The sequence below is a fragment of the Streptomyces sp. SLBN-31 genome (genome assembly GCF_006715395.1).
GTDB lineage: Bacteria > Actinomycetota > Actinomycetes > Streptomycetales > Streptomycetaceae > Streptomyces.
Genome location: NZ_VFNC01000002.1, coordinates 228,495 through 283,590 on the forward strand (window position 1 = coordinate 228,495; position 55,096 = coordinate 283,590).

Sequence of the window (55,096 nt, forward strand, 5' to 3'; positions counted from 1 at the left end):
TCGGGGTCGCCGCCGGCGGTGAACACTTCTTGCTGCCAGCGTGGATCGCGGATGCCCGCCGGATAGCCGGAGCGGGAGTCCAGCAGGTTGAAGGCGTACGGCACCAGGGAGGTGACCACGGCCGGGTGGTCCTCGGCGTCAACCGGCATAGCCGGCTCCGCCGTCCCACAGGCGGTCAGCGCCGGGGCGTGGAAGGCCCCGACGACGGCCACGACCCGGCGGCCGTCGGCCGAGGCGCGGGCGATCGTCTCGCGCATGTGGGCCTCACGCGCCAGGTCGACCGCGGGCACGCCGCCCGCTGACTCGGCATCACGGCGCAGCGCCCAGCCCACGCCCAGCGCGGCCCGCCGCACGGCCTCGGGGGTACAGCCCGGGGCGAGGACCTCCACACTGCGATCCCACATGTCGTCGCCGTCACGGCCGGTCCCCGACGCGGTGAGCGCCGCCGCGAACGCGGTGGGCGCGTCGGTGGAGGGGGCTCGGCCCTGCTCGGCCGCGGCGGGGCCGTCGGCGCCCCATCGCGGATCGGCCATCGGCAGGTCGCAGCAGACGACCTTTGCCCCGTGCTCGCGTGCCCAGCGGATCGCCGCGAGTTCGGGTGAGAAGTCGGCGAAGGGGTAGAAGCCGAGGCGGCCGCCCTCGCCGGCTCCGGCCAGCGCGACCGGGGCGACGGTGCCCGGCGCGCCGAGATGGGGCAGCCACGACTGGAAGTCGGCGGGCAGTTCCACGCAGACGACCTCGGCGTCGGCGGTGTCCAGCAGGGCGGGCACCACGGCGGCGAGCGCGGGGCTGTGGTGCCGTACGCCCAGCAGGTACGGGGCGACACAGTCGGCGAGGGCGGTCAGGGCCGCCCTCGGTTCCAGGGCGAGGGTCACCGAAGGTTCTCCCGCAGGTCCCACAGGCGCCGCCAGGTCGCCGAGCCGTCCTCGGCGCGGCGGCGCACCGGGCCGTCCCAGTAGCCGAGCAGTCGCGCGTGGTCGGCCGGGTCGTCCTTGCGGACCACGCCCAGCAGATGGCCGGGCACCAGGTCGAGCGAGTCGCCGCCCGGGAGATAGGCGGCGGCCACCCCGAGCGAGACGGCGACCTGCACGGCCTCCGCGGTGGACATCACCGTGCCCGGCCGCTCCACGTCCCAGCCCTCGGCGGAGCGTCCGGCACGCAGGTCGCGGAAGACCGTCACCAGGACGTCGAGGACGGCGTCGTCGACGCCGAAGGCCGCGCCGGCCCGCGCGACGGCGGCCGTGGCCTGCCGCTTGACGAGTTCGGTCTCGGCCTCGACGTCCGCGATCGGGTGCACGGTCTCGAAGTTGAAGCGGCGCTTGAGGGCTGCCGACATCTCCGACACTCCGCGGTCGCGGAGGTTGGCGGTGGCGATGACGGTGAAGCCGGGAGCGGCGGCGACCTGGGCGTCGTCGGTGCCGGACAGCTCCGGCACGCTCATCCGCCGGTCCGACAGGATCGACACCAGGGCGTCCTGGACCTCGGGCAGGCAGCGGGTGATCTCCTCGACCCGGGCGACCTTTCCGGCGCGCATCGCTGCGAGCACCGGCGAGTCCACCAGAGCCTGTGGGGTGGGGCCCTGGGCGAGGAGCAGGGCGTAGTTCCAGCCGTAGCGCAGGGCGTCCTCGGTGGTGCCGGCGGTGCCCTGCACGGTGAGCGCGCTGGTGCCGCAGACGGCCGCCGACAGCAGCTCCGACAGCATCGACTTGGCGGTTCCCGGCTCGCCGACGAGCAGCAGCCCGCGTTCGCCGGCGAGGGTGACCACGCACCGCTCCACCAGGGCGCGTTCACCGACGAACTTGGGGGCGATGACGAGCTCGTCCGGCAGCCCCTCGGGCGCCTCGGACAGCTTGAGGGCTTCGCAGCCGCTGCCGCACACGAAGGTGATCACGGCGCGGGGTGTCAGCAGCCAGCCGGGCGGGCGGGGGCCGTCGTCGTGGGCGGCGAGGAAGGCGAGTTCGGTGGCGAAGCGCTCTTCGGCGGGCAGGGTCTGCCGGGCCGGAAGGGCCGTCACCGTGTCGGTCAGGGGCATGGATGTCCTTGCTCGGTAGTTCGGTCGGTGTCGATGCGTAGGGGTGTCAGGGGTGCCACCGGTGGGCGGCACCCCTGGCCGGTGGTACGTCAGCGGCGGCGGCCGCGTCGCACCTTGAGTTCCTCGAAGCGGGGAGCGTCGCCGTCCTGCACGCGCTGCCAAGCCCTGCGGTAGAGGTCCGCCACCGGCTCGAACGGCACGATCACGCCGAACGGGACGTGTTCGTCGCTCACTTCGCCGAACAGCGGCAGCTTCCAGCCTTCCAGCGGCACCCGCGGGGCCGACTGCTCCACCCAGCCGCCGGGCAGGAACAGCGACCGGCCGGCCCGGGTCCGGCTGGCCTCGACCACGAGGTCGGTGGCGGCCAGTTCGGCGCGCGCCGCCTTCAGCCGTGCCGGCTTCCAGCCCGTCCACCGGGCCGTCATCCGGTCGGTCGGGTCGGGCATGGCCAGCAGCATCAGATACAGCGTGGCGGCATCCTCACCCAGCCCGTACTCCTTGGCCACCTCGGTGACCAGCTCGGGAACCGAACGGCCGGGATCCTGCGGCCACCAGGTGCCGTCCTTGCCCCGCTCCCCCGCGATCGGCTCACCGGGGTCGGCGAGCAGCGCCGCGAACCCCTGGTCGCGGACCAGGCGCAGCGCCACCTCGGCGGCGTAGGGCCGCTGGTTGTCGACGCGCACCGCGGGCAGGTAGGGGTCCTGGCCCGCCTCGTCGAGGAGGTCGACGCGGAGGGCCGGGGCGGGCTGGTCGTCGTGGGTGGCCAGGACAACAGCTCCGTACCGCTCGAAGCCCGGGCCGGTCTCGGTGGGGGCGCCGGCGGTCTTACGGAAGTCGGGGAGGCTGATGTAGCGCCCCAGATCGAGCATCAGTCCGGGATGGGCGAGCCGTTCGCGTACGGCGGTCAGCGCCGGGGGCAGCGCGGCGCGGACCGGGTCGCCGGCGGGCAGCCGGTGGGCGAGCCAGGCGGTCAGGCCGACCGCGCCGACCAGCGTCTCCGCGGTGAACCCGTCCGTGTCGTCGCCGACGGGCCGCACCCGGTCGCCGTTGACCGCCCAGGTGAGGTCCCGGCTGAGCCGGGGTGAGGAGGCAGGGTCCACCAGGGCGGGCAGCGCCTGCCGGATGGGCCAGGAGGCGTGTCGGAAGGCGCGGATCGCGTCACCGAGCAGTTCCTCCGGGACGGCGACCCGCTTGCCCACCTTGGCGTTCCACACCGCGGCGGCCGCCGCCACGTCCGGGCCCTCCGTCCACAGCCGGGCCGGCTCGGCGGGCAGCAGGGCGCCCACGACCCCGGCCCGCACCGCGCCGTCGACGCCGTGCAGTTCGTCCTTGGCGACGGCAGCCGGGGCCACCTTCACCCCGATGAGATTGCGTGCCTCGGTGCTGAGGAAGCTGCGCTCATAGACGTCGATACCCGGCAGACCGGCCACGGCGAGCCGGGCCATCGTCTCGGTCACGCCGGTGAGGCGGGCGAACTCCTCGGCGGCCTCCGGGAACCAGGGGGCAGGGCCGCGTTCGGCCAGTTCGGCGAGGAAGGTCCGGATCCGCCCCGGGACCGGGTTCTCGCCCAGCGGCCGTGACTCGAGGGACTTGTAGGGCGCCGGCGTCTCGAACCGTCCGGCCGGGTCGTGGAAGTAGCCCGCCAAGCAAGCGCCGTCGTCGTCGAGGGAGCGGCGGCCCGTGACGGCGATGAAGGCGCCGTCGACCAGCGGGAGCACACCGGTCCACGCACCGTCGCGCCATCCGCCCGCGGCGGTGCGCAGCGGCGCCGCCTCCAGGTGCAGATGCACCTTGCGCCAGGCGGTGGAGTCGTCCGGTGTCAGACCGAGGCGGTCGAACTCGGCGAGGAGAGTGCGCAGGACTTCGCGGTGCTCCTCGGCGGTGGTGCAGGATGCCGCCCGGTAGGCCAGTGCCGTCGCCCTCTCCAGCAGCGTCTCCAGGTCGGGCTGTCCGGAGGGCAGCGGGTGGCCGTCGAGGTGGAGGCGGACGTCCGTGAGGTCGGGCAGGGCGGTGTCGGCGAGTCCGGTGGCCCGGGCCAGGACGCGCAGGGCACGGAAGACGGTGTCGGCCTCGTCGTCGCGGTTCCACCAGTAACTGCGCGACGAGCCGAGCCCGTTCATCGCCGCCAGGAGCTTGGCGTCCGCCGGTCCCGCCGGGCCCTCGTCCTCCCGGCCGCCTTCCAGGGCGCGGGTCAGCCGGGTGGCCGCCGCGTCCAGTACGGCCTGCTGGGCCGCGGCGTAGCGGGCGACTCCGGCGATGCCCTTCACCAGCGCGTCGTGGCTGACCGGGAGAAGGGTGCGGATGGCGTTGGTCAGCGCTTCCCCGTCCTCGCCGTCGCTGCCGGCCGCGGCGGCCAGCAGGGCCGCGGCCGTGTCCCGGTCGATGGTCCGCAGTGCCTTGGACCCTTGCGGGTCACGGGCCGTCAGGAACTCCCAGAACTGCACGGGAGGCAGCAGCAGGGTGCCCTCGCCGAAGTCTCCGGGGGTGCGGTCGGTCTTGGCCCAAGCGGTGTTGACGCCGTCGGCGTCGACCAGTTCGAGCTGCCAGTTGTTGCGTACGACGGCCGTGGCCCGCTCCGCCCCGGGGAAGACGACCAGCGCGTTCGGCACACCGACTGTGGCGGGCAGCGTGACGGTGTGTCCGGCGAGGTCCTCGGCGCGCCGCGAACCGTCGGGCAGCTGCACCACGCGCAGACCCACCAGGCCGTCCACGGGGGCGCAGACCGGGGTGGCGTCGGTGGTGGGAGCGGGGCGCAGCCTGCCGCCCACGTAGCTGCTGCCGGTGGGCACCTCGCGCAGGGCGTCGGCGAGGAAGGCGGGCTTGCTCATCCGCCCGCGCTCGTTCGTGGCCGGGTCGTACTCGTACCAGCCGTGCGCCTCACGGTCCTCGGAGTCCGCGTGCCACACCCAGTAGGACGACCCGTCGAAGAGCACCGGCCGTTCGTCGGGCAGGGTGGTGTCGCCGGCGTGCACGACACCGCGACCGGTGGTCCGGCCGCCGTCGGGCAGGGGCAGGGTGATCGGGAAATCGCCGCGGTACCAGTCCATCTCGGTGCCTCGGGTCGCGTGCGCGCCCTTGAGGGACTCGATGCGGTCGGCACGCGAGTGCCAGTAACCGCGCAGGCCGTCTCTGCGGGAGTTCCAGTACACGAGGAGTTCGCCGTCGACGTGGTGGAAGCCCGGGTCGCCCGAGACGTCGTTGGCCGGCAGACGCAGGTCGTGGGTGAGCAGAGTGCCCTCCGCGCCGATCACCCGGGCCTGGGCCTTGCCCGCCACGACGAGGTGGGGCCACGCGTCGGCGACCACGATGTCCTGCACGCGGTCCTTGGCGACGAGATCGGTCGTCGCCTCTTCCCAGGCCGGCCACCCCAGTTCGTCGAAGATTCCGGCACGCAGGGTGCGGGCCAGCACCGGTGCGAGGTCGGTGCGGACGGCGGCGCGGACGTCGTCCTCGGCCAGCGCCAGCGCCTCGGCGGGCAGCCACCCGAGCCGGTTCAGCGCGTTCGGCAGTCCGGGCAGGCCTACGGCGGTGAAGTCGCGCACCACGGAGCTCACCCACTCCGCCAGCCAGGGGCGGCCGCCGGGTGAGGCCGCCAGCAGACGGATGGCGCGCAGCGCCTGGTCGCCGCTGTGGAATCGGTCGGCGCCCTGCAGGAAGGCGTCGCGGAACCGCGTGTCGGCGCCGAGGAGGGTCAGCTCCCGCTGCCCTTCGCCGATGGCCCACGCGGTCAGCGGCAGCTCCTGGCTCTTGCCGGGAGCGGCCACCGGCACGTCCAGGGACAGCAGGAGATCGATCAGGTCGATGTCATGCGTGACCCTCAACCCACGCCCGGACGCGGCAAGTTCGGTGCGCAGCCGGGCCGCGGCACGCTCCACCAGCGGGTACAGCTCCGGCATCCGGGTGGAACTGCGCCAGGACCGGGCCCGCTCCCTGAACGTCAGGAAGCGCTCCAGCCAGCCCGCCGTGCCGTCACTCGGCCGCTGTTCCGCGGGCAGCGAGTCGTCCCACAGGCCGGCCGTCGCGCCGGACGACTCCAGGACCTCGAGCCACATCACGGGCATGTCCTCGTCGGCGCCGGCCGGAAGCATGTCGAGCAGAGTGCCGCGCACCCGCGGTTCCCGCTCGGCCAGCGCCACCAGCGCGGCCCGGTGCCCCTTCCACCAGCCGGCCGCGGCGCGCTGCGTGGCCGGCAGGCCGAGCAGTTCGGCCAGGTAGTCCTGCTCGGCCCGGTCGGCGTCCTGGCCCGCGCCACGGGCGAGCTTGCGCAGGTCGTTGGCCATCTGCGCGGACGGCGGCAGTCCGCCCGCGGTGCGGCGCAGGCACAGGCGGGTGAAGCGCTGCAGCGCCTCCTCTGCGGACACCCGGGCGACCAGTTCCCTGCCGTAGGCCGAGAGCACCTTCACCGGCAGCGCGCCGGCCAGCGCGAACTCCAGGAACACCGCGTCCAGGCGCTCCTCCTCCACCGTCAGCCCGTGCTCCGCCTCAGCCTTGCGGGCCCGGGTGAACAACTGGGCGGCGTAGGTGGCGTTCTCCTCGGCGAGGAACACCCGCCCGGCCTGCTCGTAGAAGGTCGGCAGGAAGTGCGGAACCGACGCGGCCAGCCGCTGACCGAGGTCCAGGTAGGCGTCCAGCGCGGCCTTGGGCCGGGACTTCGCCTGCCGGGCCGCCCGCTCCAGATCCGGTACGACGCCCAACGCGTGGTGCCCGTCCTCGGGGTGGTGCACGAGCACCCACTCGGGAAAGCCCAGCGACTGGCGCAGTCCGAGACCCACGACGGCCGGTTCCGCGGCCTGCTCCAGGCCGAGGAACCCGGCGGCCAGGTCCTCGGCGGCGCCCAGCTCACCGGCGACCAGCCGGACCACCACACGGTCCTCCAGGCCCGGGTGACGGTAGGCGCGTGCCGTCAGCGGCACCGCCCGCTCGCCGGCCTCCTCGACATCCGGCGGCAGCACCGCGCCCGCCGTCAGCAGCTCCTCGTACGACACCCGCGTCCCCCCGCTCATGCGTTCTTGCCTTCCTCGATCGTGCGCCCGGCGTAGAGCGCCGCGGCCATCCGCATCCCCTCCGACCAGGCCACCGGGCCCACGTCGCGCAACGGCAGGGCGCGGCCGTCCTGGTCGTGCCAGGTGAGGCTGCCGGTCTCCACCGTGTCCTCCCAGTACGGCTCGCCGATCCACACACCGGCCTCCACGGTGCGGCCGCCGTCGCGGACCCGGGCCGTGGAGTAGCCCCCCGAGACGCGGTAGCCGAGTGAACTCGCCCGTGCGGCCAGGGCGAAGCGGGACCGGAAGGAACCTCCGGTGAACTCCCGTATCTCGGTGGCCTTGGGGTCGAGGTCCTCGGGCCGATGCCAGGTCGCGCGGTGGATCTGCTCCACGCGCTGGACGATGCCCAGCTCCGCCGCGAACTCGCGGATGTCGTCGAGGTCCGGGAGCAGCACGGGGTGCGGCAGCGTGACCGTACGCGGGGACAGCCGTACCGTCTCGCCGTCCAGGTTCACCACCCGCAACTCGCCGTCCTCCGTGGCCCCGCGCAGGAACCCGACCTCGTCGGGATCGTCGCCCACCACGGCGAGGTCGCGCAGCGCCGACTGCCAGGCCTCGTCCGGCCACACCCGGGCCAGCAGACCGGTGGGGACGGGCAGCGACGACACCATCCAGGAGTCGACCTGCGCGACGCATGCCGTGGCGTGCCGATCCAGCCATTCGGCGAACCGCCGCAGCCGGTCCACCTCAGGATGGTCGCGCAGCGCGCGCGGCAGCGATTTCAGCTGCCGCCCCGCAGCCCGGCCCGAGGTGGCACGCGCCGCCACCCGCCCGTCCACCAGGGCGACTTCGTACCCGTCACCCGCCGAGAGCCAACCCACGAGTCCCCGCCTTCCACACAAGACAGCAAGAAGAAAGCACAGTTCAGCCGGAGACATCCCGGCGCCAGTGCGACGATGCGAGGAACGTTAGCGGCGATCACTGACAATCGGTGGCGCGAGCGGGTTACAGGCCTTCTGCAGTCCGGGAGGACGGGGGCGATGTGCGGGCGGGGCGGCGGTCTGTGTGGGGGCGGACCGCAGTCTCGCGCGGTGCAGCGAGGCTGGCGGAGGTGTCTGTTCGGCCGTTGGGTTTCAGCCAGGTGGTGGACAGTTGTGGGGCGCGGGAGGCGTGTCTGCGGGGGCGGGAAGGAGACGGGCTGGCCGCGCGGTGGGCTCGGGTGCAGGGGACGACGTCGCGGGGTGAATGAGGGGCGCCGCCCTGGGACCGCCCGGGCGTGCGGTCTGGGTCTTGGCACACTCGGAGTGGTCGATTTGTGACGCAAGGATCGTCGACACGGCGCATCGAGAGTAGCTGTCATGGGCATGTATCCGGGCGTTTGATCCCTCCCCCACGAGGAGTGAACGCGTGATGAGCGCCCCCACCGCGGCACCCATCCCCACCCCCACAGCCCCCGGCCGACTCCCGCTGATCGGACACGGACTGCGCCTCGTCCGCGACCCGCTGCCGTTCATCGCCTCACTGCGCGAGCACGGCAGTGTGGTGCGCATCCGCATCGGCCCGACACCCGCCTACGTGGTCACGGACCCCGCACTGGCCCGGCGTGTCCTGGTGACCGACGCCGCCCACTTTCCCAAGGGCGGCAAGTACTACGACGCACTGCGGGTCTTCCTCGGCGACGGAGTCGCGACCGTCGCCGACGGCGACACGCATCTGCGCAACCGCCGCCTGATGCAGCCCATGTTCAGCAAGGCGCACATCGCCGAGCGCGGCAACGCGATGATCGAGCAGGTGCGGACGATGGTAAGTGGTTGGCCCGCGCACGAACCGCGCGACATGTTCGCCGGCATGAACGAGATCACCCTCGCCACGTTCCTCGTCGCCGTGTTCGGCGCGGACCTACCCGCACACCTGGAGGGCGAGTTCACCGCCCTCATGCCCGAAATCATGAGAGGAACGATTCGGCAGGTCATTCTTCCGCCCTGGATCTCGCGGCTGCCGCTGCCGGCCAACCGCGCGCACACCGACCGGGTCGCCCGCCTGCGCGCGCTGATCGACCAGGCTATTGACCATCACACCGCCCCGCGTGGATCCGCCTGGGCGGACGGCACATCGGGACCCGCGTCGGAAGATGGCGCGACCGGCACCGAGGCGTGCCCGCACACGTCCGAGGCCCGCCGTCAGCAGGGCGGGCTGTTCAAGACGCTGATCGGTGTCGAAGACCAACTCGGCCGCCGCCAACTCCAGGACGAGGCCATCACCCTGCTGGCCGGCGCGATCGAGACCACCGGCACCACTCTCGCCTGGGCGCTGTACGAGATCGCCAGGAATCCCGCCATCGAGCGGCGGCTACGCGAGGAACTGGCCTCAGTGTGCGAGGACCGGCCGCTGCGATACCACGACCTCGACCAACTCCCCTACGGCCGACGGGTTCTGCAGGAGGCAATCAGGAAATACGGGGTGTCCTGGATGGTGACGCGGACCACCGCCCGCGACATCGTCCTCGGCGGACATCTCATACCCGAGGGGGCCGACGTCGTGTGGAGTCCCTACCTGCACCAGCATGACCCCGCCTACTACCCCGACCCGGACACCTTCGACCCGGACCGCTGGGAGACGGACCGCGCCGCAGCCACCCGCGGGTCCTTCCTCGCTTTCGGCGACGGTCGACGCAAGTGCATCGGCGAGAACTTCGCATGGGTCGAGCTCCAGATCATCCTCGCCACCATCCTCCAACTCTGGCCCCGGTTCGAGATGACCTCCCGCCCACCACGCGCCCAGGCCGTCATCACCGTCAAACCTGACGCCCTGACCATGGAGTTCCACTCGGATTCGGTCGGCTGAGGGGCGGGGCGGACAGCCCGCACGGACGGGGCCCCTTTCCAACGCAGTACGACGTCCATGCAGCGGGCCATCGATCGAGGGCAGCCGCGGCACGGATCGCCCGATCATGGCGTTCTCTATGCTTCATGACCACCAGGGGATCCGTGCCTGCCGTCCCAGCATGCATTCTCGACCCGATCCGCGACCAATTCCTCGGCCTGCTACCTGTCCGTGAAAGCCGTCATCCGTGAGGCTGCCACAACCCGCGCATCAGCGACGCAGGAGTCGTCGATCTGCTGGCACATGTGCGGGTCTTCGGCCGCGGATACAAGCGCGCGGCTGATAAGGACTCTTACGCCACCACGCTGCGGCGCCGCCGGGGTGATGGAGACGCTGAGGCTGCTTGTTATCGCCGCCTACGACCACATAATCGGCCTCGGACTCAACCTGCTGTCCGCCCACGGCTCCGTAGCCAAGGCGCTCTCTTGCGGCGAGTGCGCGGGGCAGCTCGCCCCGCTGTTCGGGGTCTCGAAGTCGGCGGCGGACCGAATCATCGACCACCTTGGACCGATGCTCGCCCTCCAGCCACGCAAGCGGTTCGCCAAGGACACCGTGCTCATCGTGGACGGCACCCTGGCCCCCACCCGCGACCACGCCATTGCCGAGCAGTCCAAGAACTACCGGTACTCCATCAACCACCAGGTCGTCATCGACGCCGACACCGCCTGGTCGTCGTGGTCGGCCGGCCGCTCGCCGGGAACCGCAACGACTGCAAAGCGTGGGAGGAGTCCGGTGCCGAGGCCGCAGTCGGCAAGACCACCACGATCGCCGACGGCGGCTACCCCTACGGCATGCCCACCAGGACCTTCCGGCGATAGGGATCACGGTAGATCGCCAAGCGCGGTGCGAAGGCCCCCGAGCAGGCCCGGGCGCTGGGTGGTTGAAGGCACGAACTCGTCGCTCTGGCCAGCGCCGTCATCACCCTCGGGTACCTCATCCGGCGCGTCTGGTACCTCTATGCTGGGACACTCACCCTCCAAGCCGCCGTATCCGATGACCTGCTGTTGGATGTCCTGCCCTGCTAGAATGATGGTCATCACGTGAGTCTTCTCGGCGCGGATTGCGATCCGCCGGGGAGGCTTTTTTCATGCCCGGGGCTCGCCTGCTTCGGTACTGGGTCCTCGCCCTGTCGAGGGTCCTGAATGCGCCGCGCCCCACTTATCGGTTCTTGGTTCCCAACCGCATGAGGAGATCCATGTCAATGAGCCAACGAACGAACACCGCACCTGCCACGGGTACTTGGCGACTTGGTGACAAGACCGTCAACCGCGTCGGATTCGGCGCCATGCGCTTGACTGGTACCGCGCCCTTTGGCAGCGGCGTGCCGCAGGACCGCGATCGGTCGATCGGCGTGCTCCGGCGGGCGATCGAGCTCGGCGTGAACCACATCGACACCGCCGCGTTCTACTTCTCGGCGACGCGCTCCGCCAACGAGCTGATCAACCGGGCGCTGGCGCCATACCCGGAGGACCTGGTCATCACAACCAAGGTCTGGCCGGGCCGCGATCCCTCGGGCGCGTGGTGGTGGGCCTCGCCGGCGCAGTTGCGCGGCCAGGTCGAGGAGAACCTGCGCCAACTCGGTCGCGATCACATGGACGTGGTGAACCTCCGCGTACCACCGAGCCGGCGGACCCGCTCGATTGGCGAGCACTTCGGCGCCTTGGCCGAGCTGCGCGAGGCCGGGCTTATCCGTCACCTCGGTGTCTCCAATGTCACGTCCGAGCAACTGGCCGAGGCCCAAGCCATCGCCCCGGTCGTCTGCGTGCAGAACCCCTACGGTATCGGTGCGTCGAGCGAGGACCGGGCGCTCCTGCGGCTCTGCGGCGAACTCGGCCTCGCCTTCGTCCCGTTCTTCGCGATCGCTGGTCCCGGACGCGAGGCGGGTCCAGCTACCAGTGACCGCGAGGCGGTACAGGCCGTAGCCCGCGCACACGGCGTCTCCGTCGCACAGGTCCGGCTGGCCTGGACCTTGCAGCAGGGTCCGCATGTGCTGGCGATCCCGGGGACCGGCGATCCGGACCACCTCGCGCAGAATGTGGCGTCCGGCGCGCTGCGACTCTCGGAAGAGGAGATGACACGCCTCACCTCGCTGCGGTCGAACGGCCCGACCTCACCTCAATCCAATCCCCCTACCGGCGGAACCTTCAAGAACTCCTGACCAAAATGGGTGTCGGGGAACAGTAAGCCCGGTGGCCATGAGTCAGAGCGGTTCGCAAGCGGCGGCGTTCTTCCGAGACGTCCGCGAAAGCAGAGTGGTCTGGCTCGTTCGGGATGACGATGGAAGCCCGACTCACCTCTCCGCGGACGGCACGCGAAGTCTTCCCTTCTGGTCGACCTCGCTCCGCGCCCAGAGGGCAGCGAAGCTCTGGGGGCGTGGGCTCCGCGCTGAGTCCATGCCCTTGGACACCTGGTGCGATCGCGTAGTGCCCGATGCCGCCCGGGATGGACTCGTGATCGGTATCAACTGGACCGGGCCGCGCCTGGTCGGCTGGAGCTTCACTCCCAAGGAAGTTCTTAACCGGCTAACAGCGGTTACCTAATCCACGGCATCGGTCGCCAGGGCACGCAGTCGCCGTCGGCAGATGAGCGCTCATCCGAGGGTGAGGAAGGCTTCGCGGGTCTCCCAGCGGATCCGCAGGCGGCGGAACCAGTGCAGGTGAGCGAACGCGCGCTCTACAACGCAGCGTTACTTGCCCAGGCCAGAGCCATGCTCGGCGCCGCAGCGGGCGATCAGCGGCTCCACGCCGAGGTCCCAGACGAGACGGCTGCACCTGTCATGGCCATGGCCGCGATCAGCCAGCACCACGTCGGGGCGGCAACGAGGCCGGCCTCGCTTGCCCCCAGCACCGTTTGCACGGCTTGCAGGAGTGGGAGAGCTGGGTGACGTCGTTACGGTTGCCGCCGGTCAAGGTGGCGGCGAAGGGAATGCCCGCCAGCATCGGTGACCACCCCGGTCGACGAGGCTTCGTCCCGTCCTGCGGCCTCTTTCAACGCGCGGATGTGGGAGCCGTCGACCGCCGCCCGAGAGAAGTCCAGGGGGTTCACGCTACGAAGGGACGAGGGCCTCGTGCAGCGGGGGCCACACACCGGCCTCGGTCCACTCGGCCAGCCGCCGCCAGGAGGTCATCCCGAGCCGAAGCCGAGTTCCTCCTGAACAGTGAGGTCCCAAAGACTGCCCTGAGCGCTCTACGCCGACTCGGCCTCACCGGCAGGGGGCGTTTACATCCTCGGCCTCGCCATCAACGACCCAAATGATTTGGGAAGTTGCGACAGGCGTCAGCACTCACCACCCCCCATCGGCCTAACCGCCAGCCGCCACGTTGGCGGTCAACCAGCTGAGCAGTGGCTCGAGTTGCTCATGTGTTGCCAGCACCCGGTCGACCGCCTCCGGTGTCTGAAGCCATCCGTCACAGCCGAGGTGCCGCACGGCGAGAAGCGATCGGTGGCGCAGCAAGTCTGCTCGAGGATGGTCGGGCGAGTAGTCCCGGGGCACACGCTTGAGAAGGTCCCCGCTGATCTCAAACCCCTTGCTCCGCAGGTCGGACAAGAGGTCTCCCAGTTCGGAGCCGCTTGGCTCCGCAGCGACCGCCGCCCTGAACCTGCCGATCTGAACGGAGTCGGCGTACCACCATGCACCTTGCACGTGCAGGCCATCCAGGTTGAAGCGCAGGCTGATCTCCACGTTCCGGGCGACACGTACGACAGCAGACTGGTTCTGCCACCACCACGACGTCTTCCCGTACCGCCACACGGAATGATCCTCGAACGCGGGATCTGCCCAGGCCAAGTCATGGAGAAGCGAGACCATCGGTTGCCGCACAAGGCGTTCGCGGTCCTTGCGCACCTCGCGCATCACGTCTTGCGACGGCTCACCGTCAAGACGCAACAACACGTCGAAGGCGGCCTCGTCCCAACCGGCGAACTGCCTTGTCGCATCCATCGCTTGCGGTCCTCAGGTCTCGGGGTGCCCCCACGGCAGGCGGTTCACGCAAGAGGCGATGCTACGGCAGCTGGAAGCCGGAGTCGGAGTCCTTCGAGTGGCGAGTCAGGCCGCAGTGGCCGTCATGAAATGGACGGCGTTTTCCAACTGGCTCAACTTGCTCGACCGGCTCGACCGGCACAGCTACTGCCGGCCTCACAACCTGGTTGCATCCTCCGCCCGAAGACCCACCACCGCGCCTGGACGCCCATGCTCAGTGAGGCGAGAGCATCCATGAACTGCATCCGCCGTTATCCGACATCACCGTTGCCGAGTCTGCGAATGTCAGCATTTGGTGCTTGCGATTCCGGATTTCAGTAGGTCAGTTCAAGACCACCGAAAGCGCTGCGAACCAGGCAATCGTAACGACAAGAGAACCAAGCGCCCAGACCCACTCACGTCGTCGGTAGCCCCTGATCGCGCCCGCCGCCGCCGCTGCCATCAACAAAGGACCGACAAGACCGACGGGAACGCTCCCGTCCACGAAGAGCAGAGCCGCGGAGCCCAGCCCGGTCATCGCCGCGAGCAGCAATGAGAGCCCCAGGACATTGAGTCTGATCCGGTGCCATACATCGGCACGAGGTTCCTGACCGTAGGCTCCGGACCTTGGAGAGCGGTTCAGTTCCCCCTGAAGACCGTCGTCATTCCTGTTCTGCATGTGGGGTAACGTACCCCACGGCCTGAAGCGGACACGGGGGTGTGTATGGGATTCGATGTTCAACCGGACGATCTCGACAGCTTTGCCGACCAGGCAGGACGAGCCGCCGACGACTCGCAGCATGCCGGCCGCTACGCCCGACAGTACGGAAATGTCGCAGTCTCCAACGAAGGCCTCTTCGGCCTGGTCGCCGGAGCACACAACGGCGTCCTGGAACGGGTCACCACAGCGCTCACCAAGGCAGAGTCAGTACTGCGCGCAGCGGAGAAGGAACTTTCCAAGAGCGCCGCGTACTACCGCGAGACCGACCACGGCGCCGCGGCCCAACTCGACGCCACCTACCCCAGCAGCAAGCGCTGATCTCTGACCCTGTACATGGAGGACGTCAAGTGTCCGGGTTCACCGACACAGCGGAGCCGTCAAGCCGCCTGACACCGCCGAAGAAGCCTGAAGAGTTCTCGCAGGGTGCGCTGCTCGACCTTTTCAACGACGCCAGCGACCTGATCAGCCCCACATACTGGATCACCGAGGCGTATAACGCCGTCTTCGGGTTCAACCCTCTCGACGAAGTGACCCAATGGTTCGCGGGCGACTGGGAATCCTTCGTCAAATGTGCCGAAGTTTGGCAGAACATCGGCAAGGCCTGTGGCGATATCGCGAACAACCTGACCTCCGGCAACAAAGCACTGGATGCGACGTGGAACGGCCATGCCGCCGACTCCGCCTACGTGTACTTCGACGAACTGGCCAAGAAGCTCATTCAGAGCGGTGAGACCCTCGACTCCCTCGCCGACGCCTACAAGTACCTGGCGCATGCCGCGTACTCGGCCGCCGAAGCAATCAAGGGCTACCTCGGAGGGATCATCGACGGCCTGATCATCGTCGGGATCGAATTGGCTGCCGGGACCCTGCTGTCGTGGACCGGTGCGGGCGCCTTGGTCGGCTACGGCCTGGCCGCCCTCGAGGTGACCCGGATCCTCAAGATGTGGGCCGACGCCACCGAGACGTTCGGCAACGCCCAAGCCATCGTCAACGGCGGGGTGGGCACGATCGAAGGGCTCGCTGCGGCCGTCTACAGCCACCTGCAGGACTTCCCCGAGGTCGGCGGCACTTACGACAATCCAGCCGTCGCTTAGGTTGCGGGCGGAAGGGAGCACGAGGCGCATGGCTGACAAGGAGCCCCAGATCGGCGACGCCGACCTGATGAACATCGCGCACGACGAGGTCAGAGCCCGGGCCCTGCGCAAGTCGCTGCAGCGGCTTGCGGACAGCCAATCGGGCAACGGTGCCCTCCAGGAAATGGCTCGGGAGGTTCTCTCCGGTCGCGTCGGCCTGCGTGAGGCACTGCGAGTAGGACCGTACTCCGAGGCGCTCGGCGAGCGCATCGCCCAGGCACGACGGGAGTACGAGCAACAGACTCCCGAGGAACGGGAAGCGCAGCGGCTTGAGGCCCTGCGTTACCTTGATGCGCAGCGCGATGAGATCGAGCGGGAGCGCCAGGAGCAGCAGTCGGACAGTTCCAAATCCCGGCACAGCGGCAAGGACTGGCGCATCTGACAACCGCCTCCCCAAGGAAGTGGTGGGCCGACCCTGACGGCCGGCCCTGACGGCCGAGCCACGCAGCGCAAGTTACGAGACCGCTCGACGATCGGCGAGTAACCGTTCCCCGGGTCGTCGTTGACGACGATAGGCCGTCGTTGACGGCAATGGCGAGGTGCCTCCGGGATGCTCGGCGAGCTTCGCGAGGCGGGCGGTGCCTTGCGCCGAGGGAGACGCGGCGATCCCGGACACCCGCGTCGGGCGCCCAACAGGAGCCCGGGTCACGCCGGTCGAGCGCAGCGCCGAACCGGGTGCAAACGTGAGCGCACCGCAGACGGGCCAGAGCGAACAGCGCGCGGCTGCTACAGCGGCAAGAAGGCATCCTGGACATAGAGATCACGGTCTGCGCCCGGCGCCTTAAGCGTGGTTTAAACGCGAATTAAGCGTTCTTCACTCTCCCCCACGCTTCCAAGTAGTCGCAGGTCAGAGCGATTTGAGGTTCGGCGTTCCGGTTGGCAGGGCCATTGATCGTGCGTATCGTCATGGCCCACCGGCGGCACCCGGCGCACAAGAGAGAGCGCTCTCAAACGCAGTCTGCCTGCGCGCTCCACACGCGCCGTCCGCCGCCCGACGCGAACTTCCCCACGAACGAGGTGTGTTACCCGCATGGCAGCTCATCGCGCACGCCGATGGTCGTTCGGAGGGCTGGTGCTGCTGACCACCGCCGCCCTCGCCTGCGCCATCCTCTTCAACACATCCGGTCCGGCCACGAACCGCGCGAACGCCGCCGCGGCGCAGACATGGTCCGAGGACTTCAACGGCGCCGCGGGCAGCGCGCCGGACTCCTCGAAATGGACCCTGGAGACGGGTGGCGGAGGCAACGGCAACCACGAGTTGCAGTACTACACGAACAGCACCGGCAATGCCGCGCTCGACGGCAACGGCAACCTGGTCATCACCGCCCGCAAGAACACCGACCCGGGCCTGCAGTGCTGGTACGGCACCTGCCAGTACACGTCGGCACGGCTGAACACGGCCAAGACCTTCACCCAGAAGTACGGCCACTTCGAGTCCCGCATCAAGGTGCCGCGGGGCCAGGGTGTCTGGCCGGCGTTCTGGATGCTGGGCGACGACCTCGGCAGCGCCGGCTGGCCGAACAGCGGCGAGATCGACATCATGGAGAACGTCGGCAACGAGCCCGGCACCGTCCACGGCACGATCCACGGCCCCGGCTACTCCGGCTCGGGCGGCATCGGTGCCGCGTACACCCTGCTGAACGGCAAGTCATTCGCCGACGACTTCCACGTCTTCGCCGTCGACTGGAGCCCCACCGCGATCAAGTGGTCCGTGGACGGCCATGCGTACGAGACCCGCACCCCCGCCGATGTGGGCGGGTACAAGTGGGTCTACGACCACCCGTTCTTCATCATCCTGAACTTCGCGGTCGGCGGTGACTGGCCCGGCAGCCCCGACGCCAACACCTCTTTCCCGCAGACGATGACCGTCGACTACGTCCATGTCACCACCTCCGACTCCGGAGCGACCAGCGGGACCACCCGCACTCTAAAACTGCCGATCATCGTTGACACCTGGGTCTCCGATCACTAGGAGATCCACATGTCGAAGACACCCCCGCTCGATCGCGAGGCCAAGCGGCGCCTGGCCGTCATACGCCATGTCGAAGAGGTCACCGGCAACGTCGCCATGAGTTGCCGGTACTTCGGCGTCAGTCGGCAGGCGTACTACATCTGGTATCGCCGCTACCAGGCGGAGGGCATCGAGGGGCTGCGCACTCGCTCGAAGGCGCCCAAGCACAGCCCGAACGCCACGCACGTCGAGGTCGTCGGGAAGATCATCTATCTCCGGCAGAATTACCACTTCGGGCCCGAGAAGATCGCGATGTACCTCAAGCGGTACCACGACGTCACGATCAGCAAATCGGGCGTGTGGCGGATCCTCAAGCGCCTGGACATGGGCCGCCTGCCGGCCTCCCAGCGCTACAAGCGGCACGACCGCCGGTGGAAGCGCTACGAGAAGCAACTGCCCGGCCACCGGGTGCAGATCGACGTGAAGTTCATCGAGCCGCTGGCCTCCATGCCCCAGGGCCGGCGCGGCGGCCGCAACAAGTACTACCAGTTCACGGCGATCGACGACTGCACCCGGCTGCGGGTCCTGAAGATCTATCCGACCCTTAACCAGGCCACTGCCATCCAGTTCGTCGACTACGTCCTGCAGAGGCTGCCGTTCCAGGTGGAGGTGATCCAGACCGACAACGGAGCCGAGTTCCAGTCAGCCTTCCACTTCCACGTGCTCGACAAAGGCATCGGCCACGCCTACATAAAGCCCCGCACACCGCGGCTCAACGGGAAGGTCGAACGCTCCCACCGGATCGACGGAGAGGAGTTCTACCGGCTCCTGGAGGGCGTCATCATCGACGACGCCGAGGTCTTCAACGACAAGCTGCGCGAGTGGGAGGACTACTACAACTACCATCGCCCGCACGGCGGCCTCGGCGGCCAGACGCCTTACGAACGCCTCAAGCAGAAGACCGCGCCCCAGGCGTAAACGATCATCGTCGGTTGCACAATGGTCGACATGTTCAGCGTGCCGATGAGTATCCGCCTCACCGGTGACAAGGACCAGACGACGGGAGTCCTGCGTGACGGCGGGCGAGCCGCCGCCTTCGCCGCCGTCAAGCAGGTCGAGGAGTTCTCGCGACTGGTCGTGGACGACACCCGCATCATCGCTCCCGGCCACGGCCTGGACGCGGGCCTCTTCGCCACGGACTACCTCGCCCCTTACATCGACGAAGTGTGGAGCACCTACACCGGCAAGGACCTCAAGGTCACCACCAACGCCGGCACGTTCACCGGCCGGGTGCGCGGTGACCGCTTCACCTTCGACGGGCCGGCCTCCGTGTCCTTCGCCAAGCCCTCGACCCGCGACGTCCTCTTCTGCGACGGCAACCTCGCCGCGCCCAACGACGGGACCACCGGCCCCGTCGCCGCCGTCCTGGGGGCGGGCTTCAACCGCTCGACACTGCTCACCGACACCGCCCAGCCCTCCACCGACCCCGCCACCTTCTACCAGGGCGACCTCACCAACCACTACGCCAAGGCGATCCACGCGGCGACAAAGGACGGCAAGGCCTACGGCTTCGCGTTCGACGACGTCGCGGACTTCGCCTCCTACATCCAGGACACCAAGCCGACCGGCTTCACGCTCACACTGTCGGCCTTCTGACGGTCCCGGCACGAACCGCCACCAGGGCCGGCCGGTGTCAGAGAGCGAGTCTGGGGGGCAATGGAGCGGACGGTCTGCTCCGAGCTGATCGACGCGGAATGCGGCAGCGACGCCGGCCGGTCCGAACCTCCACGGACCGGCCGGCGTCGTAGTCGTAACCGTCTTCGAAAGGGCCATCATGCTTGCGTCTGCCGGGCGTCGTCCCCGAACTGGTTTTGTTTCCGCCACCATGCTGGTCGGGGCGGTGTTGTGCGCGACCGCCGCGTGTGGCTCCGGTGACCTGAAGAACGCCACCGCGCCCAGTACGACTTCGTGGCAGGAGCCCGAGTCGTACGACTACACGCTGACCTCGGCCACCCAGGTCCTGGCGGGAACCTTCCGGGTGAAGGTCCGCGACGGCAAGGTGGTGCAGGCGGTGGGGCTCGACAAGGACAGTCGGCGACAGGCACACGATCTGCTCGGCGAAGTCCCCACGGTCGGGGATCTGTTGAAGAGGCTGGCCAAGGCCCGCAGTGACGAAGCGGACACCGCGGAAGCCGAGTACGCGGCCGACGGGCAGCCCTTGCGCATCACCTTGGACTGGGACAAGAACGCGATAGACGACGAGGCTCTGTACGTGATCAGCTCCTTCAGGACGACGGCGCCTTAATGGAGGTCATCTCAAGTGTTACCCGCACGGATACCTGCCGGTGCCCCCGCGGTTCTGGTGATTCTTGCCCTGTCGGGCTGCTCTTCCCACTGGGGCTGCACCGACACGACTGCGGAACGCGGTGAGGCCGGTGTCAGAGTAGAGGTCGAGGACACGTCAGGGCGACCTCTCGGCGTCACCGCCGAGGTCGTCGGCTGGCGCCTCGAGCCCCACCCGCAGGTGCCCGCCGAAGGCGACAAGGTCCACTTCCGTTACCGCTTCGACGGCGCCGACGAGACATCCGGCCCCGGCGTCGACGCATGCGCAGTAGACAGTGAGCGCGTGGCGCTGGGGTGTCAGACGATCTATGCGTCCGGAGGGTGGGCCGAGCCGGACGGTGCCCTCACGGGCGATGACTGGCTTACCGTCGAACACCCCGAGCAGGTAACCGAAGTGCTCTTGATCCCCAATGACCAGTCCCACGACCGACGAACCTGTGACCAGGACATCAAGGACGGTGGCGGAACGCATCCTCCGAAAGCCGCCGACAGGGGGGACCAGCTGTAAGGAGGTCAAGTCAGCGCCGCTCGGCGAGCGCCGCCTCGAGGGCGGCGATGTGCTGGGCCTCGGCCTCCTTGCGTACAGCGGCGAAACGGCGGTCGACGATGAGTACCGGAAGGCACCAGAGGAAGCCCCACGCGCTGACGGAGCTGATGACTCCGCTCTGGCGCAGGATCGTGTTGGTCAGGAAACACAGGATGCCGCTGAGGGCCCAGGCAGCCGTGCGATGCCTGCCCAACAGGCGCACGGGGGCGTTCCACGGCCCGGACAGTGCCTTGAGTGTCGCCGCGCGTACGACGGCGTCGCGGTCCTCGGTCTTCACGTCCCGGGTGGCGGCGTCGCCGCCCTGGCGGAGATCCTCGGCGAGGGCACGCGCCTGTGCCTGGGTGTCGCGGCCCATGACCGTACGGGCGGCCGCCGCTCTCATCCTCAAATCGTCCCAGTAGCCTCGCCGGGCCCAGCGTTCGGCGGCGGCAAGCCGGTCGGCCTCGGCGGACCGCGGCGCCAGCTCGTGCGGCCCGTCCCGGGTACTCGAAGGAGTCCGCACGCAGGCACAGTTCGGCGTAGCCGGCCAGAAGTCCCAGGTGGTCCCTGTCGAGAGCAAGCCCCGCCTGGAAGGCTTCCTCCGCGAGGTCGTCGTGGTCGTCGTCGTCCTCGGCGGCGTGCCCAAGGGCCAACCAGCTGTAGAGATCAGGGTGGGGACCGAGCTCGTCCAGGCCCTCCTGCGCGGCGCGCCTCACGGCCGCGTTTCCGCCAGCCACGAACAGCTGCTCGCAGCTCCGCTGGTAATCGTCGATCGTCGTCATCCGGGCTCCCCCCAACCACTGCCGCCTGATTCTGACAGAACACACGTGCAGCCTGGATACGGGGGGCGGGTTGGGTGGTCAGGCTTGGAAAGGGAGAAGGTCCCTCAAGCCACGTCTTGACCCTCTCCCCGCGAGAGGGTCCAAGGTCGCGGCATGAACAGCAACGATCTCGACGGACGTCGCGCCGTGGTGGCGGGCGGCAGCAGGGGAACCGGGCTGGCGACAGCACGCCGGCTCCGGGAGGGCGGGGCGGAGGTGGTCACCATCGCCCGTACGCCGCCGGAGACGACCGACCCGCTCTTCGTTCAGGCCGACCTGAGCACCCCCCGGGGGGACCGCGTCGGCGGCTGCGGCAGTGGCCGAGCTCATCGGTGTGCCGGACGTCCTCGTGCACGTCACAGGCGGCTCCCGCGCCCCGGCCGGCGGCTATGCGGCTCTGGAGGACGGGACGTGGGCGGAGGAACTTGCCCTCAACCTGTTCTCCGCAGTCCGGCTGGACCGCTCGCTGGTGCCCGGGATGACCTCCCGCGGGTTCGGTGCCGTAGTGCATGTGACCTCGATCCAGCGCCGGATGCCGCTGCACGACTCGACGCTGGCGTACGCCGCAGCCAAAAGCGCCCTGGCCACGTACAGCAAAGGCCTCGCCAATGAAGTGGCGCCCAGCGGTGTGCGGGTCAACTCGGTCGCTCCGGGCTTCATCCGCACCGACGGTGCCGAGCGACTCCTCGCACGCCGGATGAGCGAGGGCGGCATCACCCGCGAGACCGCCCTCGACGATCTGACGCAGGTTCTCGGCGGTATCCCGCTGGGGCGGCCCGCCGAGCCGGAAGAGGTGGCCGAGCTGATCGCCTTCCTGGTCTCGGACCGGGCGAGTGCGATCACCGGTGCCGAGCACATCATCGACGGCGGCACCGTCCGCACCCTCTGACCAGCAACCTCTTCACACCATGGGAGAAGACCATGCAGGACGCTCAGGAGTTCGCCAAGGAGTATTTCGTCGCGGCCATCGCCCCTGACCGCGAGCGGTACTTCGCGCTCTTCGACGACGATGTCGTCGTGCACGACGACGGCCATAGCCACCAAGGGCTCACAGCGGTACGCCGCTGGCGCGCCGAGGTACCGCCCGTACGCTACGACCTCCACGACGTCACCGGCACAGCAGCCGCCTGCACGGCCGTCGCGGAGGTGTCCGGCGACTTCCCCGGCAGCCCGGTCGCCCTGCGCTTCGCCTTCGAACGCAACACACAGGGGAAGATCACACTGCTGGACATCACACCCTGATATCGAGGCCTCGGGAGGGCCGGACGTGGACGACGAGGAGGACGGCATGGCGGAGCGATGGACCATCGGAGAGTTTTCCCGGATCACTCACCTGAGCATCCGCACCCTCCGCCGGTACCACGAACAGGAACTCCTCGTCCCCGCAGAGGTCGACCCCGCCACCGGCTACCGCTACTACACCCCCGCGCAGATCCGGCCCGCACTGACCATCAGGCGGCTGCGCGAACTCGACCTCCCGCTGGCAGACGTCCGGGAGTTCCTCCTGACCCGGTCCGGAGGAACGGACGAAGAAAGCCATGCGGCACAGCAGATCGTCGCCGCCCATCTCCGCCGGCTCGAAGACCGACTCGGCCAGACCCAGCGAGCGGTCGAGGCGCTACGGGAACTCCTGGACCCACAGGCAGAGCGAACCGTGAGCCTCGAGGTCCTTCCGCCGCAACGTGTCCTTGCGGTGACTCTCGACATCCCGCCCGGAACCGACCTGAGCTGGTACGACACCGCCATGAACGACCTGGACGCAGCCGTCGGCGACCGCCCGGTGCTGCCTCCTGGCGGCCGCTACCAGCACACCCTCTTCACCGACGGGCACGGCCGCGCCACCGTCTATCTCCCCGCCGAAGCACCCCTGCCACCGGAAGCGCCGTCCACTGTGAAGGTGCTCCGACTCCCCCAGCGGACCGCGGCCGTTGCCACCCACCGCGGCCCGCACGACGACATCGACCTCACCTACAGCGCCCTGGGCGCCTTTGCCTCGCGCAACGGCCTGCGAGCCCAGGACCTCGTCGAGGAGATCTACCTCGTCGGACCGCGAGACACCGACCAACCCGACCGCTGGAGAACCCTCGTGGCATGGCTCATCGACCCCGGCAGCGGCGGATCGACGACCTGACAGGGGCGGCACCCACTCGGTCGCCCAGTCCGACAGAACAGCGCGAGCCCCATCCCGGTGACGGCGGGATGAGGCTCGTACAGTGGAGCGCCGGGCAGGCCTTGCACCTGCATTTCCCCGCAGGAAGCGGGGCGTCTTTCCTTGGACCACCAACGCGCGCCCGAAGGCCCGGAGTTGGGCGCTCGGTTCGAGATCAAGCATAGCGTGCTCACGGGGTGTTGAATGCCCTCCATGAATCCCAGTGGACGCGCGGCGAGCCGTACGGCGGTGCTGGTCTGTCAGGGGCGGGCGGTCGCGGACGGGAGGGCTGCCGTGGGGCAGTTCTCCGATCCCGTGGCGGTACGGCTGCTGCGCGACGCGGAGCGTACGACCGTGGACCAAGTGCGCGCGGGCACACCGCCACAGGGCTGGCAGGCGCGCGTGACGTACGAGAGTGTGCGGGCGTGTGCGGAGGTCGTCGTCCCCCGTACGGTCGCGATCGACGACGCTCTGCGCGCCCGCGTGACCGGCCAACTGGTGATCCTCGGCGCGGGTTTGGACACCAGGGCGTGGCGGCTGGCGGAGCTCGCGCGCACGGATGTGTGGGAGGTCGACCATCCGGCCTCACAACACGACAAACGCGCCCGCCTGACGCAGCGCGGGCCGGAGGAGTACCCGCACCCCGACAGCGAACTGCGGGCCGTCGCGCGCGCCGTGCGGTTCACGCCGGTCGATTTCGCCGTCGTCGACCTGGGCGCGGCACTGGACGCCGCCGGCCACGATCCGACCGCGCCGACGACCTGGCTGTGGGAGGGCGTGGTTCCGTACCTCACACGCGAGCACGTACGCGCCACCGTGGCCGCACTCGCCACCCGGTCGGCCTCGGGCAGCACACTCATCGTCAACTACCAGGCCCCGTCGGTGAAGGCGGCCGCGGGGAGGCTGCTGACACGCGTGCTCGGCAGTTCCCTCACCTCGGGCGAGCCGTGGCTGTCGCTGTGGAGGCCGGAGCGGATGGCGGCACTGCTCGCCGAGCACGACCTCCGAGTGGTTACGGACGACCCCCTCCTCGCCTTCGCGCAGCGTCTCGGCGGCCCGGCACGGGGACGGTCATCGTTGAGGTCGGGGCGGGTGGCGGTGGCGGAGCGCGGCTGAGTGCAGGGCCGGACGACGTACACGTACAGGATTGCGGCACGACCCGGTCCGCGGCCGACCTGTCAGCCGTTCCAGAACCAGGTGACCACCGTCAGGCGGGGACCGACCCGTACCGGTGGCACTTCATGCACGAGGTCGGCGGGGAAGGCGATCACGGATCCGGGAGGGAAGGAGATCTTCTTACGGCAGGTCTGCCAGGTGGTGGTCGGTGACGTGTCGAAGAAGGTCAGGTTGCCGTGTGCTGCCGTCGCCTCTGTCCTTTCATGGGCAGGGCCATTGTCCCGGACTGCGGCTGCCTGCGCGACGTGCAGGACCGCTGTCACCCTTCGCCCCACGGGCCGACGAGCCTGTGTCTCGGAGACGTCGGCGTGTGGCACGAAGCGGTCGCCCCGCTCGTACCGGAGGAACTGCGGTGCCTCGCAGCCACTCAACCGCAGGCCGAACCGCTCCTCGAGCCTGTCGTGCAGGCCTTGGAAGCAGAGTCGGACGTTTTCCGACAGGGCCTGCGGCACCTGAACCCTGCTGGTCCGCCGGATATGCGGATCGACCCGGAGGCCTGTGGGCGCGCGGACGTCGGCCGGACGCCCATCGGCGGCCTGCATGCTGTGGGTCAGGGCGTCGAGGAGCGGCGGGGCGAGTACGGACTCCCAGACGACGACATCACGGATCGGCGAAGGCATCCTTGTCCTCAGTCCTGGCCGCCGCACGGCCGAGTACGCGCAGTTCATGTTCGACGGCCGGGGTGATGCCGGACCAACTCCAGAAGACCCGCGTCCATGTCTCGTCGTAGGTCGAGCTCGGGTGCACAGTCCATGCGAAGGCGTCGCGGTGGCGCTCATGCGCGTAGGCGCCCATCGCATTGAATTCGGAGAAGCCCAGAGGCGGCTGGGCCATGATGTACTCCGCCAGCTCCACGCCGTGTCGGCGCACAGCGTGCTCGCGCAGGTCCGGGTAGATCCACCGTGGGTACACCAGTGGCTGGCGGCGCATGTAGTCGCAGGTGACCGGCCGGCCCAGGAAGCGTTCGGTGGCCGCTTGCCATGGGGCGCCACGGCGGAAGTGCTCGCCGGGGGTGTACAGGAGTCGCGGGCGTCCCGCATCGTCGACCAGGTCGGCAGGGGTGAGGGGGCGGCGCACGACACAATCCGAGTCGAGGTGGGCGATGAAGTCCGCGTCCGTGAAGGTGTCGGCCAGTGTTTTGGTCACTTGCTGGCCCAGATAGTCGTCGGCGTAGTCGGAGCACAGGACGATGCGGTCGGCCTCGATGCCGTATCGGGCAAGCCTGTGCTCGCACCTGCGCGGGACCACCACGACGACGTCACGGAAGCCGGTGCACCAGCGGCGTACACCCGCCAGGCAATGCCGCAGCCAGGCGAAGTCCTTGGCATGGCTGCGGATCACGATGTCGACGCTGCCCATGGAACGCTACCGCTCCACGGCGGGAGGCCCGCCGGGCGGCAGGCACGCCGCGACCATGCCGGGGCCGGTGTTCGCGATGATCTCGCCGGCGGTGAGCTGCTCGTCCCAGGAGGGTCCGAGTGCCTGGGCGACTCCGAGAAGGTACAGAGCGGCAGCCGCGTAGGCGTCCCCCTTCAGGACGCCACCGGTCAGAAGGTCGTCGACGTCGACCCCCTCGAGGCCGAGGGCCCGCCGGTGCTCAGCGATCGGGGCGTCGTGCAGCCAATACCGGGAGTGCTCGGTGAGGACCAGGCTGTCGCTCCGCTCGAATCCCGCACGAGCGACCAGCCACTCGCCGAATACGGCCCCCTCCCGAACGGTCAGATGGACGCGTTCGACTCCACGCTCGGCCAGGCCATCGAGCAGTGTCGCGTGCACGGCAGACAGGAGACCGATCTCGGTGCTCTCCTCCGCGACGGCCAGGACACTGGTGAGCCCGGCGGTTCCTTCAGCCCGGGGAACGGCGATCTCCATCGCCGAGATGGTGCGGGCCCCGATGCCCCAGGGCGGCCACGGGCGAGTTCGCTGAGCCACGGCGACGAGTGCGGACCCTTCGTCCAGGGCCGGACGGATCAGCTCGTCGAAGAGCCGAGACCGCCCGATCCGGCGCAGGAACGCGCGCGCCGGGACTTCAAACGAAGGGTCGACTCCACTGATGCAGTCGAGCTCGAACTCCTCCAGGCGATTCGTCGTCATGCGTGAGCCCTCCATCGCTGCGTACGGCGGTCAGAGTGCCTGCCGAGGGATGTACCGACGCTTCCCGTCCCTCGGGTGTTCCGTCTCTTCTTTCGGCGCATATACGCACAACGGCCTACGCGGGGCGGTGGCGGTCTCCTCGGCAGGCGGGGCCGGCTGGAGCGCAACCCGAGCTGCGGTTCGCCGGCATCCGAGAGGCGGTCACACACTCCTCGTGGACCCCGCCACGCGTGATCATCTTCGGCCTGCGCGCAGGAGCACGGTCGAGCCTCCGAATCCGTACCACTGCGGGATCACCGCGGCAATGCGACAGTGAAACCATGAGCCGTCACCGACGCCCGCGGCGGAAGGCCCCGTGGATAGTGGGCGGTGCCGCCGTTCTGGTTATCGGCGGCACCGGAACGTGGCTGCTGCTGGAATCGGGCGGGAACGGGAACGCCCCCGAATCAGCGGCGACGGCTCCGAGCGTGTCTCCATCAAGAGCGGGACCGACGGAGACACCCGAGCAGTCGCGCACCCCCACCTCGGCGCCTTCGACACCGTCGGCGACACCCAGACCGACCGCGAGCACCACATCCCACTCTCCCGAACCGGTGCCTTCCACGGACCGCCGGCCGGCCCACCCGACGGCGGTCGTCCCGCATACCACCCAGCCACCGTCGCCGACAGGCACGTCCCCTACGCCCACACGCGCTCAGCCGACGACGCGTCCCTCCGAGACCACGACGCGACCGACGTCGACCGCCTCGGCTCCACGCCCCAGCCCGTCGACGTCAACGCCTCCCCCGGAAAGCAGTGGGCCGGTCACCACCACCTGGTACACGTCCCCTGCCGCTGTCGCCGCCGCACAGCGCATGGCCCTGGCCCAGATCGTCGGCGACCCCGCATGCTCCCTGGCCGCGGTAGGTTCGCCCGACCCCAGCCTCGTACCCCCCGTGAGCCGTATCGGTATCGGCAACGCGGGGAACTACTGGTGCCTGATCTGGTGAAGCCGCCCGCCTCCATGCGCGGGCCCGTCAGGGTGCTGACGGGCCCGCGGGTGCAGCGAAGTCAGGCGTACAACCGCACCGAGTTCGTGGGAGTGAGGTCTATCCACAGCCCCGTGGAGCAGTTGTTGCCGATGTCCCAGGCAACGCTGCCCGTGGCGTTGTATCCGGTCCATCCCTGCACCCGCGCGCCGCCGGTCTGGCAGTTCACCACGGTGTACTCGCCGACGAGGTTCTGCACGTTGTACGTGCCGTAGTAGTAGAGGTTGTAGACCTTCGGGTGGTTGGAACTGCCGTCCCAGATATCGCCCTTGTAGATGCAGACATAGCCCGAATTGCAGGCGACGGTCTGCACGGAATGCGCGGACGCGGACGCGGGCACCGCCGCTGCGAGGGCCACGGGCGCGGTCAGCCCGAGACAGGCCAGCAGTGCGAGAAGTATGCGACGCATGCGAAGTCTCCTGACGAAGTGAGGTTCATCAGCGGCACTGGGGGACGTGCGGCTTCCATTGGGATGGTGATCCGGTCGTCACGTACCAGTCGTTGATGAAACCGCTGTCGCTGTCGAAGTCGAGCGCGAACCAGTAGTGGTCACCGTGGCCGTCCGCGTCACCGTCCCCCGTGGTCCAGCACGCGAGCATCATGGTGTCGCCGTTGTGGTAGCGGTGTCCGGTCGTGCCTGAGGCGTAGGTCGGCCCGTTGTGGGAGGCCAGGTAGGAACCGGCCGAGATGCCGGTCACGGATGCGCACCACACGGTGTGCCCGTCGTGGTCGCAGGCCCAGCCCGCGGCCGACGCCGGCGTGGCGACCGCGCAGACCGCGGCCGCAGCGAGCGTCACTGCGCCGACCGATGCGGCGGCGCGACGGGACGCGAGCCGTTTGTTCAACTGCTTCAGCATGTGCCCTGCCCTTCGAGCGGCCGTTTTCACGACGCCTGAACGTAGGGGCGCGCAGGGGCGGGTGCCACCCTTTCCATGACCGTCGAAGCGTCCGATGCGCCGACGGCGTCTCAGGGGTGGGTGGGGGTCCCCAGGAACCGGTGGAGGGAGGTCGTCATGCTGGTGACGAAGGTGTCGCGGGTCTGGGCGTCGACGTGGTCCAGGGACAGATACGGATTGAGGTCTTCCAGCTCGACCAGAAGGAGGTCGCCTTCCTGGGTGCGGCAGGCGTCCACGCGCTGGATGCCGTGATCGAGGGTGTTCCAGTCGATGAAGCGGCGGGCGAAGTCGAGGTCGGCTTCGGTGGGCAGGTAGGGCTCGAGGACCCAGCGCCGGTCGGGGTCGGGCGCGTACAGGGCGTACTGGAAGACATCGTCCACGTAGTAGAAGGACACCTCGTAGCGGAAGTCGATGCGCGGCTGGACCAGGATGTCGCCGTAAGCGAGGGTGGCAAGCCGCTCACGGGGCACGAAGCCGAGGCCGATGGAGTCCGCTCCTGCCTTCGGCTTGACCACGAACTGGTCGGTCTCGGGCAGGCGGCCAAGGTCCTGGAGTCGGTCGATGGTCGGGATGACCGGGTATCCGGCTGCGGTCAGGTCCAGCAGGTACTGCTTGCCGACCATGTCGGCCCGGCCGGACAACGGGTTGTACACACGCGTGCCGCGCGCTGCGGCCTGGCCCCGGAAGGCGTCGTATTGCTCCCGGTAGTGCACCACTGGACCGCTGTTGCGTACGACGACCGCATCGAAGCCGTCCATGAGGGCGGCGGTGTCCAGCGGATGGCACAAGGCGACGTCGAAGTCGTTGCGCAGGCGCGAGGACAGGAAGATGTCCTCGTCGCAGTAGCGCCGCCCTCGCGCCTCGTAGGCGAGATCGGTCACGAACAGAACGTTGGGGCGGCCGGGCACGGAACATCTCCTGGGTCGGGTGGCCCCCAACCTACCCCTGATCAGCGCACTCTCGACTTCGCAAGGTTTCCGCAAGGCGTGTGCCGCAGTGTTCGGTGGGCAGCGCGGAACGGCGCTGAGCGGCACCGAGAGGTCGATGCGCCTCATCCGGTGGAGTCTCGGCCCGTTCAGCGCCGCGGTAGCCCCCCACCCGTCGTCATTCAGAAGGAAGTCAAGTGCAGAAGCCTCGTACGGGCCGCGCGGTCGCGGCCCTGGCCGTGATGATCAGCAGCGGCGCCATGGTCTTCGTCCCCTCGTCGGTGGCCTCCGCCACCGAGGACGACTGCGACGGCATCGGCGTCATCGGCGTCTTCCGCGCCGTCGAGTCCGGAGCCTCGTTCGACTTCAGGGGCCGCCGCGTCGAGTTGCAGAACGAGTCGGCGCTCGACCGTTACAGCCGCGCGGAGATCAAGTCCGGCCGCAAATCCGGCGACCGTCTGTGGGTCGACCGCAGCTATCGCTCATTCCCGGACTTCAAGGGCATCGTCAGCGACGCGCAGGCGAAGCGCGATGGCTGGAAGATGTGCGGTCCCTACACCGGAAGCCGCACTCAGTCCGTCTTCAACTCCAACTACGCCGCACGCGCATGTGGGGAGTTCGACGGCATCACCAAGTGCGGTAAGTGGTACGTGGACTGAGCTGCGCCGACGGCGGGGCACCGATGCGGTGCCCCGCCGTCCGACCGCATCCCGCAGGGCTGCCGGTCGAGTTGCGCGGCCCTCGGCGGCCCCACCCCTTGGCGGGACTCGCCGGTGGCCTCAGATCCGGCCACCGGTCAGACGCGTGATCGGACCCTGCGTACGGCGGCCCGCCCGGCGGCCCGCCAGGTATGACGTGGCGCCCAGGACCGACACGCCGGCACCCACACCGGCGGCCAGGATCCTGCGATGAGCGATCACCGTCCACGCCGTCTTGGCGAAGGCGGCGGCCTGTCCCGAGGCGTCGATGACGGCCTGGCGGCCCGCCTTGACCCGCTCGGCCGCGCTGTTCACGACAGCGGTGCCGGTTTCTGCCGCACGCTCGGTTACGCCCACGGCTGCTGAGGCCGCGTCACCGGACTTCTCGGCGGCCTTGTCAGCCGCCTGCGACGCGGGCGCAGTCGCCTTCTGCGTGGCCTGCCTGGCCTTGGTGGTTGCGCTTCGTTTGGCTTTGGAATCTTGATTCGTGCCACTGTTCGATTGAGTCATGTACTGCGCGTTGCCGCTCGCGCCGGCGGCAAACACACATCGGGGTGGCCGTGGACGCGAGTCACGGATGGAACCGCCACCGGCCCTCAGTAATGACATCCACCTTGCCGTCCCTGACGCGAACGGCCGTCTCGTCGTCGATGAAGTAGATCGGGAAGTCAGCCCGCGCGACGATGCGATCAGCCCAGGCATCGTCCCGCTCGGGGAAGTCGGGCGAGTACAGGTGAGGCTTGAGATACCAGTCGAAGAGGCCGAACGGTGGTTGCACGGTCGTCGCACCCAGGACGTGCAAGTCCGCGGTGTCGCCGATGACGTCGGCGGAGTGCTCGGTGAGATGGCGGCTGAAGATCATGGATCCGGCGCTGACACCGACGTAGACCCGGTTCTCCAGTGCCTGCAGGAAGCCGTCGGCCAGGCCGTTGCCGGTGATGCTGCGGGCGAGGTGGTAGTGGCTGCCGCCCTCGACGTAGATGACGTCGGCGTTCAGCAGTCGGTCGAGCACCATCTGCCGGGGCAGGCCGTTGAGTTCAAGGATGTCGAACTGCCGCCAGCCGAGGCCGCGCAGGCGATTCATGTCGGCGACCATCCACCCGTGGTCCCCGGGCTCGGCGACTGACGCCGTGGGCACGAACACGACGTTCGCCGATCCGAACGGCTTTCCCAGCATGTCCCGCAGCGCATCCCGCAGCGTCTCGTTGCGCAGACCACTCGCCGTCAGCAGAAAGTTCATCGGGCGAGCCAAGCACGACTGACGGGCCCATGCAACGAGCCCGCAGCTCATTTCGAGTGACTACGGTGCGCTCCCCCGCGTCTTCGCCCCGGCACGAGGCGCCTCGGCGTTCCAGTCGAGGCGCAGGATGGCGAGGTCGTCGGTGTGCCGGCTGGCGTTGAGGGTGCGGGTGCGGGCGATGAGGTCGTCCAAGTGGGCTCCGGGATCCGCGGTGTTGAGCGTGTCGATGATGCGGAGGAGGCCCTCCACGCCGAGCCGGGTGGTCGTGTCGCCCGCGTAGCCCTCGATGAGGCCGTCGGTGTAGGCGATGAGCGCGCCGCGGGGCGGGAGGGCGAGTGTGGTCGCGGGCCACTTGCCCAGGCCGGGTGCGATGCCCAGCGCGACTCCGTGTGCGGCGGTGACCTCGCCGGCCCCGTCGGGGGTGATCATGAGGGGTTCGTGGTGGCCGGCCAGGTGCAGGGTGAGGGTGGCCTCGTCCGGGTCGAGGGTGATGAGGGTGCAGGTCGTGAAGAGGTCGCTGCCCGCACGTTCGGCGATGTGGATCTTCTCCAGCAGGTGGAGCAGCTGCTGGTTGCGGTGACCGCCGAGGGTCAGTGCGCGCCAGGCTATGCGCAGACACACGCCGAGTGCCGCAGCGTCGGGTCCGTGGCCGCTGACGTCCCCGATGACGGCGTGGACCTGTCCGTCGTCGGTCTGGACGACGTCGAGGAAGTCGCCGCCGAGCAAGGCCTGTGCCCGCCCGGGGTAGTAGCGGCTGGAGGTGGTGACGGTCGTGGAGGACAGGAGCGGTTCGGGCAGCAGGCCCCGTTCGAGGCGCGCGTTCTCCTGGGCGCGCAGGCGGCCGATCTGCAGGGCGGCGTTGGCGCGTTCGGCCTGCTTTCGCTGGACGGCGTAGCGCACGGCCCGCTGCATCAGGTCGGGTTCGACCTTGCCCTTGATCAGGTAGTCCTGTGCGCCGGCGGCGAGGGCGTCGACTCCGGCGCGGGGTTCGTCCAGGCCGGTCAGAACGATGATGGCGGCATCGGTGTCGGTCTCGATCGCCTTGACCGTCTCCACCCCGGACGCGTCCGGCAGGTGCAGGTCGAGCAGCACGCAGTCGACGGCGCGCGCGGCGAGCAGGCGGCGCGCGTCGGCGGCCGTTCGGCAGCGGGTGAGCGTGTGCGGCAGATCGGTGTCGTAGAGGAGTTCTTCGACCAGGAGGGCGTCTCCGTCGTCGTCCTCGACCAGCAACAGGTCGTACGACCCGTCGGGGCGGCCTGCGACCGGGGCGGTCACGTCTGACTCCTGTCGGCATCCTCCGTCGAGGCAGTCTCGGCCGCGTCGGCCGTTGCAGCGGTCTCGGCCGGCACGGCGGGAAGGGTGACGACGACGCGGGTGCCGAGCGTGTGGTCGGGGTCGATCCTGATCGTGCCGCCGTGGAACTCCACGACCTTCTTGCACATGGCAAGGCCGATCCCGGTTCCGGGGTAGGCGTCCTTGGTGTGCAGTCGCTGGAAGAGGATGAAGATCTTCTCCTGGAACTCCGGCGCGATGCCGATGCCGTTGTCGGTGACGGCGAACTCCCAGACCCCGTCGTCGGACACGGCGCTGATGTGGATGCGCGGAGGCCGGTCGGGGCTGCGGAACTTGATGGCGTTGGACAACAGGTTCTGCCAGAGCATGCCCATCTGTGTCGGGTCTCCGACGACGGTGGGCAAGGTGTCGTGGGTGATCTCGGCGCCGCTCTCCTCCACGGCCACGCTCAACGTGTCCAGGGTCCGGCTCAGCACCGCTTCGAGATCCACGGTCTGGTGGTCGTTGTGGACGCGGCCGACCCGGGAGAAGGCCAGCAGGTCGTTGATGAGGGTCTGCATGCGGTTGGCGCCGTCGACGGCGAAGGCGATGTACTGGTCGGCCTTCTCGTCCAGCTGGCCTCCGTAACGGCGTTGGAGGAGCTGGGTGAAGCTGGATACCTTGCGCAGCGGTTCCTGCAGGTCGTGTGAGGCGACGTAGGCGAACTGCTCCAGTTCCGTGTTCGACCGCTTGAGGTCCTCCGCCTGCTCGTCCAGCAGCGTGCGGGCCGCCTCGGCGAAGCGCAGCTCTTCAACAAACCGCAGGCGCATGGCCTCCAGGTCGGAGGCGAGCCGACGCAGGTCGGCGGGGCCGGCACCCGTGAGGGAACGGTCGAAGCGCCCCTGCGCGACGTCGCGGGCCGCCGTGCTGAGACCGCTCAGGGGCCGGGTGACGCCACGGCGCAGGCCCTCGAAGACGAGCCCCGCGACCATGACGATGACCACGGCGATGATGGCGAACATCCAGTTGCGCAGGGTTTCCGCCCGTCGCAGGTCGCGGACTGCCGCCGTCCGTTCGTCCTCCAGGTGGGCCTGTTGGTCGGCCATGGCTCGACGCAGTGCGTCGAACGTCGTCTTGCCCTCGGCAGCACGTGCCGCGGAGATCTGAGCCGCTCGGCTGGGGGAAGCCGCTGAGACGGGCCGGGCTATTCGCTCCTGCCAGGTACTGATGCGCTTCTCCACCTGGGCCAGGTCGTCGAGGGCCCGTTCGTCGTCGCCGAGCAGGGGCCGCAGACGCTTGATGGCCGCCTTCTGGTCGGACACTCCCTGTGCGTAGGGCTGCAGGTAGACCTGCTGTCCGGACAGGCCGTAGCCGCGAATGCCGGTCTCCTGGTTGACCAGGGCTTCCTCGACCCGGATGGACTCGATGAGCGCGGGTGAGCGCCGGTCCGTCAGCAGAGCCGTGGTCTGTGAGGTGCGCCACATGGCCCAGCCACCCAGGGATCCCAGTACCGCCAAGACGGCCAGCGTGCTCGCCACGCCCACTCGCAGCCAGCGCCGCGTGGTCCACGCGGAGAACGCTGTCTCGTTGTGCGACGGCTTACTCGTCATCGCGGTTCACAACTCTCCCTCGGCCGGCCATCCGGGTCGCGCCGTGACGCGCGGCCAGCACACTTTACCCACGGCTTCGACAACGCGTGTTGTCCCATCCGAGATCGACGTCTTAGGGTGATGCCATGCCCGGTCCGCCTGCAGCATCCCGTCCGCCGAACGAGGACATGGCCGCGATGCTGACCCAGCTGGTGGAGGAGCTCACCCGAAAGCTGACGCAGGAAGGACCTGGTCCCTCGGCAGAACCGGCCACCGATGCGGCCGACGACCTGCGTCGGCATGCTCTGCTGCGGCTGCAGATCCTCGCAGGCGTCAAACTGGCCGTACGGCGCCTCGAGGACCAGGCCGCCCATGCCGCGGCCGCCGGCGGAGCCGGATACCCCGAGATCGGCCGTGCCCTGAGCATGAGCCGCCAAGGGGCCCGGCGTCGCTGGCCCGGCCTGATCACCAACAACACCGCCCGCCCCGCCTCTCGTCCCACACCCTGGAGTTCGTGACTCATGGCCGCTGCCGCCGCAACCCGCCCCTACGACGTGCTGCTGGTCGAGGACGATCTCGCCGACGCGATGCTGATCCAGGACGCCCTCGCCGAACGCGGCACCCGCAACCTCACGCAGGTTTCCGACGGCGTCGAGGCCCTGGAGTACCTGCGCGACCCGAACAACGAGCGCCCCGACCTCATCGTGCTCGACCTCAACATGCCGCGCATGAACGGGCGCGAATTCCTGGCCGTGGTCAAGGAGGACGCCGACCTGCGGACCATCCCGGTCGTCGTCCTGACCACCTCCGCCGCCCCTGACGACGTCGCCGGCGCCTACCAGCACCACGCCAACGCCTACGTCACCAAGCCGGTGAACCTGGAGGACTTCGAGGCCGCGGTCCGCAGCATCGACGCCTTCTACCTCGACATCGCCGTCAAGCCGCCCAAGGAGTAGGGCGAGCGGTACGTGGCCGGGGCGATCCGTCCCGGCCTGACGGCCGCCGGGCGATCGCGACCGATACCCCGCCGCAGTCAGAGGTGCGGCAGTCGGTCGGCCTCCGTCGGCGATCGTCGCTCCTCGAGCCAGAAGAGACAGGTCCGGAGGTGCGCGGCCAGCTCGCCGTCGAGGTATGCGGCACAGTCCTCGGCCGCCGAGGCCACCCCTTGCCCCGCCTTCGCGTCGTCGGCCTCCCAGACGGCTCGCCGACTCACCAGGTACGCACTGATCCGCCCTCGGTCGCGCCACCGCTCCCGGACCGCTGCCGGCGTCCAATGTCACCATCGCAGCCGTAGCCGGAGAACACCTCGGCCTCCGCCGCCTCGACAAGCTGCCGAAGCTCCTCTGCCGTCCGGGGCTGCCGGTACACGTACTCGGTGAAGTGGTCGGCTTTGCAGAGCACGAGCCCCGGGGCGTGGATACGGCCCGTGCCGCAGTTGTCGGTCTCGGCCCCGTAGAACGGTCCTGGCACGTTGAGCCACTTCCGTTCCGACCACTGCCCAGGAAATGCTCCGCGCGCATCGCCGAGCAGGGGTACCGGATCGAAGTAGGGCTCCACGGCGGAAGGTTAGCCAGGCGCCCAGTGATTCGCCGAACACACCTTCTGGTCCTACGGCGCACGAGCGCCACGTGTCGTATCAACGGTCCACCGCGGGCAGGTGGACCAAGCCGGTGTCCTTCATGATGCGGTCGACGGTCTCGTTCAGGGGGCTGTCGGCGCCGATGACCGTCTCGATGCAACCGGGCAGCAGATCGTGCGCCCGGTACCAGTCGCGCAGTTGCGTCGCGTCGACGTCGTCGGCGATCGGCTTGGTCGCGTGCCGGGTGAGGGTTTCGCCGAACGGCACGTCCAGGTAGTAGCCGTGGGTCGGGCCGCGGTGGTCGGCGCGGAGCTGCGCGAGCATGTCGCCGTGGTGGTCGGCGTAGAGGATGCCTTCGACCACGACATGGAATCCCGCGTCCAGGGCGTAGCGGGCGGTCAGATCGATGAGGCCGATGTTCGCCGCTCCGCGCCGGTCGCGCTCTCTCAGCACGATGCGGCGGAGGTTGTCCTGGCTGACCAGGGCCAGTCCGCGGCCGAAGCGCTCGCGGAGGCCGGCCGCGACGGAAGACTTCCCGGAGGCACTGTTGCCGCGCAGCACCACCAGACGAGTTTCCTCTGTACCCACCCTCACGGCAGCCAGGGTATCGGCGGTCGTCGGCAGTGCCCGGCATGACGTCGGTTGCACGGTCGGTCGCGTCAGCGGGGGCGGCGGCAGGGCCCACAGGCGTGCGCCGGTGATCTGCACGACCAGTGGCACGGTGGTCGGCCGGGTCGAGTGGGCCACGGGCGGGGCGAAGCCGGCGATGGCGCGTTGTGGCGGCAACGGCGGCGGGGCGCGGGTGACCGCGACCACCGCGTCAACGTTCGGCGGCGCGAACGCCTCGGGCTGCCCGTCGTCGATCACGGCGACGAGCCGGGTGCGGATCAACGAGGTCACCTCGGACGCCGCGGACACGGTGGAGGTGTACAACGGTGGAACGAGCGCGGTCGGCATCGGATCGTGGAAGTACGTCGACAATGACACCGCCCACCGGCTACCGGCTACCGGCTACCGGCTACCGGCTACCGGCTACCGGCTACCGGGAGCTTTCGCGTACGCGGACCAGCGGTGGACGACGGCAAGCTCACACCCCACCCGGACGGCCCCGCCTCGTCATCCGTGCATGCTCGGGCCGCTGATCTCCGGCCCGAACCGCTCCTTGTACGCCGACGGTGTGATGCCGGTTTCGCGGCGCATCAGCATGCGCAGATTGGCGGCGGTGCCAAGCCCGCTGTGCCGGGCCACCACTTCGAAGCGATGCTCGCCTCGCTCGATCAACCGGCATGCCAGGGCCAGCCGTTGACTTGTGAGCCACGCCAGCGGTGTCGTTCCCAGCTGAGCCCGGAAGCGGCGATGCAGCGTCGCCCCACTGACCGACGCGCGTGCAGCGAGGTCGGAGACAGTGAGTGGTGAGTCCAGGCGCTCTTGGGCCCACGCCAGGACCGGTGCCAGCGACTCGTCCGGCGGGTCGGGTAGGGGTCGCTCCACGAACTGCCGCTGCCCGCCGTCCCGGTGCGCGGCGAAGACCAGTCGCCGGCTCACGGAGTTGGCGATCTCCGCGCCGTGGTCGCGGCGGACCACATGCAGCCCGAGGTCGAGTGCGGCCGCACTCCCCGCAGCGGTGAGGATGTCGCCGTCGTCCACGAACAACACGTCGGATTCGAGGTGGACGGAGGGGAAGCGGGCGCGGAAGGACTCCGCCCACTGCCAGTGCGCGGTGGCCCGCCGGCCGTCGAGGACTCCGGCTTCGGCCAGCGTGAAGGCGCCGCTGCAGAAGCCGATCAGCCGGGCACCGCGTGCGTGTGCCCGTCGGACCGCTTCCAGCACGGCGGGGCGGCGGGGCACCTCGACGTCCGGGCGGTTGGGGACGATCAAGGTGTCCGCTGTGTCGGCCGCCGTAAGATCGGCGACTCCCGTGAGCGTGAAGAAGCCGTCTCGCATCAGGGTGCGCGGCTCCGGGGAGCAGAGCCTGAAATCGTAGAGGTCGCGACCGAGCTCGGGTCTGCGGAGACCGAAGATCTCCGTCGCGCAGCCGAGTTCGAAGGGGTTCGAGTTCTCGTCCACGATCACGACGACCCGGTGAACGGCCGCCGCGTGAACACGTTGCGAGGATCCTTGCGCCATATGCAATTCCTAGCACTCTCGCCGATCTGCAAAACCGCTCAGGATGAGCCCATGGCCAACGAACCCATCTCCCTGAGCAAGGCTCTGGCGTCCTTCGACGCACTGTGGAGTCCTCGCATCGTCACGCGCGTCAACGACTACGACGTCCGCATCGCCAAGGTCCAGGGCGAACACCTCTGGCACGTCCACGACGACACCGACGAGTTCTTCCTGGTGCTCGACGGAGAGCTGCACATCTCCGTGCGCGAGCCCGATGGCGAGCGCACGGTCGTCCTCCCGCAGGGAGCGGTCTTCACAGTCCCCCGAGGCACGGAACACAAGCCGTACGCTCCGTCCGGTGCCGCAATCCTCATGTTCGAGCCCACCGGTACACCGACCGTGGGCGATCGACACGACGAGATCCCCGACCATGTGGACGCAACGACCGGACATGTACTGAACGCTTGACCGTCCGTCCCGCGTCCGTCGGTTTGCGTACGGCTGGTTCAGGCAGAGTCCTCGGCGCCGTAGTAGCCGTGTCTCATCCGGAACCTCATAGGGGCCGTGCCCTCTGCCTGGATGTGCCCGATCAGCGTCGACCTCAGCGGCTCGGGCAGTTGCCTGCCGTGCTCCGTGGTCCATTCCATAGACGCGAAGAGTTCGGCTGCGCCATCGAGTTGGGCCGGGCTCGGCGGACGAATGGTGAGCGCGGTGAGGATGAGATCGGGATCCTCGGCGAGCAGCTGTTGCTGGACTGCTGTGTCGTACCACTTCAGGCCCCCGGTGGACTCCCTGGCGGGAACCCCGGCCCATGCCATCAGGACGCGGATCCGCTCGATGTGGTCGGGGTAACCACGCGGGACGAGTGCGGCGAGCCGGGCCTCGGCTTCGCGAAGCCGATCCGACCATGCTTCCAGATCGTTCCCGGGTGGGTCGCAGACTTCCGTGGCAGCATCGCGCAGCCCGGCGGGCGCGGCTTCGAGCCAGCGCAGCCGACGCTGATCCTCTTCGGCATCTCGCGCGGCCAACTCCTCCTGAATCTCCCGAGATCCGGTCAGGCCTCGTTCAGCCAGCCACTCGGTGAGGGCCGGACCGTCTCGCAGGTCGGCGTCGCAGTCGCCGAGTCCTCGAAGGCCGGATTGGTGGTGCAGTGTCCAGCAGGCGATCGGCCGGTCCGCTGTGTCGTAAACCGTGATCGTCGGCCAGCCGTTGCACAGGCATCGGTCGCCGGTGCCGCCGTCCACAATGGCCAGCCGTTCGGCCAGGTCGGCAATCGCGGCAGCGCTCACCGCGATCCGAGCCACGTCGGCGGAGTCCGCCTTGTCAGGAGGTCCCTCGGCGATCACAACGCGCCCGGCGCGGCTGAGTACCTCGCTCAGACGCGCTGTCGTCGGAGCGCCCTCGTCCATGCCGGTGGTTCCCTCGTAGATCACGTCCGCGAGGATACGGCCCAGGTTCGCTGGGGGCTTGCGAGTTTCGATGGACCGGCTGTCGGCGCTACGCAGACGCCTGCGCGCCCTGCCGCCTTACCTGCCGCGTCGGGCGCCGCGCGAACGACTTGATTTCTCCGGTCGAAAAGATCTCGGCTCCCGGACGGGCGACCTACGCTGAGCCCCCTCCGTACTACCTGGGAGAAGCATGACAAGCAGGTTCACCGAGTTGACCGTTGACTGCCACGATCCGGAGACGCTCGCGGCGTTCTGGTGCGAGGTCCTGGACTTCAAGGTGATCGACCGGAGCGACGGCAAGGTCGAGATCGGCTCTTGGGAGCCGACCGTCGAGGACATCCGGGCCCGACAGATGCCGCCCACCCTGGTGTTCATCCGTGTGCCAGAGGGCAAGACCGTCAAGAACCGGCTCCACCTCGACGTCAGCCCGATCGACGCCAGTACCGAGGACGAGGTGACCAGACTGCTCGGTCTCGGCGCCGTCAAGGTGGACGTGGGCCAGGGCCCGGACCGGAACTGGGTCGTCATGGCTGACCCCGAGGGCAACGAGTTCGACGTCGTGCGCACCTTGGCACCGCAGGACTAGGCCGGGAGCGTCGCGGCCTCGGCTTCGTCGTATGTAGTGTGCGGAAATGACAAGAGGCGAGCGGCTCGCGGAGCAGTTGGACTGGTACTGGCGCAAGAACCTGCAGCCACGGCTGGAGGGTCTTACCGACGAGGAGTACTTCTGGGAGCCGGTGCGCGGCTGCTGGAGCATCCGCCCACAGGGCACGTCGGCCGCGCCGATGTCGGCAGGTTCGGGAGAGTGGACGATGGACTCCGCGTCCCCTGCCCCGGTGCCTGCGCCGGTGACCACGATCGCCTGGCGGCTGGCGCACATCATCGTCTCCTGCCTGGGCTATCGGGTCGGATGGTACTTCGGCGGCCAGGACGTCGACTCCCAGACATTCGCCTACGCGGGGACCGCTGACGAGGCGCTGAAACAGCTCGATGAGATGTACGGGAGATGGAACGCGGGGGTCCGCGAGCTCTCAGACGCCGACCTGGAGAATCCGCCCACGGTTGGTCCCGAGCGGTATTCCATGGAGAACAGGGTCCTGCACGTCAACAGGGAGCTGATCCATCACGGCGCCGAGATCTGCCTCCTGCGCGACCTCTACCTTTGGCAGGACGGAGCCGTACCGCACCGGACATGACCTGACAGGAACCGGCGATCGAGCAGGGGAATCGGCATCGACCGGTTTCCTTGCTCCGCTCCCGAGCCCGCTTCGAGCGCAGCCGCCTCATCGAACCCTCCGAGAGCCACCCGGCCTCGACGGCCGCATTCGACCGATCAGGACTCCTGTCTCCTCAACCTGGCAGCCGCCCGGCGCGCCGGGGCGATGAGTTTGCAGGCCGCCTGAAGTCTTTCCTGTGACGAGCTCGCCCCATCGGCGGATCAGGAAGAGCCGGATCCCCTCGTCATGGAAGAGATGGAGGCCAGGATGAACAATCCGATTCGGCTGTATATGTCGATGTCGCTCGACGGCTACATCGCCGGCCCGGACGACCGGCCGGGGCAGGAGCTGGGGCGCGACGGGGGACGGCTCTTCAACTGGCTGGACGACCGGCACTCCGACGGTCCGAGCGGTCAGGTCTACCGCGAGGCACTGGCGACGGGCGCGCTGATCTCTGGCCGTCGGACCTTCGAACTCGCCGGTCGCTGGCAGGGCGATCATCACGATGGCGTGCCGATCTTCGTCCTCACCCACCAGGTGGATGACGGGGACGTGCCGCCCGGCCACGCGCGTTTCGTCACCGACGTCGAGGACTGCGCCCGCCAGGCTCGCGCAGCGGCAGGCGACCGTCCGGTCATGGTTCATGGGGCGGGGGCGGCCCAGGCACTGCTGCGCGCAGGGCAGTTGGACGAGATGGAGATCCACCTGGTTCCGGTCCTCCTCGGGAACGGTCGACGGCTGTTCGACCACCTGGGTGGCGATCACATCGAACTCGACCTCGTCCGACGCCTCGAGGACCGGGACGTCACGCATCTCCGCTACCGGGTGCACCACCGGCCCGAGGAGGCAGCGTGAAGACGCTCTTCGTCTCCTACCGCGTCACCGACCTGGATCGCTCACTCGGCTTCTACTCCGCCTTGGGCTACGCCGAACTGGGGCGGGTCGACGTCGGTCACGGGGCGCGTCTCGTGATCCTCAAGTTCCCTGACGAACCCGCGGCCTCGCTCGAACTGGTCCACCGCCCCGGCGACGGACCGGTCGACGTCGGCAGCGGCTTCGACCACCTCGCGATCCAGGTCGACAGCCTCGCCACCACTCTGGAGACGCTGACCCAAGCCGGCCTGAAGCCCGAGCCTGTGCAGTATCCGGGCGGCTCTCACGGTCCGAAGACCTCATGGCTCACGGACCCGGATGGCTACCGGATCGAGCTGGTGGAGTGGCCGCCCGGACATCTCGACGGCATCACCGCAGCAGACTTCGCCTGAGACGCCGGCTTCTCCTCGGCACGACCGAGGCGTCGACCGCCGCGTCCACCGAGGCGTCGACCGCATCGGCACCGGTCGTCGCGCGCCACCTCATAACAGCAAGGGCAATGCCGTAAGCGCCGCTCCACTCGCGCCGAGTGCCGCCAGCAGCGAGCCGGGCCAATCGCCCGACTCGGCGTAGGTCAGCAGGCCCGCCAGCAGTCCCGCCACGACCGAGGCCAGCAGGATCAGGGCCCAGCGCAGTGACAACCGCTCCGGCGGGGGCGTGGGCGAGGTCGGTTCGGGCATACGGCTCTCCAGCGACTGCGACTGCGTCAGGACGGGATGGGGCAGCCCTGTAGCGACTGCCGCGCGCCTGCACCGGCCCAATGTCGTCGCCTCGGACGCGCACCCCGGCCAGCGCTCCGGCACCACCGAAGCAACTCGAATGTCGACCAGAGTACGCATATGAGCAATATCAGAAAAGGCTTCTGATGTGTCATCACGTCCCCAACAGGTCGCTCGGGAGCAGTCGTTGCCGCACATGCGCTCCGCCGTGCGCCCCGAGAGCTCCCCGCGCTCCTTCCACCGCACGCAGGAATGCTGACCAGAGAGGCGCTGTGACCTAGCATCAATGCCATGACTGGTCCCGAACCGGACCCGCCCGCAGGGTCCGAGGACGCGTTGCGGGGTTCTACGGCGAAGTTGGTCGGTCAGCTGGGATGTCAGATCGTGGAGGGCGGCAAGCCCCGCGACCAGCACCTGACGGTGGACGCCGTCATGCACGAGTTCGGGGTCACCCGGCCCATGGCCCGCGAGGCGCTACAGGCACTGCACCAAAAGGGCCTTGTCAATCTGCAGCCCCGGATCGGCGCCACCGTACAGCCATTGGAACGCTGGGACCTGCTGGACGCCGACGTCATAGCCTGGCGACTGGAGGTGGCGCCCTCCAGCCAGATGCGGTCGCTCACCGAGCTGCGCGAGGTGATCGAGCCCCGCGCCGCCAGGCTGGCCGCCCTCAGCCGCTCCGCGGAGATCTGCCACGACCTGACGAGCCACGCCCGCAGCCTGCTCGCGCTCAGCGAGGACCCGGAGTTCGCGCGTCGGCGGGAGGGCGCCGCGGTCCGTCAGCGCTTCCGGGACATCGACGCCGCCTTCCACCGCAGCCTCCTCGCGGGCTCGCGCAACGAGCTCTTCCTGCGCCTGGCGCACCCGGTCGTGATGGCCCTCAACCACCGTATCGACCGGTGGTCGTACGGGGACGAGGAGCCAAGGCTTGCCCCCGTCCCGGCCGCCGTCGGTGCCGACATCGTCCAGAGCTATCCGGTACGGCCACAGCCGATCGCCATGTGGCTGCACATGGGACTGGCCTACGCCGTCGACCAGGGGTTGGCGACGGCCGCGGAAGCCTTCGCGGAGGCCATCATGGCCGAGATCCGGCGCGGGCGACTGCACGACCCCGTCGTCCTCGCCCGACTGCGCGCCGGGTTGCGCCAGTTCGACGTGGACGGCCTGCCCGCCGCCTACCGGTCGGGCTTCCGTACAGCCATGGCCGCCGTCATCCACGCCGGGCACGTCCCCATCGTCGTCATGGGGGTCAGTGGGTGCGGCAAGACCACCGTCGGGGGCTACCTGGCGGACTCGCTCCGCGTACCGTTCGAGGAGGGTGACCGGTTCCATCCCCCGCGTAACCGTGAGTCGTTGACCAACGGCATCCCCCTCGACGACCGCAGCCGCAGCCCGTGGCTGGCCGCCATCGCCGACCGCATGCGGGCCGCAGCCCCCGAGGAGGGACTGGTGATCACCTGCTCCGCCCTCAGACGCGTCTACCGCGAACTGCTGCGCGTCGCCCGCCCCGACGTGTTCTTCGTCCACCTCGCGCTCGACCAGGACGAGGCCAGGTCCCGAGTGGCGGGCAGGGAGGCCCACTTCATGCCCGCCTCCCTGGTGTCCACGCAGTTCGCCGACCTCGAACCGCTCGAGGAGGACGAGGCCGGCATGACGGTCGACGCGACCCTGCCGCCCGAGCGGATCATCGCCGAGGTCCAGACCGAACTGGCCCGGCGCGTCCGCGCCCACTGACGGCCCCCAGCCCCGCTGGGCCCGTCGCCGGACCACCGACGAAACGACCGAACAGAGGGGGAACCGACATGCGCATCAAGTCCGCCGAGGTGATCGTCACCAGCCCTGGACGCAACTTCGTCACCCTGCGCATCACCACCGAGGACGGCCTCGTCGGCCTCGGCGACGCCACGCTCAACGGCCGCGAACTGGCCGTCAGGTCCTATCTGGAGGACCACGTCCTGCCGCTGATCACGGACGGCGACGCCTCCCGCATCGAGGACACCTGGCAGTACCTGTACCGCGGCGCCTACTGGCGGCGCGGTCCCGTCACCATGGCGGCCGTCTCGGCCGTCGACACAGCGCTCTGGGACATCAAGGCCAAGGCCGCCGGCATGCCCCTCTACCAACTCCTCGGCGGCGCGTCCCGCACCGGCGCGCTCGCCTACGGCCACGCGTCCGGCCGTGACGTGCCCGAACTCCTCGACTCCGTCCGCGCACACCTGGAGGCGGGCTTCCGCGCCATCCGCATCCAGACCGGCATACCCGGCCTCGACTCGGTGTACGGCGTTGCCACCTCCAGTGCCGGCGGCGGCGAGCGCTACGACTACGAACCCGCACGCCGCGCCGCCTCGGGCAGCGACCGGCCGCTCCCTGCGGTGGAGACCTGGGACACACGCGCCTACCTACGGCACCTCCCCACCGTCTTCGAGGCCGTACGCGCCGAGTTCGGCCCCGAACTGCCCCTGCTCCACGACGGACACCACCGGATGACGCCGATCGAGGCCGCTCGCCTGGGCAAGGCGCTGGAGCCGTACGACCTGTTCTGGCTGGAGGACGCCACGCCGGGCGAGGACCAGGCTGCGCTGCGCCTCATCCGGCAGCACACGACGACGCCCCTGGCCATCGGCGAGGTCTTCAACTCGGTGTACGACTACACCACGTTGCTGCACGAGAGGCTGATCGACTACGTACGCTCCGCGGTCACCCACGCCGGCGGCGTCACCGGGATGAAGAAGCTGCTGGACCTCGCGGGCGTCTACGGCATCAAGTCCGGGATGCACGGCCCCACCGACATCTCGCCCGTGGGGATGGCGGCCGCGCTCCATCTCGACCTCGCCGTACACAACTTCGGCATCCAGGAGTACATGCAGCACTCCGACCGGACCCTGGAGGTCTTCCGCACCTCGTACTGGTTCAAGGACGGGCTGCTGCACCCCTCCGACACCCCCGGTCTCGGCGTCGACCTCGACACCGAAGCAGCAGCCCGGTTCCCGTACCAGCCGGCATACCTGCCGGTGAACAGGCTCCGGGACGGCACGGTCCACGACTGGTAGTGCCGCAATAACCCGCCCGCCCCGCCTCCCGATGTGACGCGGGTCACGTCGCCCTCGTGTCACGAACGGAAAGGCAGCTTGCGTCTGGTGGTCGTTCGCACAGCGGGAACGACCTACACGGAAGAGGCGCCAGAGCGATGGACGCGACAGCAGCACAGCGGCACGAGGTTCTGGTCCTGGGCGCGGGCTATGCCGGACTCTCCGCCGCGATCCAGCTCGCGGCCCGCACCAGGAAACGCGGGAACCTTCAAGTGACGCTGGTCAACCCGTACGACACCTTCACCGAACGGCTCCGACTCCACATGACCGCCACCGGTCAGGACACGGCCGAGATGAGACTCCCGGAACTGCTGGACGGTACCGGAGCCGCCTTCGTCCGTGGCTGGGTCACCGCCGTGGACGCCGAGGCGAAGACCGTCCGGATCGACGACGACCGGGTCCTGCGCTACGACACCCTGGTCTACGGCCTGGGCAGCATCGCGGACACCGTCACCGTCCCCGGCGTCGACGACCACGCCTACACCCTCAACAGCCCCGAGGATGCCGTCATCCTCGCCGACCGGCTGGCCCGGCTCGACGGTGAGACCGTCGTGGTCTGCGGCAGCGGCCTCACCGGCATCGAGGCCGCCGCCGAGATCGCCGAGCAGCACCCGGAGCTCCGGGTGGTACTGCTGGGCCGGCAGGAGCCGGGCGCACGTATGCATCCGAAGGCCAAGGCCTACCTGGACGCGGCGCTCGCCCGGCTGGGCGTGCGGGTACGCAGCGGCGTCGAAGTCGTCAAGGTACCCCCGGACGGCGTCGAGCTCGCGGACGGTTCCAGCGTCCCGGCGGGCGCGGTGCTGTGGACCAGTGGCACCCGTGTCTCACCGCTGGCCGCCGCCGCAGGCCTGACCACCGACGAGCGCGGCCGTGTGGTCACCGACAGCGCACTGCGTTCGGTCTACCACCCGGACATCTACGCCGTGGGCGATGCGGCGGCGATCCGTCAGGGCTACGGCGTGATGCACGGGACCTGTCAGGGCGGTATGCCCACCGGCGTACACGCGGCCCTGTCGATCCTGCGGGTGCTGGCCGGCAAGGAGCCCAGGCCCTTCCGTTTCGGCTACTACCACACACCCGTCAGCCTGGGGCGGAACGACGCCGTCGTACAGTTCACCCGTCCCGACGACAGTCCACGCCGGATCGTGCTGACCGGCAAGCGGGCAGCGAAGTACAAGGAGACGGTCACCGCCGCGCCGTGGCCGACGTTCGCCCGCATGAAGAGGATGCCCGTCTCGGGCGCGTTCTGGCCGCACGGCGGCCGCCACACACGGATCCGGAGCGTCAAGTGACCCAGCAGACCGGCCCCGACCAGCTTGCCTTCCAGCAGTACCGCAGCCTGATCTTCTCCGTGGCCTATCGCATCCTCGGCACCGCCGCCGACGCCGAGGACGCGGTCCAGGACGCCTGGCTCAAGTGGTCGGCGGCCGACCGTTCCGAGGTCGCCGACCAAAGGTCCTACCTGACCCGGATCGTCTCCAACCTGGCGATGGAGCGGCTCCGTTCGACTCGCCACCGGCGTGAGACCTACGTCGGGCCATGGCTCCCCGAGCCGATCCTCACCGGCCCGGACACCGCGGACGACGTCGCCACGGCGGACTCGGTCTCCATGGCCCTGCTGGTCGTGCTGGAGACGCTGAGTCCCCTGGAGCGCGCGGTCTTCGTACTGAAGGAGGTCTTCGCCTTCAGCCATGCGGAGATCGCGGAGGCCGTGGAGCGCTCGGAGCCGGCGGTCCGCCAGGCCGCGCACCGCGCCCGAGAGCACGTCCAAGCCCGCCGGCCCCGCTTCGCCGCGGACCGAGCCCGCCAACGCGACGTCACCGAACGCTTCTTCGCGGCGACCGCGGGCGGCGACATCAACACCCTCATGGAGCTGCTCTCCCCGGACGTGACGCTGTGGACCGACGGCGGCGGCAAGGTCCGCCAAGCACTAGAACCGGTCGTCGGCTCGAAGACCGTGGCCCGCTGGTTCGCCGCGCTCGGCACCGCGACCTACCAGGGCATCGAGCCCGGCCGGATGCGGTCGGAGCTCACGTGGATCAACGGCGGCCCGGGCGTGATCTTCCGCGGCCCGGACCGCGTGATCGCCACGCTGACCCTCGACGTGGATCCGGAAGGGCGCATCACGACCATTCACAACGTCGCCAACCCCGACAAGCTCCACGCCGTCACCGCCGGCACCCGGTACTTCTGACGTCTTCACGAACCCGGCGGATCTGCGTGGCCGAAAGCATCTGTGGGTGGTCATGTCTACGCTGACGGTGTGACGTTGGTGTGGGTGACGGGCAATTCAGGGACTGGCAAGTCCACGGTCTGCGAGGTGTTGCGAGCACGTGGTTGCACGGCGCTCGACGCCGACGAGGACGGCTTCTGTCGCTGGATCGACCGTTACACCGGCGAGGTGGTGGTGGACCCTCCCTACCCGGTTCCGAGGGGCTGGCTCGACCGATACGGGTGGTCGATCGTCCGTGCGCGGGTTGAGCGGCTCGTCGACGAGTGTGGCCCTCGAGTCGCATTCCTGTGCGGTTCGGCGGAGAACGAGACAGACGTCCGCGATCTCTTCGACCTCATCGTGTGCCTGGTGATCGACGAGGACACCCTCCGCCACCGGCTCGCGACCCGCACCACGAACCCGTTCGGTCAACATCCCGAAGAGCTGGCCGCGGCGTTGATGTGGAACCCGCGGATGCAAGCACTCTACGAGAGCCACGGCGCGGCCATCATCGACGCATCCAAGCCCGTGCCGGAGGTGGCGGACTCGATCATCGATGCCGTTCACGGGATGGCAGGACCCCGCACGAGCTCATAGCACGTGTGCGCCGCGCGGTCACTCAAAGGCAGTGAACGGCGTGGCCTGAGGGCTGATGAGTCGTTGGTGGAGGTGTGAGTGCGCTCCAAGAGAACGAAGACTGGGTGGCCGTCGCCCGGCTGAGCAGGACGTACTGGCTGCACGCAGCCGGTGGCGGCGGCCGGCGGCCCGATGCGCAGCCCTCCGGAACCGGCGGTCGGCGGGCCGTTCCGGCCGATGCGGGCCCGGCCGCGGTGTCCAACTGGGGCCGGTTGCGGGCGGTGATGCTGCCGGTGGCGTTGCTGACGGTCACGGCCGCGGTGCTGGTGGGCGTGCTCACCTGAACCGTCTTGGTCGGCGCCCGAGCACCCGGACGGGCAGGAAGGCTATACGCTGCGGCCCTGCGACCGGAATCGCTCTTGTCAATGGGACAGCCGGGGCCGTCATCGGCATCCTCTCCTCGACTCGTGGAACGGCGATGCGGCCGAACGTCCCGCGCCCCTCCCCCAGGGACGCGGGACGCCCCCGCCGAACTGAGTTCACCAGGGCGGGAGTTGATTGGCAGCCCTTGGAGGAAGGCCAATCAACGGCCAGCGGCCCGCGACAACGCCGGCTCATCGTCGCCGACCGGGTTCGGGGAGGGCTCGTGCCTTCCGTGCTCGGCGCGGTGGTCTTCAGGAAGCAGCCGTCTGGGTGACGCGCCACAGGCGGCGAGGCAGCTCGCCTTCCTCGAACGCGTGGACTTCGTCGAGGGCCCAGTCCTCGGCAAGGGAGTCGACGAGGTGACGGGGAAAGAAGTGCACCGCGAAGCCACCGTGCTCGTAGATGTCCTCGCCGCGTGGCGTTCCGGTGCCGTAGTGGGCGTCGCCGGTGTGGCGAACGGTGTAGACGAACACGCCGCCTGGACGGAGGACGCGCCGGACGTCACGGACCAGAGCGTGGATCTCCTGTGTGGACAGGGCCATGCACAACAGCATGTGGGCGTAGACGGCATCCACGGAGGCGTCGGGCAGCCGCAGTGGCTCGCGTACGTCGTGAACAGCGGTGGTCACGCGCTCGGTCAGGCCCTGCGCCTTGGCCGCGTGCTTGAGCTGTTCCAGGCCGACCGCGCTGAAGTCGGTCGCGTGGACGGTGAAGCCCTCCCGGGCGAAGTACAGAGCGTCCCGGCCGTGTCCGGCGCCGAGCTCCAGCACGTCCTTGGCCCCGTTGGCGTGAAAGATTTCGGCGGCGTGGACAGCGGGAGCGGAGGGTTCTTGACCGTACATACCGGGGTGGGCTCCGTAGGTGCGTTGCCAGTGTTCCCGCTGGACGCCGACGAGGTCGTCATCGTGGTGTCGCATGGCGTCTCCCGTCATCACCGTAGCCATTCCCGACGGCCAAACCGCCTTCGAGATCGGCGAGAGTCTAGTGCCGGACCGACCCGGATCCTGCCCCGAGAAGGGAACCCTGCCGTCAAGGCCGTGATCACCCTTCCCGCCGGAACGTGAGGGCAGCCAAGGGACCTACGCCTTCCAGCTGAAGATCGACAAGCGGGTCGCGGGTCCAAGGGCTCAGTGGCAGTGAGCATCAAAGCGCGGCCGTTCGACCACAACTCGCGGTCTCACATGCGGTTTCTCAGAACGTCGACCTCGCAACCCGGCTCGAACGGGTCGAAGCCGTGCTCGATCAGCCAGCGGACCGCCAGCAGGCTTCGCAGCGACCACCAGGCGTGGATCACGTCGAGGTCGATGTCGGCGCCGTAGCCGGCGATGACGTCGTCGAGGTGCTCCTCGTGTCCGAGTGTGAAGGTGGCGAGGTCGTACAGGGCGTCGCCCTGGCCCGCCTCGGACCAGTCGATGATGCCCGTGATCTCGTCGCCGTCGACGAAGACGTGCGCGATCTGGAGGTCGCCGTGGGTGAACGCCGAGGTCCAGGGCCGGAACGCGGCCTCGGCGACCCGACGGTTGCGGGTGACCAGGTCCGCGGGCAGGACTCCGTTCGCCACGAGCCACTCGCACTCGTCGTCGAGTTCCGCCACCAGCGCGGCGACGCTCCGGCCGGCCCGGCCTGGTCGGGGCGGCAGGGGCGCATCGTGCAACTTCCGGATGCTGGCGCCCGCCGCGGCCCATGCCGTCGGCGACCCGGTGGACGGCCCGCCGAGGCGTCCGAGTGTCGTTCCAGGGAGTGCGGCGATCGCGAGCACAGGCGGCTTGTGCCACAGGACCTCAGGAGTTGGCACCGGCGCGAGGGACATCGCCTCCACCTCGGCGGCGATGCGCGCCTGGTCGGCGTCCACTTTCACGAACACGTCGCCGACGCGCAGGGTCGCGCGCTCGGAATGGGCGACGACGACTTCGACCTCATCCATGGGCGACCAGTATCCCGGGGGTGATCGTCGACGTCGCCGAATTTCTTAGGTGCGGTTACGCGGCTGAACCGCGTCGGGAACGAGCCGTCCAGCGGCCTGCGGACGCGGAGAAGCACCCGCGGCTCAGCCACATGTCACGCTGCCGCGGCGAGCCGCGTACGCAGGTTGTGGAACTGCCGGGTCTGCATGATGAAGTGGGCGGGTTCACCCAGCAGCAGGTCGAACGGCCGGGTGAGGGTACGCGGGCGGCCCTGGCCACGGGTGCGGACCACCAGGCGGGTCATCCCGTCGGCGGTCGGCCGCAGATGGAAGCCCCAGACCCCGTCCATGCGCGCCAGCGGACGAGGGTCCCAGTCCGGGTCGAAGGAGTGACCGGAGGGCAGGCTGATATCCGAACGCAGCAACAGCGTCCGGTTCGGCTCCAGGAGAGCCACGGTGAACCACGCCTGGCCGTCCCGTGTCGCAGGCAGTCGTTGCCCTTCCTCAAGGGTCTGCCACTCGGGGGCGATGCGATCCGCGCTGGGTTCTCCGAAGTGGTCAAGGAGGTCCCAGCTGTACCAGCCGGCGCGGTCTCCTCCCATCTGCACCAGCCAGGGCCACACCCTCTCGGGCGGCGCCGGAAGGGTGGTGGCCATGGTCGAGGTGCCGTCGGCGTCGGGGAAGAGTTCGTCTCCGGGGTACGCGCGGTCGGTCTCGTCCGGAGTCGCGCCCCACGTCAGCAGGCTCGGGCGCAACCGCAGCGCGTAGAGAGCCAGCGCGGCGGAGGCCACCGTGAAGGGGAGCAGACGCGCTTGCGGTCGCCTGCGGCATGACTGCTGCTCGGTCATCATGTCCTCCCTGGTCGATGGGGGCGCCGATGGAGAGCGTCGATGGAGAGCGAGCCCTTCGCCGGGTGCCGGGGCACGTGGCGCGGCGGTCGTCGATGCGGTTGGCCGCGCGCCATGCCGTACCAACGGCCCGCGCTCCGTGCGTCGGGCCCCGTCATGGCGCCCCTCGCCTCATTCCTGCATACCGGGCGGCGAGGGCCCGCGCGAGGGCCGGTCGGCCCCGCACCGGGTCCCGTCGTCCCAAGGACCAGCGGCGCGGAGCAAGGGGTACAGGTGCTCTCCGCCGCGTCAGCCGGGTCAGCAGGGTCACAGGTCAGGAGTCGTCCTCAACGAGTCCAAAACCTTCGGGGAAGCCCTCCAAGAACTCGCGGCGCGAAGGATCGGTCTCCTCCGCAGCCATCGAACCGAGCAGGTTGATGAACTCGCTTCGCTGTTCACTCGACAGCTGAGTCACGAGATGGGCAACACCCTCCAAGACCTTGACCGCGTCATCCGGGTCCATTTGCTCGTCCTCGCACCCCTCGACGAACCACAGAACATCGACCAAGGCCTCCGCCAGAGCACGGCTCAACGACGAGTACGCAGGCATCGGAACGGCCTCCCACCAGGCGGCTGACAGAGTGGGGTCATCCCATCACACGCCTCTGACACCACTGCCGCCTCGTGGCGGGCACAGAGCGTTACCTCGATCGGCTTCGTGTCGAACGGGAGCCTCACCAGGCGAAGGCGGTGGGAGGCGGTGAACACCTCGCCGACGTACTCGGGGACGATCGCGATGAGGTCGGTGTGTTCCAGCAGGTAGGGCAGCATCGTGAAGCGCGTCGCGTCCACGGCGACGCGCTCCAGCAGGCCGGTGTGGCGAGGAGCGAGCGGGGCGCGACGTGGCCGTGGGGGCCGTACACCGTCGCATGCTGCTCGGTCGCTAGATCCGCCGGCGTGACGGACGCGCCGCGGATGCGAGGGTGGTCGGCGGCGACCATGCCGACGTAGCGCTCGTGGAAGAGCGAGGGGTACGACCTCGTCGTCCTCGGCGCGATCATCCCCACCCTCATCGGTGTCGCCATCGGCGCCGTCCTGGTCGGCCCGCTCGCCGACCGTTTCGGACGGCGCCTGCTGCTCATCGGCTCGGTGGTCGAATTCTCCGTCTTCACCCCTTCTGGTGCCCCTGGCCACTTCCGTCGGGATGTTCGCCGCACTCTGGCTCATCGCGGGTATCGGTCCGGGCGCCTGCATGCCGGCGTCGCTGACGATGATGGCCGAGCACATGCCCGCCGCACGCCGGGCGCGCGCCGGCACTCTGACCATGACCGGCTACCACACGGGTGCCGTGATCACCTCGCTGCTGGCCTGCAGGTCACCGAGAACTGGCAGGTGCTCTTCTACGTCCTCGGCATCGCCGGACTCGTCATCGCGGCCATCCAGTGGTTCCGCCTGCCGGAGTCGGAGGCGTTCGTCCACGCCAAGGAGGCACCCGCCGCCCAGCGCGTTCCCTTCACCGAGCTCCTCAAGCCGGCCTACCTGCGCGCCGGCATCGGCATCTGGGTCGCCTCGTTCATGAGCCTGCTCCTGGTCTACGGCCTCAACACCTGGCTGCCCAAGCCCATGAACGACGCCGGCTACCCCGTCCCCACGGCCGTCACCCAGCTGCTCATCCTCAACGTCGGCGGGGTCGCCGGCCTGGTGCTGGGCGGCTACGTGGCCGACCGGCGCGGCATCAAGCTCACCACGCTCGGCTGGTTCGCGATATCGGTGGCCATGCCGGCCTGCCTCAGCGTCAGGATGCACAGCGACCTGCTGCTCGACACCGTCGGCTTCCTCACCGGGATGTTCGTCTTCTCGGCCCAGGTGCTGGTCTACGCGTACGTGACGAACTTCTATCCGGCCCCGGTCCGCGGCACCGCCCTCGGCTCGGCCTCCGGCATCGGCCGCATCGGCTCCATCGTCGGCCCGTCCATCACCGGCGCTCTCGTGGCGGCCGGCATAGGCCACCCCTGGGGCTTCTACTTCTTCGCCGCCGTGGCGGTCGCCGGCTTCCTCGCCGTACTCACCCTGCCCGGCCGGGCCGACGCACACGCGGAGGCCACCGTCACCGAGGCAGCCGCCGAACCCGCCGTCTGAACCCATTGCCGAAGGGCGGCACGGTACCGACCGGGGCCGTGCCGCCCCGTACTCGACACCGCTCTCGCAACCTCAACACCCCGGCGGCCACACTGGGTCCATGGAATACGTCGGCCAGGTGCCCGCTCCGCCACTCGACCGGTTCATCGACGACATCTACTGTCTGACCGGGGTGCCGCAGCACCGGCTGATGAGCGTCCCGCCGATGCCGTCGGCACACTTCTTCCTGCCCCTGGGCGGGCCTGTCCGGCTGTGGGACTCCGACAGTTCGGTGCCGCTGGCGGTCTTCACCGAGGCGTGGTTCATGGGTGTGTGGACCAGGCGCTTCCTCTTCGAGTACCCCGCACTTGTGCGGCTGGTCGGGTCCACTTCAAACCCTGGGGATGTCCCCGTTCGTCGGCATGCCGGTGGACGAGCTGCGTGACCGCTGGGCGCCGGCCAATGCCATCTGGCAGCGCTCCGCGGACCGGATCCGCGACCGGGCCGGCGACGCCGCGTCGGCCGACGAGACGCTGCGGGTGCTGGAAGAGGAACTGCGGTCACGGCTTGCCGACGCCCCGGCACGCGGTCTCGACCTGGTCCGGCACACGGGCCAACGTCTGGAGACCGCACACGGCACGATCCCCGTCGCCGCGCTGGCCGATGCCGCCGGTGTGAGCGGCAATCACCTGGCCAACATGTTCCGGACCCATGTGGGGGTCACTCCCAAGCGGATGGCGCGGATCTACCGCTTCGCGCGGCTGATCCTGTCGGTGGACGCGTTACGCCCGGTCGACTGGTCCGAGCTCGCCCAGACGGCGGGCTACTTCGACCACGCTCATTTCAGCAGGGAGTTCAAGGACTTCACCGGCCACACCCCCACGCAATACCTGGCGCTGCGGCGTCAGTTCCCGACCGATCGGGAGGGTCCGCACGACGACGGCCCGATGCCCGCCGATTGATTTCTTACATGCCCGGATCCCTCCGGCCGCGCAAGGATGACGGCGAACCCGCAAGGCGATGCCGAGGAGGGCCCGTGGGTACGGTGATCATGCACAACGTGGTGTCGGTGGACGGCTTCATCGCCGACGAGAAGGGCGATGTCGGGCCCCTTCACGAGTGGTACTTCAGCGGGGAAGTACCGATCGTCGTGGGCGCGGACGAGCAGTACGACCATTCCGGAGCCGGAAATGGCATCAAGGTCTCGCGCGCGTCGGCGGACTACGTCCGGTCGATGTGGGAGTCGATCGGCACGATCGTGATGGGCCGCAACCTGTTCGACCTGGTGAACGGCTGGGAGGGCAAGCCACCCGCCGGCGACCACGTGGTCGTGGTGTCCCACCGGCCCAAGCCCAAAGGGTGGCACCCGGAGGCGTCCTACCACTTCGTCGAGGGCGCGGCGGCCGCTATCGCCAAGGCCCAGGAGCTCGCCGGGGAGCGGACCGTCGCGGTGAACGCCGGTGACGCCGGCACCCAGATCCTGGCGGCCGGTCTCGTGGACGAGGTGGCGATGGACGTGGTCCCGGTGGTCTTCGGCTCGGGCCGGCCCTACTTCGGCGGCATCGACCAGCAGCATCTGCTGGAG

Annotated in this window: 57 protein-coding genes and 7 pseudogenes (2 of these 64 only partly in view); 35 read left to right on the forward strand and 29 right to left on the reverse strand. The window is 69.2% G+C overall.

From position 1 onward, the window contains the following. From FBY22_RS20840 to FBY22_RS20855, 4 genes are all read right to left on the reverse strand, one after another. Window positions 1–875, reverse strand: partial view of a DUF5682 family protein gene (locus tag FBY22_RS20840; protein WP_142148159.1) — the 5' portion only. It extends 2,686 nt beyond the left edge of the window; the window shows 875 of its 3,561 coding nt (coding positions 1–875); it begins with the start codon at window positions 873–875; its stop codon lies beyond the left edge, outside the window. Next, window positions 872–2,032, reverse strand: a complete 1,161-nt coding sequence (locus FBY22_RS20845) for an AAA family ATPase (protein WP_142148161.1) — start codon at window positions 2,030–2,032, stop codon at window positions 872–874. Before FBY22_RS20845 ends, FBY22_RS20840 begins: the two co-directional genes overlap by 4 nt. Before the next feature lie 89 nt (window positions 2,033–2,121). Beyond that, a complete protein-coding gene (locus tag FBY22_RS20850) occupies window positions 2,122–7,035 on the reverse strand; it encodes a DNA-binding protein (protein WP_174267226.1) in 4,914 nt (1,637 codons plus the stop codon). Then, window positions 7,032–7,898 (reverse strand): DUF4132 domain-containing protein, encoded by an 867-nt coding sequence (locus FBY22_RS20855; RefSeq protein ID WP_142148163.1) that lies wholly within the window; start codon window positions 7,896–7,898, stop codon window positions 7,032–7,034. The genes FBY22_RS20850 and FBY22_RS20855 overlap by 4 nt, the downstream gene beginning before the upstream one ends. A gap of 529 nt (window positions 7,899–8,427) precedes the next feature. Between FBY22_RS20855 and FBY22_RS20860 the strand changes: the two genes are divergently transcribed. From FBY22_RS20860 to FBY22_RS20875, 4 genes and pseudogenes are all read left to right on the forward strand, one after another. Further along, a complete protein-coding gene (locus FBY22_RS20860; RefSeq protein WP_142148165.1) occupies window positions 8,428–9,861 on the forward strand; it encodes a cytochrome P450 in 1,434 nt (477 codons plus the stop codon). A 483-nt stretch (window positions 9,862–10,344) separates the two neighbouring features. After that, window positions 10,345–10,685, forward strand: a pseudogene (locus tag FBY22_RS46020) (transposase); the annotation flags it as partial. A gap of 416 nt (window positions 10,686–11,101) precedes the next feature. Beyond that, window positions 11,102–12,058 (forward strand): aldo/keto reductase, encoded by a 957-nt coding sequence (locus tag FBY22_RS20870; RefSeq protein WP_142148167.1) that lies wholly within the window; start codon window positions 11,102–11,104, stop codon window positions 12,056–12,058. Between the two features lie 37 nt (window positions 12,059–12,095). Then, window positions 12,096–12,440, forward strand: coding sequence for a DUF2750 domain-containing protein (locus FBY22_RS20875; protein WP_142152423.1), 345 nt, complete (start codon window positions 12,096–12,098; stop codon window positions 12,438–12,440). 50 nt (window positions 12,441–12,490) lie between these two features. Here the strand turns inward: FBY22_RS20875 and FBY22_RS45230 are convergent. From FBY22_RS45230 to FBY22_RS20890, 3 genes and pseudogenes are all read right to left on the reverse strand, one after another. Then, window positions 12,491–13,030: pseudogene (locus FBY22_RS45230) on the reverse strand (transposase); the annotation flags it as partial. A gap of 171 nt (window positions 13,031–13,201) precedes the next feature. After that, complete coding sequence (locus FBY22_RS20885) at window positions 13,202–13,840, reverse strand: DUF2461 family protein (RefSeq protein WP_142148170.1); 639 nt, start codon at window positions 13,838–13,840, stop codon at window positions 13,202–13,204. 361 nt (window positions 13,841–14,201) lie between these two features. After that, entirely contained in the window at window positions 14,202–14,537 is a 336-nt protein-coding gene (locus FBY22_RS20890) for a hypothetical protein (RefSeq protein ID WP_142148172.1), read from the reverse strand. A gap of 45 nt (window positions 14,538–14,582) precedes the next feature. Here FBY22_RS20890 and FBY22_RS20895 point away from each other — a divergent pair, with 45 nt between their 5' ends. The 8 genes and pseudogenes from FBY22_RS20895 to FBY22_RS20930 all read left to right on the forward strand — a co-directional run bounded on the left by FBY22_RS20895 (window position 14,583) and on the right by FBY22_RS20930 (window position 20,514). Then, window positions 14,583–14,897: a type VII secretion target gene (locus FBY22_RS20895; RefSeq protein ID WP_142148174.1), complete on the forward strand. Its 315-nt coding sequence runs from the start codon at window positions 14,583–14,585 to the stop codon at window positions 14,895–14,897. A gap of 29 nt (window positions 14,898–14,926) precedes the next feature. After that, on the forward strand, window positions 14,927–15,673 hold the full coding sequence (locus FBY22_RS20900) for a hypothetical protein (protein ID WP_142148176.1): 747 nt from the start codon (window positions 14,927–14,929) through the stop codon (window positions 15,671–15,673). 28 nt (window positions 15,674–15,701) lie between these two features. Next, the gene (locus FBY22_RS20905) at window positions 15,702–16,094 is read left to right on the forward strand and encodes a hypothetical protein (protein ID WP_142148178.1); all 393 of its coding nucleotides are present in this window, start codon (window positions 15,702–15,704) and stop codon (window positions 16,092–16,094) included. A gap of 648 nt (window positions 16,095–16,742) precedes the next feature. After that, window positions 16,743–17,639: pseudogene (locus tag FBY22_RS20910) on the forward strand (family 16 glycosylhydrolase); the annotation flags it as partial. Window positions 17,640–17,693: 54 nt separating this feature from the next. Next, on the forward strand, window positions 17,694–18,641 hold the full coding sequence (locus FBY22_RS20915) for an IS481 family transposase (protein ID WP_142142488.1): 948 nt from the start codon (window positions 17,694–17,696) through the stop codon (window positions 18,639–18,641). An 18-nt stretch (window positions 18,642–18,659) separates the two neighbouring features. Next, a pseudogene (locus FBY22_RS20920) lies at window positions 18,660–19,319 on the forward strand (beta-1,3-glucanase family protein); the annotation flags it as partial. 229 nt (window positions 19,320–19,548) lie between these two features. Further along, window positions 19,549–19,968: a DUF6174 domain-containing protein gene (locus FBY22_RS20925; RefSeq protein WP_260845032.1), complete on the forward strand. Its 420-nt coding sequence runs from the start codon at window positions 19,549–19,551 to the stop codon at window positions 19,966–19,968. A gap of 15 nt (window positions 19,969–19,983) precedes the next feature. Beyond that, a complete protein-coding gene (locus tag FBY22_RS20930; RefSeq protein ID WP_174267227.1) occupies window positions 19,984–20,514 on the forward strand; it encodes a hypothetical protein in 531 nt (176 codons plus the stop codon). Window positions 20,515–20,524: 10 nt separating this feature from the next. On the opposite strand, the gene FBY22_RS45235 is transcribed toward FBY22_RS20930, so the two are convergent. Continuing rightward, window positions 20,525–20,935, reverse strand: coding sequence for a hypothetical protein (locus tag FBY22_RS45235; protein ID WP_260845033.1), 411 nt, complete (start codon window positions 20,933–20,935; stop codon window positions 20,525–20,527). Between the two features lie 532 nt (window positions 20,936–21,467). On the opposite strand from FBY22_RS45235, the pseudogene FBY22_RS20940 reads away from it, so the two are divergent. The 4 genes and pseudogenes from FBY22_RS20940 to FBY22_RS20955 all read left to right on the forward strand — a co-directional run bounded on the left by FBY22_RS20940 (window position 21,468) and on the right by FBY22_RS20955 (window position 24,618). Next, a pseudogene (locus FBY22_RS20940) lies at window positions 21,468–22,242 on the forward strand (SDR family oxidoreductase). Between the two features lie 32 nt (window positions 22,243–22,274). Beyond that, complete coding sequence (locus tag FBY22_RS20945; RefSeq protein ID WP_142148183.1) at window positions 22,275–22,595, forward strand: nuclear transport factor 2 family protein; 321 nt, start codon at window positions 22,275–22,277, stop codon at window positions 22,593–22,595. Window positions 22,596–22,620: 25 nt separating this feature from the next. After that, a complete protein-coding gene (locus FBY22_RS20950; protein ID WP_260845034.1) occupies window positions 22,621–23,484 on the forward strand; it encodes a MerR family transcriptional regulator in 864 nt (287 codons plus the stop codon). A 231-nt stretch (window positions 23,485–23,715) separates the two neighbouring features. After that, window positions 23,716–24,618, forward strand: coding sequence for a class I SAM-dependent methyltransferase (locus FBY22_RS20955; protein ID WP_142148185.1), 903 nt, complete (start codon window positions 23,716–23,718; stop codon window positions 24,616–24,618). A gap of 62 nt (window positions 24,619–24,680) precedes the next feature. Here FBY22_RS20955 and FBY22_RS43965 read toward each other — a convergent pair whose 3' ends face one another. The 3 genes from FBY22_RS43965 to FBY22_RS20965 are packed head-to-tail and all read right to left on the reverse strand — an operon-like array spanning window position 24,681 to window position 26,772. Then, window positions 24,681–25,220, reverse strand: coding sequence for a 2OG-Fe(II) oxygenase (locus tag FBY22_RS43965; protein WP_160159921.1), 540 nt, complete (start codon window positions 25,218–25,220; stop codon window positions 24,681–24,683). 58 nt (window positions 25,221–25,278) lie between these two features. Beyond that, a complete protein-coding gene (locus FBY22_RS43970) occupies window positions 25,279–26,037 on the reverse strand; it encodes a hypothetical protein (RefSeq protein WP_160159922.1) in 759 nt (252 codons plus the stop codon). A 6-nt stretch (window positions 26,038–26,043) separates the two neighbouring features. Then, window positions 26,044–26,772, reverse strand: a complete 729-nt coding sequence (locus tag FBY22_RS20965; RefSeq protein ID WP_142148189.1) for a hypothetical protein — start codon at window positions 26,770–26,772, stop codon at window positions 26,044–26,046. 854 nt (window positions 26,773–27,626) lie between these two features. Here FBY22_RS20965 and FBY22_RS45240 point away from each other — a divergent pair. Next, on the forward strand, window positions 27,627–27,761 hold the full coding sequence (locus FBY22_RS45240; RefSeq protein ID WP_260845035.1) for a hypothetical protein: 135 nt from the start codon (window positions 27,627–27,629) through the stop codon (window positions 27,759–27,761). Window positions 27,762–27,822: 61 nt separating this feature from the next. On the opposite strand, the gene FBY22_RS20970 is transcribed toward FBY22_RS45240, so the two are convergent. The 3 genes from FBY22_RS20970 to FBY22_RS20980 all read right to left on the reverse strand — a co-directional run bounded on the left by FBY22_RS20970 (window position 27,823) and on the right by FBY22_RS20980 (window position 29,604). Next, window positions 27,823–28,209, reverse strand: coding sequence for a hypothetical protein (locus FBY22_RS20970; RefSeq protein ID WP_142148191.1), 387 nt, complete (start codon window positions 28,207–28,209; stop codon window positions 27,823–27,825). Between the two features lie 28 nt (window positions 28,210–28,237). Beyond that, window positions 28,238–28,657 (reverse strand): hypothetical protein, encoded by a 420-nt coding sequence (locus FBY22_RS20975; protein WP_142148193.1) that lies wholly within the window; start codon window positions 28,655–28,657, stop codon window positions 28,238–28,240. A 110-nt stretch (window positions 28,658–28,767) separates the two neighbouring features. After that, window positions 28,768–29,604 carry a hypothetical protein gene (locus tag FBY22_RS20980; RefSeq protein WP_142148195.1) on the reverse strand — a complete coding sequence of 279 codons (837 nt, stop codon included), beginning with the start codon at window positions 29,602–29,604 and terminating at the stop codon, window positions 28,768–28,770. Between the two features lie 215 nt (window positions 29,605–29,819). Here FBY22_RS20980 and FBY22_RS20985 point away from each other — a divergent pair, with 215 nt between their 5' ends. Then, window positions 29,820–30,281, forward strand: a complete 462-nt coding sequence (locus FBY22_RS20985; protein ID WP_142148197.1) for a hypothetical protein — start codon at window positions 29,820–29,822, stop codon at window positions 30,279–30,281. 120 nt (window positions 30,282–30,401) lie between these two features. Here FBY22_RS20985 and FBY22_RS20990 read toward each other — a convergent pair whose 3' ends face one another. The 4 genes from FBY22_RS20990 to FBY22_RS21005 are packed head-to-tail and all read right to left on the reverse strand — an operon-like array spanning window position 30,402 to window position 34,442. Further along, window positions 30,402–30,866: a hypothetical protein gene (locus tag FBY22_RS20990; RefSeq protein WP_142148199.1), complete on the reverse strand. Its 465-nt coding sequence runs from the start codon at window positions 30,864–30,866 to the stop codon at window positions 30,402–30,404. 25 nt (window positions 30,867–30,891) lie between these two features. After that, window positions 30,892–31,560 carry a Type 1 glutamine amidotransferase-like domain-containing protein gene (locus FBY22_RS20995; protein WP_142152425.1) on the reverse strand — a complete coding sequence of 223 codons (669 nt, stop codon included), beginning with the start codon at window positions 31,558–31,560 and terminating at the stop codon, window positions 30,892–30,894. Between the two features lie 60 nt (window positions 31,561–31,620). Beyond that, window positions 31,621–32,835: a PP2C family protein-serine/threonine phosphatase gene (locus FBY22_RS21000; RefSeq protein ID WP_142148201.1), complete on the reverse strand. Its 1,215-nt coding sequence runs from the start codon at window positions 32,833–32,835 to the stop codon at window positions 31,621–31,623. Then, window positions 32,832–34,442: an ATP-binding protein gene (locus FBY22_RS21005; protein WP_142148203.1), complete on the reverse strand. Its 1,611-nt coding sequence runs from the start codon at window positions 34,440–34,442 to the stop codon at window positions 32,832–32,834. Before FBY22_RS21005 ends, FBY22_RS21000 begins: the two co-directional genes overlap by 4 nt. A gap of 125 nt (window positions 34,443–34,567) precedes the next feature. On the opposite strand from FBY22_RS21005, the gene FBY22_RS21010 reads away from it, so the two are divergent. Next, window positions 34,568–34,939, forward strand: coding sequence for a hypothetical protein (locus tag FBY22_RS21010; RefSeq protein ID WP_260845037.1), 372 nt, complete (start codon window positions 34,568–34,570; stop codon window positions 34,937–34,939). A gap of 3 nt (window positions 34,940–34,942) precedes the next feature. Further along, complete coding sequence (locus tag FBY22_RS21015; RefSeq protein WP_142148204.1) at window positions 34,943–35,377, forward strand: response regulator; 435 nt, start codon at window positions 34,943–34,945, stop codon at window positions 35,375–35,377. A 77-nt stretch (window positions 35,378–35,454) separates the two neighbouring features. Here the strand turns inward: FBY22_RS21015 and FBY22_RS45245 are convergent, their stop codons facing one another. From FBY22_RS45245 to FBY22_RS21035, 4 genes are all read right to left on the reverse strand, one after another. After that, window positions 35,455–35,634, reverse strand: a complete 180-nt coding sequence (locus FBY22_RS45245; RefSeq protein WP_260845038.1) for a hypothetical protein — start codon at window positions 35,632–35,634, stop codon at window positions 35,455–35,457. Further along, window positions 35,631–35,891, reverse strand: coding sequence for a hypothetical protein (locus tag FBY22_RS45250; RefSeq protein WP_260845039.1), 261 nt, complete (start codon window positions 35,889–35,891; stop codon window positions 35,631–35,633). The genes FBY22_RS45245 and FBY22_RS45250 overlap by 4 nt, the downstream gene beginning before the upstream one ends. A 166-nt stretch (window positions 35,892–36,057) precedes the next feature. Continuing rightward, window positions 36,058–36,603: an AAA family ATPase gene (locus tag FBY22_RS21025; protein WP_142152427.1), complete on the reverse strand. Its 546-nt coding sequence runs from the start codon at window positions 36,601–36,603 to the stop codon at window positions 36,058–36,060. A 513-nt stretch (window positions 36,604–37,116) separates the two neighbouring features. Beyond that, window positions 37,117–38,127: a GlxA family transcriptional regulator gene (locus FBY22_RS21035; protein WP_142148206.1), complete on the reverse strand. Its 1,011-nt coding sequence runs from the start codon at window positions 38,125–38,127 to the stop codon at window positions 37,117–37,119. 51 nt (window positions 38,128–38,178) lie between these two features. Between FBY22_RS21035 and FBY22_RS21040 the strand changes: the two genes are divergently transcribed. Further along, complete coding sequence (locus FBY22_RS21040) at window positions 38,179–38,574, forward strand: cupin domain-containing protein (RefSeq protein WP_142148208.1); 396 nt, start codon at window positions 38,179–38,181, stop codon at window positions 38,572–38,574. Window positions 38,575–38,612: 38 nt separating this feature from the next. Here the strand turns inward: FBY22_RS21040 and FBY22_RS21045 are convergent, their stop codons facing one another. Next, the gene (locus FBY22_RS21045; RefSeq protein WP_142148210.1) at window positions 38,613–39,539 is read right to left on the reverse strand and encodes a hypothetical protein; all 927 of its coding nucleotides are present in this window, start codon (window positions 39,537–39,539) and stop codon (window positions 38,613–38,615) included. 205 nt (window positions 39,540–39,744) lie between these two features. Here FBY22_RS21045 and FBY22_RS21050 point away from each other — a divergent pair, with 205 nt between their 5' ends. From FBY22_RS21050 to FBY22_RS21065, 4 genes are all read left to right on the forward strand, one after another. Beyond that, complete coding sequence (locus FBY22_RS21050) at window positions 39,745–40,140, forward strand: VOC family protein (protein ID WP_142148212.1); 396 nt, start codon at window positions 39,745–39,747, stop codon at window positions 40,138–40,140. 46 nt (window positions 40,141–40,186) lie between these two features. Then, on the forward strand, window positions 40,187–40,750 hold the full coding sequence (locus tag FBY22_RS21055) for a DinB family protein (protein WP_142148214.1): 564 nt from the start codon (window positions 40,187–40,189) through the stop codon (window positions 40,748–40,750). A gap of 288 nt (window positions 40,751–41,038) precedes the next feature. After that, window positions 41,039–41,626: a dihydrofolate reductase family protein gene (locus tag FBY22_RS21060; protein ID WP_142152428.1), complete on the forward strand. Its 588-nt coding sequence runs from the start codon at window positions 41,039–41,041 to the stop codon at window positions 41,624–41,626. Then, complete coding sequence (locus tag FBY22_RS21065) at window positions 41,623–42,036, forward strand: VOC family protein (RefSeq protein WP_142148216.1); 414 nt, start codon at window positions 41,623–41,625, stop codon at window positions 42,034–42,036. Before FBY22_RS21060 ends, FBY22_RS21065 begins: the two co-directional genes overlap by 4 nt. A gap of 90 nt (window positions 42,037–42,126) precedes the next feature. Here FBY22_RS21065 and FBY22_RS21070 read toward each other — a convergent pair whose 3' ends face one another. After that, complete coding sequence (locus FBY22_RS21070) at window positions 42,127–42,324, reverse strand: hypothetical protein (protein WP_142148218.1); 198 nt, start codon at window positions 42,322–42,324, stop codon at window positions 42,127–42,129. 330 nt (window positions 42,325–42,654) lie between these two features. Here FBY22_RS21070 and FBY22_RS21075 point away from each other — a divergent pair, with 330 nt between their 5' ends. From FBY22_RS21075 to FBY22_RS21100, 6 genes are all read left to right on the forward strand, one after another. Beyond that, a complete protein-coding gene (locus FBY22_RS21075) occupies window positions 42,655–44,097 on the forward strand; it encodes a gluconokinase, GntK/IdnK-type (RefSeq protein ID WP_142148220.1) in 1,443 nt (480 codons plus the stop codon). Window positions 44,098–44,165: 68 nt separating this feature from the next. Next, complete coding sequence (gene manD, locus FBY22_RS21080) at window positions 44,166–45,413, forward strand: D-mannonate dehydratase ManD (RefSeq protein WP_142148222.1); 1,248 nt, start codon at window positions 44,166–44,168, stop codon at window positions 45,411–45,413. A gap of 137 nt (window positions 45,414–45,550) precedes the next feature. After that, the gene (locus tag FBY22_RS21085; protein WP_142148224.1) at window positions 45,551–46,744 is read left to right on the forward strand and encodes an NAD(P)/FAD-dependent oxidoreductase; all 1,194 of its coding nucleotides are present in this window, start codon (window positions 45,551–45,553) and stop codon (window positions 46,742–46,744) included. Further along, a complete protein-coding gene (locus FBY22_RS21090) occupies window positions 46,741–47,646 on the forward strand; it encodes an RNA polymerase sigma-70 factor (protein WP_142148226.1) in 906 nt (301 codons plus the stop codon). The genes FBY22_RS21085 and FBY22_RS21090 overlap by 4 nt, the downstream gene beginning before the upstream one ends. A gap of 69 nt (window positions 47,647–47,715) precedes the next feature. Beyond that, entirely contained in the window at window positions 47,716–48,261 is a 546-nt protein-coding gene (locus FBY22_RS21095) for an AAA family ATPase (RefSeq protein WP_160159923.1), read from the forward strand. Window positions 48,262–48,335: 74 nt separating this feature from the next. Further along, entirely contained in the window at window positions 48,336–48,584 is a 249-nt protein-coding gene (locus tag FBY22_RS21100; RefSeq protein WP_142148230.1) for a hypothetical protein, read from the forward strand. Between the two features lie 330 nt (window positions 48,585–48,914). Here the strand turns inward: FBY22_RS21100 and FBY22_RS21105 are convergent, their stop codons facing one another. From FBY22_RS21105 to FBY22_RS21125, 5 genes and pseudogenes are all read right to left on the reverse strand, one after another. Continuing rightward, window positions 48,915–49,580, reverse strand: coding sequence for a class I SAM-dependent methyltransferase (locus FBY22_RS21105; RefSeq protein ID WP_142148232.1), 666 nt, complete (start codon window positions 49,578–49,580; stop codon window positions 48,915–48,917). 260 nt (window positions 49,581–49,840) lie between these two features. Further along, a complete protein-coding gene (locus tag FBY22_RS21110; protein ID WP_142148234.1) occupies window positions 49,841–50,587 on the reverse strand; it encodes a phosphotransferase family protein in 747 nt (248 codons plus the stop codon). Window positions 50,588–50,721: 134 nt separating this feature from the next. Next, complete coding sequence (locus tag FBY22_RS21115; RefSeq protein WP_142152429.1) at window positions 50,722–51,414, reverse strand: hypothetical protein; 693 nt, start codon at window positions 51,412–51,414, stop codon at window positions 50,722–50,724. A 313-nt stretch (window positions 51,415–51,727) separates the two neighbouring features. Continuing rightward, window positions 51,728–52,003 carry a hypothetical protein gene (locus tag FBY22_RS21120; protein ID WP_142148236.1) on the reverse strand — a complete coding sequence of 92 codons (276 nt, stop codon included), beginning with the start codon at window positions 52,001–52,003 and terminating at the stop codon, window positions 51,728–51,730. A 65-nt stretch (window positions 52,004–52,068) separates the two neighbouring features. Beyond that, window positions 52,069–52,418: pseudogene (locus tag FBY22_RS21125) on the reverse strand (LysR substrate-binding domain-containing protein); the annotation flags it as partial. 1 nt (window position 52,419) lies between these two features. Here FBY22_RS21125 and FBY22_RS21130 point away from each other — a divergent pair. The 4 genes and pseudogenes from FBY22_RS21130 to FBY22_RS21140 form a co-directional block, all read left to right on the forward strand. Continuing rightward, window positions 52,420–53,532, forward strand: a pseudogene (locus FBY22_RS21130) (MFS transporter); the annotation flags it as partial. A gap of 100 nt (window positions 53,533–53,632) precedes the next feature. Beyond that, window positions 53,633–53,956: a hypothetical protein gene (locus tag FBY22_RS45255; RefSeq protein ID WP_260845040.1), complete on the forward strand. Its 324-nt coding sequence runs from the start codon at window positions 53,633–53,635 to the stop codon at window positions 53,954–53,956. Then, entirely contained in the window at window positions 53,934–54,473 is a 540-nt protein-coding gene (locus tag FBY22_RS45260; protein ID WP_260845041.1) for a helix-turn-helix domain-containing protein, read from the forward strand. Before FBY22_RS45255 ends, FBY22_RS45260 begins: the two co-directional genes overlap by 23 nt. Before the next feature lie 74 nt (window positions 54,474–54,547). Next, a protein-coding gene (locus FBY22_RS21140; protein ID WP_142148237.1) for a dihydrofolate reductase family protein crosses the window boundary here: on the forward strand, window positions 54,548–55,096 show its 5' portion. It continues 63 nt past the right edge of the window; the window shows 549 of its 612 coding nt (coding positions 1–549); the start codon lies at window positions 54,548–54,550; the stop codon falls past the right edge of the window.

Coding starts and splice junctions, on each gene's coding strand:
- FBY22_RS20915 (WP_142142488.1), top strand. CDS start 17,694: ATGTCGAAGACACCCCCGCTCGATCGCGAGGCCAAGCGGCGCCTGGCC.
- FBY22_RS20945 (WP_142148183.1), top strand. CDS start 22,275: ATGCAGGACGCTCAGGAGTTCGCCAAGGAGTATTTCGTCGCGGCCATC.
- manD (WP_142148222.1), top strand. CDS start 44,166: ATGCGCATCAAGTCCGCCGAGGTGATCGTCACCAGCCCTGGACGCAAC.
- FBY22_RS21055 (WP_142148214.1), top strand. CDS start 40,187: ATGACAAGAGGCGAGCGGCTCGCGGAGCAGTTGGACTGGTACTGGCGC.
- FBY22_RS20975 (WP_142148193.1), bottom strand. CDS start 28,657: ATGCTGAAGCAGTTGAACAAACGGCTCGCGTCCCGTCGCGCCGCCGCA.
- FBY22_RS21075 (WP_142148220.1), top strand. CDS start 42,655: ATGACTGGTCCCGAACCGGACCCGCCCGCAGGGTCCGAGGACGCGTTG.
- FBY22_RS21120 (WP_142148236.1), bottom strand. CDS start 52,003: ATGCCTGCGTACTCGTCGTTGAGCCGTGCTCTGGCGGAGGCCTTGGTC.
- FBY22_RS20925 (WP_260845032.1), top strand. CDS start 19,549: ATGCTGGTCGGGGCGGTGTTGTGCGCGACCGCCGCGTGTGGCTCCGGT.
- FBY22_RS21015 (WP_142148204.1), top strand. CDS start 34,943: ATGGCCGCTGCCGCCGCAACCCGCCCCTACGACGTGCTGCTGGTCGAG.
- FBY22_RS21005 (WP_142148203.1), bottom strand. CDS start 34,442: ATGACGAGTAAGCCGTCGCACAACGAGACAGCGTTCTCCGCGTGGACC.
- FBY22_RS20970 (WP_142148191.1), bottom strand. CDS start 28,209: ATGCGTCGCATACTTCTCGCACTGCTGGCCTGTCTCGGGCTGACCGCG.
- FBY22_RS21040 (WP_142148208.1), top strand. CDS start 38,179: ATGGCCAACGAACCCATCTCCCTGAGCAAGGCTCTGGCGTCCTTCGAC.
- FBY22_RS43970 (WP_160159922.1), bottom strand. CDS start 26,037: ATGGGCAGCGTCGACATCGTGATCCGCAGCCATGCCAAGGACTTCGCC.
- FBY22_RS20860 (WP_142148165.1), top strand. CDS start 8,428: ATGAGCGCCCCCACCGCGGCACCCATCCCCACCCCCACAGCCCCCGGC.
- FBY22_RS20965 (WP_142148189.1), bottom strand. CDS start 26,772: ATGACGACGAATCGCCTGGAGGAGTTCGAGCTCGACTGCATCAGTGGA.
- FBY22_RS21085 (WP_142148224.1), top strand. CDS start 45,551: ATGGACGCGACAGCAGCACAGCGGCACGAGGTTCTGGTCCTGGGCGCG.
- FBY22_RS20850 (WP_174267226.1), bottom strand. CDS start 7,035: ATGAGCGGGGGGACGCGGGTGTCGTACGAGGAGCTGCTGACGGCGGGC.
- FBY22_RS21105 (WP_142148232.1), bottom strand. CDS start 49,580: ATGCGACACCACGATGACGACCTCGTCGGCGTCCAGCGGGAACACTGG.
- FBY22_RS20905 (WP_142148178.1), top strand. CDS start 15,702: ATGGCTGACAAGGAGCCCCAGATCGGCGACGCCGACCTGATGAACATC.
- FBY22_RS21035 (WP_142148206.1), bottom strand. CDS start 38,127: ATGGCGCAAGGATCCTCGCAACGTGTTCACGCGGCGGCCGTTCACCGG.
- FBY22_RS45260 (WP_260845041.1), top strand. CDS start 53,934: ATGCCGGTGGACGAGCTGCGTGACCGCTGGGCGCCGGCCAATGCCATC.
- FBY22_RS20845 (WP_142148161.1), bottom strand. CDS start 2,032: ATGCCCCTGACCGACACGGTGACGGCCCTTCCGGCCCGGCAGACCCTG.
- FBY22_RS20890 (WP_142148172.1), bottom strand. CDS start 14,537: ATGCAGAACAGGAATGACGACGGTCTTCAGGGGGAACTGAACCGCTCT.
- FBY22_RS45235 (WP_260845033.1), bottom strand. CDS start 20,935: ATGAGAGCGGCGGCCGCCCGTACGGTCATGGGCCGCGACACCCAGGCA.
- FBY22_RS21110 (WP_142148234.1), bottom strand. CDS start 50,587: ATGGATGAGGTCGAAGTCGTCGTCGCCCATTCCGAGCGCGCGACCCTG.
- FBY22_RS20885 (WP_142148170.1), bottom strand. CDS start 13,840: ATGGATGCGACAAGGCAGTTCGCCGGTTGGGACGAGGCCGCCTTCGAC.
- FBY22_RS45255 (WP_260845040.1), top strand. CDS start 53,633: ATGGAATACGTCGGCCAGGTGCCCGCTCCGCCACTCGACCGGTTCATC.
- FBY22_RS45240 (WP_260845035.1), top strand. CDS start 27,627: ATGGCCCTGGCCCAGATCGTCGGCGACCCCGCATGCTCCCTGGCCGCG.
- FBY22_RS21060 (WP_142152428.1), top strand. CDS start 41,039: ATGAACAATCCGATTCGGCTGTATATGTCGATGTCGCTCGACGGCTAC.
- FBY22_RS43965 (WP_160159921.1), bottom strand. CDS start 25,220: ATGCAGGCCGCCGATGGGCGTCCGGCCGACGTCCGCGCGCCCACAGGC.
- FBY22_RS20875 (WP_142152423.1), top strand. CDS start 12,096: ATGAGTCAGAGCGGTTCGCAAGCGGCGGCGTTCTTCCGAGACGTCCGC.
- FBY22_RS21050 (WP_142148212.1), top strand. CDS start 39,745: ATGACAAGCAGGTTCACCGAGTTGACCGTTGACTGCCACGATCCGGAG.
- FBY22_RS20870 (WP_142148167.1), top strand. CDS start 11,102: ATGAGCCAACGAACGAACACCGCACCTGCCACGGGTACTTGGCGACTT.
- FBY22_RS21010 (WP_260845037.1), top strand. CDS start 34,568: ATGCCCGGTCCGCCTGCAGCATCCCGTCCGCCGAACGAGGACATGGCC.
- FBY22_RS20995 (WP_142152425.1), bottom strand. CDS start 31,560: ATGAACTTTCTGCTGACGGCGAGTGGTCTGCGCAACGAGACGCTGCGG.
- FBY22_RS21115 (WP_142152429.1), bottom strand. CDS start 51,414: ATGACCGAGCAGCAGTCATGCCGCAGGCGACCGCAAGCGCGTCTGCTC.
- FBY22_RS20895 (WP_142148174.1), top strand. CDS start 14,583: ATGGGATTCGATGTTCAACCGGACGATCTCGACAGCTTTGCCGACCAG.
- FBY22_RS21070 (WP_142148218.1), bottom strand. CDS start 42,324: ATGCCCGAACCGACCTCGCCCACGCCCCCGCCGGAGCGGTTGTCACTG.
- FBY22_RS20955 (WP_142148185.1), top strand. CDS start 23,716: ATGAATCCCAGTGGACGCGCGGCGAGCCGTACGGCGGTGCTGGTCTGT.